Origin of the sequence: Amycolatopsis nivea, assembly GCF_004522235.1 — a bacterium.
Classification (GTDB): Bacteria; Actinomycetota; Actinomycetes; order Mycobacteriales; family Pseudonocardiaceae; genus Amycolatopsis; species Amycolatopsis nivea.
On sequence record NZ_SDLT01000012.1, the window covers coordinates 56,656 to 111,402 of the forward strand.

The 54,747-nt window shown below is 70.2% G+C and carries 57 protein-coding genes and 1 tRNA gene (1 of these 58 only partly in view); 27 read left to right on the top strand and 31 right to left on the bottom strand.

Going from position 1 to position 54,747, the window contains the following annotated elements; all coding sequences use genetic code 11:
• Positions 1-92: 92 nt before the first annotated feature.
• The 3 genes from EIZ44_RS16625 to EIZ44_RS16635 form a co-directional block, all read right to left on the bottom strand.
• Positions 93-166 (bottom strand) — tRNA-Arg (locus EIZ44_RS16625).
• A gap of 812 nt (positions 167-978) precedes the next feature.
• The gene (locus EIZ44_RS16630) at positions 979-1,407 is read right to left on the bottom strand and encodes a peptidase inhibitor family I36 protein (RefSeq protein ID WP_205673175.1); all 429 of its coding nucleotides are present in this window, start codon (positions 1,405-1,407) and stop codon (positions 979-981) included.
• A gap of 188 nt (positions 1,408-1,595) precedes the next feature.
• Positions 1,596-2,636 (bottom strand): LacI family DNA-binding transcriptional regulator, encoded by a 1,041-nt coding sequence (locus tag EIZ44_RS16635; protein ID WP_134729557.1) that lies wholly within the window; start codon positions 2,634-2,636, stop codon positions 1,596-1,598.
• A 156-nt stretch (positions 2,637-2,792) separates the two neighbouring features.
• Here EIZ44_RS16635 and EIZ44_RS16640 point away from each other — a divergent pair, with 156 nt between their 5' ends.
• The 8 genes from EIZ44_RS16640 (at position 2,793) to EIZ44_RS16675 (ending at position 16,963) form a co-directional block, all read left to right on the top strand.
• Positions 2,793-4,811 carry a bifunctional copper resistance protein CopD/cytochrome c oxidase assembly protein gene (locus EIZ44_RS16640; protein WP_205673176.1) on the top strand — a complete coding sequence of 673 codons (2,019 nt, stop codon included), beginning with the start codon at positions 2,793-2,795 and terminating at the stop codon, positions 4,809-4,811.
• 102 nt (positions 4,812-4,913) lie between these two features.
• The gene (gene ettA / locus EIZ44_RS16645) at positions 4,914-6,590 is read left to right on the top strand and encodes an energy-dependent translational throttle protein EttA (protein ID WP_037814074.1); all 1,677 of its coding nucleotides are present in this window, start codon (positions 4,914-4,916) and stop codon (positions 6,588-6,590) included.
• Between the two features lie 18 nt (positions 6,591-6,608).
• The gene (locus EIZ44_RS16650; protein WP_134729559.1) at positions 6,609-9,137 is read left to right on the top strand and encodes a hypothetical protein; all 2,529 of its coding nucleotides are present in this window, start codon (positions 6,609-6,611) and stop codon (positions 9,135-9,137) included.
• A gap of 772 nt (positions 9,138-9,909) precedes the next feature.
• Positions 9,910-14,892 (top strand): NAD-glutamate dehydrogenase, encoded by a 4,983-nt coding sequence (locus EIZ44_RS16655; protein ID WP_134729560.1) that lies wholly within the window; start codon positions 9,910-9,912, stop codon positions 14,890-14,892.
• The gene (locus EIZ44_RS16660; protein WP_037814068.1) at positions 14,889-15,311 is read left to right on the top strand and encodes an acyl-CoA thioesterase; all 423 of its coding nucleotides are present in this window, start codon (positions 14,889-14,891) and stop codon (positions 15,309-15,311) included. Before EIZ44_RS16655 ends, EIZ44_RS16660 begins: the two co-directional genes overlap by 4 nt.
• Positions 15,304-15,939 carry a DUF8010 domain-containing protein gene (locus EIZ44_RS16665; RefSeq protein WP_134729562.1) on the top strand — a complete coding sequence of 212 codons (636 nt, stop codon included), beginning with the start codon at positions 15,304-15,306 and terminating at the stop codon, positions 15,937-15,939. Before EIZ44_RS16660 ends, EIZ44_RS16665 begins: the two co-directional genes overlap by 8 nt.
• A 45-nt stretch (positions 15,940-15,984) precedes the next feature.
• The gene (locus EIZ44_RS16670; protein ID WP_037814249.1) at positions 15,985-16,242 is read left to right on the top strand and encodes a hypothetical protein; all 258 of its coding nucleotides are present in this window, start codon (positions 15,985-15,987) and stop codon (positions 16,240-16,242) included.
• Positions 16,243-16,516: 274 nt separating this feature from the next.
• Complete coding sequence (locus EIZ44_RS16675) at positions 16,517-16,963, top strand: DUF6292 family protein (RefSeq protein WP_199817689.1); 447 nt, start codon at positions 16,517-16,519, stop codon at positions 16,961-16,963.
• An 83-nt stretch (positions 16,964-17,046) separates the two neighbouring features.
• On the opposite strand, the gene EIZ44_RS16680 is transcribed toward EIZ44_RS16675, so the two are convergent.
• Together EIZ44_RS16680 and EIZ44_RS16685 are read right to left on the bottom strand one after the other, a co-directional pair.
• Positions 17,047-17,943 (bottom strand): acyl-CoA desaturase, encoded by an 897-nt coding sequence (locus tag EIZ44_RS16680; protein WP_043829466.1) that lies wholly within the window; start codon positions 17,941-17,943, stop codon positions 17,047-17,049.
• 390 nt (positions 17,944-18,333) lie between these two features.
• A complete protein-coding gene (locus tag EIZ44_RS16685; protein ID WP_037814060.1) occupies positions 18,334-18,537 on the bottom strand; it encodes a cold-shock protein in 204 nt (67 codons plus the stop codon).
• Between the two features lie 385 nt (positions 18,538-18,922).
• Between EIZ44_RS16685 and EIZ44_RS16690 the strand changes: the two genes are divergently transcribed.
• Positions 18,923-19,111 (top strand): hypothetical protein, encoded by a 189-nt coding sequence (locus tag EIZ44_RS16690; protein WP_009081303.1) that lies wholly within the window; start codon positions 18,923-18,925, stop codon positions 19,109-19,111.
• Between the two features lie 28 nt (positions 19,112-19,139).
• Here EIZ44_RS16690 and EIZ44_RS44710 read toward each other — a convergent pair whose 3' ends face one another.
• The 4 genes from EIZ44_RS44710 to EIZ44_RS16705 form a co-directional block, all read right to left on the bottom strand.
• Positions 19,140-19,304, bottom strand: coding sequence for a DUF3459 domain-containing protein (locus EIZ44_RS44710; RefSeq protein ID WP_167754159.1), 165 nt, complete (start codon positions 19,302-19,304; stop codon positions 19,140-19,142).
• 84 nt (positions 19,305-19,388) lie between these two features.
• Entirely contained in the window at positions 19,389-20,978 is a 1,590-nt protein-coding gene (locus EIZ44_RS16695) for a glycoside hydrolase family 13 protein (RefSeq protein ID WP_134729564.1), read from the bottom strand.
• Positions 20,978-21,367 carry a globin gene (locus tag EIZ44_RS16700; protein ID WP_369806064.1) on the bottom strand — a complete coding sequence of 130 codons (390 nt, stop codon included), beginning with the start codon at positions 21,365-21,367 and terminating at the stop codon, positions 20,978-20,980. The genes EIZ44_RS16695 and EIZ44_RS16700 overlap by 1 nt, the downstream gene beginning before the upstream one ends.
• A gap of 28 nt (positions 21,368-21,395) precedes the next feature.
• Positions 21,396-22,397 carry a mechanosensitive ion channel family protein gene (locus EIZ44_RS16705; protein ID WP_167754160.1) on the bottom strand — a complete coding sequence of 334 codons (1,002 nt, stop codon included), beginning with the start codon at positions 22,395-22,397 and terminating at the stop codon, positions 21,396-21,398.
• Positions 22,398-22,768: 371 nt separating this feature from the next.
• Between EIZ44_RS16705 and EIZ44_RS46270 the strand changes: the two genes are divergently transcribed.
• Complete coding sequence (locus tag EIZ44_RS46270) at positions 22,769-23,260, top strand: HNH endonuclease (RefSeq protein ID WP_009081297.1); 492 nt, start codon at positions 22,769-22,771, stop codon at positions 23,258-23,260.
• A gap of 100 nt (positions 23,261-23,360) precedes the next feature.
• On the opposite strand, the gene EIZ44_RS45510 is transcribed toward EIZ44_RS46270, so the two are convergent.
• Positions 23,361-23,606: a hypothetical protein gene (locus tag EIZ44_RS45510; protein WP_235146639.1), complete on the bottom strand. Its 246-nt coding sequence runs from the start codon at positions 23,604-23,606 to the stop codon at positions 23,361-23,363.
• A 55-nt stretch (positions 23,607-23,661) separates the two neighbouring features.
• Here EIZ44_RS45510 and EIZ44_RS45515 point away from each other — a divergent pair, with 55 nt between their 5' ends.
• The 3 genes from EIZ44_RS45515 (at position 23,662) to EIZ44_RS16725 (ending at position 24,868) form a co-directional block, all read left to right on the top strand.
• The gene (locus EIZ44_RS45515) at positions 23,662-23,835 is read left to right on the top strand and encodes a hypothetical protein (RefSeq protein WP_235146640.1); all 174 of its coding nucleotides are present in this window, start codon (positions 23,662-23,664) and stop codon (positions 23,833-23,835) included.
• A 309-nt stretch (positions 23,836-24,144) separates the two neighbouring features.
• Positions 24,145-24,399, top strand: coding sequence for an aa3-type cytochrome oxidase subunit CtaJ (gene ctaJ, locus EIZ44_RS16720; RefSeq protein WP_037814055.1), 255 nt, complete (start codon positions 24,145-24,147; stop codon positions 24,397-24,399).
• Positions 24,386-24,868, top strand: coding sequence for a DUF5130 family protein (locus EIZ44_RS16725; protein ID WP_043829473.1), 483 nt, complete (start codon positions 24,386-24,388; stop codon positions 24,866-24,868). Before ctaJ ends, EIZ44_RS16725 begins: the two co-directional genes overlap by 14 nt.
• A gap of 693 nt (positions 24,869-25,561) precedes the next feature.
• On the opposite strand, the gene pepN is transcribed toward EIZ44_RS16725, so the two are convergent.
• On the bottom strand, positions 25,562-28,129 hold the full coding sequence (gene pepN / locus EIZ44_RS16735; RefSeq protein ID WP_134663132.1) for an aminopeptidase N: 2,568 nt from the start codon (positions 28,127-28,129) through the stop codon (positions 25,562-25,564).
• 176 nt (positions 28,130-28,305) lie between these two features.
• Here pepN and EIZ44_RS16740 point away from each other — a divergent pair, with 176 nt between their 5' ends.
• The gene (locus EIZ44_RS16740; RefSeq protein ID WP_037814050.1) at positions 28,306-28,926 is read left to right on the top strand and encodes a mycothiol-dependent nitroreductase Rv2466c family protein; all 621 of its coding nucleotides are present in this window, start codon (positions 28,306-28,308) and stop codon (positions 28,924-28,926) included.
• A gap of 37 nt (positions 28,927-28,963) precedes the next feature.
• Here EIZ44_RS16740 and EIZ44_RS16745 read toward each other — a convergent pair whose 3' ends face one another.
• Positions 28,964-29,752, bottom strand: a complete 789-nt coding sequence (locus tag EIZ44_RS16745) for an MBL fold metallo-hydrolase (RefSeq protein ID WP_134729568.1) — start codon at positions 29,750-29,752, stop codon at positions 28,964-28,966.
• On the bottom strand, positions 29,749-30,486 hold the full coding sequence (locus EIZ44_RS16750; protein ID WP_134729570.1) for a 2-phosphosulfolactate phosphatase: 738 nt from the start codon (positions 30,484-30,486) through the stop codon (positions 29,749-29,751). The genes EIZ44_RS16745 and EIZ44_RS16750 overlap by 4 nt, the downstream gene beginning before the upstream one ends.
• 44 nt (positions 30,487-30,530) lie before the next feature.
• On the opposite strand from EIZ44_RS16750, the gene EIZ44_RS16755 reads away from it, so the two are divergent.
• Together EIZ44_RS16755 and EIZ44_RS16760 are read left to right on the top strand one after the other, a co-directional pair.
• Positions 30,531-31,004 (top strand): ribose-5-phosphate isomerase, encoded by a 474-nt coding sequence (locus EIZ44_RS16755; RefSeq protein WP_134729572.1) that lies wholly within the window; start codon positions 30,531-30,533, stop codon positions 31,002-31,004.
• Positions 31,004-31,813 (top strand): Fpg/Nei family DNA glycosylase, encoded by an 810-nt coding sequence (locus EIZ44_RS16760; protein WP_134729574.1) that lies wholly within the window; start codon positions 31,004-31,006, stop codon positions 31,811-31,813. The genes EIZ44_RS16755 and EIZ44_RS16760 overlap by 1 nt, the downstream gene beginning before the upstream one ends.
• Positions 31,814-31,867: 54 nt before the next feature.
• Here the strand turns inward: EIZ44_RS16760 and EIZ44_RS16765 are convergent, their stop codons facing one another.
• Positions 31,868-32,104: a hypothetical protein gene (locus EIZ44_RS16765; RefSeq protein WP_051729013.1), complete on the bottom strand. Its 237-nt coding sequence runs from the start codon at positions 32,102-32,104 to the stop codon at positions 31,868-31,870.
• Positions 32,105-32,181: 77 nt separating this feature from the next.
• Positions 32,182-32,994, bottom strand: a complete 813-nt coding sequence (locus EIZ44_RS16770; RefSeq protein WP_037814038.1) for a hypothetical protein — start codon at positions 32,992-32,994, stop codon at positions 32,182-32,184.
• 142 nt (positions 32,995-33,136) lie between these two features.
• Between EIZ44_RS16770 and EIZ44_RS16775 the strand changes: the two genes are divergently transcribed.
• Positions 33,137-34,012: a TIGR03619 family F420-dependent LLM class oxidoreductase gene (locus tag EIZ44_RS16775; protein WP_134729576.1), complete on the top strand. Its 876-nt coding sequence runs from the start codon at positions 33,137-33,139 to the stop codon at positions 34,010-34,012.
• 1 nt (position 34,013) lies between these two features.
• On the top strand, positions 34,014-34,454 hold the full coding sequence (locus EIZ44_RS16780; RefSeq protein ID WP_037814033.1) for a nuclear transport factor 2 family protein: 441 nt from the start codon (positions 34,014-34,016) through the stop codon (positions 34,452-34,454).
• Positions 34,455-34,456: 2 nt separating this feature from the next.
• Here EIZ44_RS16780 and EIZ44_RS16785 read toward each other — a convergent pair whose 3' ends face one another.
• Together EIZ44_RS16785 and EIZ44_RS16790 are read right to left on the bottom strand one after the other, a co-directional pair.
• Positions 34,457-35,317: an alpha/beta fold hydrolase gene (locus tag EIZ44_RS16785; protein ID WP_134729578.1), complete on the bottom strand. Its 861-nt coding sequence runs from the start codon at positions 35,315-35,317 to the stop codon at positions 34,457-34,459.
• Between the two features lie 55 nt (positions 35,318-35,372).
• Positions 35,373-35,840 (bottom strand): MarR family winged helix-turn-helix transcriptional regulator, encoded by a 468-nt coding sequence (locus tag EIZ44_RS16790; protein WP_037814027.1) that lies wholly within the window; start codon positions 35,838-35,840, stop codon positions 35,373-35,375.
• Between the two features lie 73 nt (positions 35,841-35,913).
• Between EIZ44_RS16790 and EIZ44_RS16795 the strand changes: the two genes are divergently transcribed.
• The gene (locus EIZ44_RS16795) at positions 35,914-36,921 is read left to right on the top strand and encodes a substrate-binding domain-containing protein (protein WP_037814025.1); all 1,008 of its coding nucleotides are present in this window, start codon (positions 35,914-35,916) and stop codon (positions 36,919-36,921) included.
• Between the two features lie 25 nt (positions 36,922-36,946).
• A complete protein-coding gene (locus EIZ44_RS16800) occupies positions 36,947-37,507 on the top strand; it encodes a hypothetical protein (protein WP_134663126.1) in 561 nt (186 codons plus the stop codon).
• Between the two features lie 411 nt (positions 37,508-37,918).
• Here EIZ44_RS16800 and EIZ44_RS16810 read toward each other — a convergent pair whose 3' ends face one another.
• Genes EIZ44_RS16810 through EIZ44_RS16820 form a run of 3 tightly spaced genes read right to left on the bottom strand, consistent with a single transcriptional unit; the run spans position 37,919 to position 40,476 of the window.
• Positions 37,919-38,797 (bottom strand): aminoglycoside phosphotransferase family protein, encoded by an 879-nt coding sequence (locus tag EIZ44_RS16810; RefSeq protein WP_134729580.1) that lies wholly within the window; start codon positions 38,795-38,797, stop codon positions 37,919-37,921.
• Positions 38,798-38,842: 45 nt separating this feature from the next.
• Entirely contained in the window at positions 38,843-39,505 is a 663-nt protein-coding gene (locus tag EIZ44_RS16815; protein ID WP_134729582.1) for an MSMEG_1061 family FMN-dependent PPOX-type flavoprotein, read from the bottom strand.
• A gap of 11 nt (positions 39,506-39,516) precedes the next feature.
• On the bottom strand, positions 39,517-40,476 hold the full coding sequence (locus tag EIZ44_RS16820; protein WP_134729583.1) for a PDR/VanB family oxidoreductase: 960 nt from the start codon (positions 40,474-40,476) through the stop codon (positions 39,517-39,519).
• Between the two features lie 67 nt (positions 40,477-40,543).
• Between EIZ44_RS16820 and EIZ44_RS16825 the strand changes: the two genes are divergently transcribed.
• A complete protein-coding gene (locus tag EIZ44_RS16825) occupies positions 40,544-41,185 on the top strand; it encodes a TetR/AcrR family transcriptional regulator C-terminal domain-containing protein (protein WP_134729585.1) in 642 nt (213 codons plus the stop codon).
• Here the strand turns inward: EIZ44_RS16825 and EIZ44_RS16830 are convergent, their stop codons facing one another.
• A complete protein-coding gene (locus EIZ44_RS16830) occupies positions 41,186-41,752 on the bottom strand; it encodes a TetR/AcrR family transcriptional regulator (RefSeq protein ID WP_134729587.1) in 567 nt (188 codons plus the stop codon). It lies immediately after the preceding gene.
• A gap of 115 nt (positions 41,753-41,867) precedes the next feature.
• On the opposite strand from EIZ44_RS16830, the gene EIZ44_RS16835 reads away from it, so the two are divergent.
• Entirely contained in the window at positions 41,868-42,731 is an 864-nt protein-coding gene (locus tag EIZ44_RS16835) for an NAD(P)H-binding protein (RefSeq protein ID WP_134729589.1), read from the top strand.
• Here the strand turns inward: EIZ44_RS16835 and EIZ44_RS16840 are convergent.
• Positions 42,706-43,275, bottom strand: a complete 570-nt coding sequence (locus EIZ44_RS16840; RefSeq protein ID WP_037814012.1) for a TetR/AcrR family transcriptional regulator — start codon at positions 43,273-43,275, stop codon at positions 42,706-42,708. The genes EIZ44_RS16835 and EIZ44_RS16840 overlap by 26 nt on opposite strands.
• 95 nt (positions 43,276-43,370) lie before the next feature.
• Here EIZ44_RS16840 and EIZ44_RS16845 point away from each other — a divergent pair, with 95 nt between their 5' ends.
• Complete coding sequence (locus tag EIZ44_RS16845; protein ID WP_037814010.1) at positions 43,371-44,273, top strand: NmrA/HSCARG family protein; 903 nt, start codon at positions 43,371-43,373, stop codon at positions 44,271-44,273.
• A 187-nt stretch (positions 44,274-44,460) separates the two neighbouring features.
• A complete protein-coding gene (locus EIZ44_RS16850; RefSeq protein WP_240691321.1) occupies positions 44,461-47,088 on the top strand; it encodes an alpha/beta hydrolase in 2,628 nt (875 codons plus the stop codon).
• Between the two features lie 15 nt (positions 47,089-47,103).
• Here EIZ44_RS16850 and EIZ44_RS45520 read toward each other — a convergent pair whose 3' ends face one another.
• From EIZ44_RS45520 to EIZ44_RS16865, 6 genes are all read right to left on the bottom strand, one after another.
• Entirely contained in the window at positions 47,104-47,394 is a 291-nt protein-coding gene (locus EIZ44_RS45520) for a GNAT family N-acetyltransferase (RefSeq protein WP_240691322.1), read from the bottom strand.
• A gap of 3 nt (positions 47,395-47,397) precedes the next feature.
• Entirely contained in the window at positions 47,398-47,559 is a 162-nt protein-coding gene (locus EIZ44_RS45525; RefSeq protein ID WP_240691323.1) for a hypothetical protein, read from the bottom strand.
• Positions 47,560-47,625: 66 nt separating this feature from the next.
• Entirely contained in the window at positions 47,626-47,802 is a 177-nt protein-coding gene (locus EIZ44_RS44715) for a hypothetical protein (protein WP_167754161.1), read from the bottom strand.
• Positions 47,799-47,960 carry a hypothetical protein gene (locus tag EIZ44_RS44720; RefSeq protein ID WP_158691359.1) on the bottom strand — a complete coding sequence of 54 codons (162 nt, stop codon included), beginning with the start codon at positions 47,958-47,960 and terminating at the stop codon, positions 47,799-47,801. The genes EIZ44_RS44715 and EIZ44_RS44720 overlap by 4 nt, the downstream gene beginning before the upstream one ends.
• A gap of 26 nt (positions 47,961-47,986) precedes the next feature.
• Positions 47,987-49,084 carry a glycosyltransferase family 2 protein gene (locus EIZ44_RS16860; RefSeq protein ID WP_134729591.1) on the bottom strand — a complete coding sequence of 366 codons (1,098 nt, stop codon included), beginning with the start codon at positions 49,082-49,084 and terminating at the stop codon, positions 47,987-47,989.
• Between the two features lie 180 nt (positions 49,085-49,264).
• Positions 49,265-50,533, bottom strand: coding sequence for a cation:proton antiporter domain-containing protein (locus tag EIZ44_RS16865; protein ID WP_134729593.1), 1,269 nt, complete (start codon positions 50,531-50,533; stop codon positions 49,265-49,267).
• A gap of 213 nt (positions 50,534-50,746) precedes the next feature.
• On the opposite strand from EIZ44_RS16865, the gene EIZ44_RS16870 reads away from it, so the two are divergent.
• From EIZ44_RS16870 to EIZ44_RS16880, 3 genes are read left to right on the top strand one after another with little or no spacing between them, the layout of a single operon-like run.
• On the top strand, positions 50,747-51,274 hold the full coding sequence (locus tag EIZ44_RS16870; protein WP_134729595.1) for a DUF1453 domain-containing protein: 528 nt from the start codon (positions 50,747-50,749) through the stop codon (positions 51,272-51,274).
• A 40-nt stretch (positions 51,275-51,314) separates the two neighbouring features.
• Positions 51,315-52,397, top strand: a complete 1,083-nt coding sequence (locus EIZ44_RS16875) for a sensor histidine kinase (protein WP_167754162.1) — start codon at positions 51,315-51,317, stop codon at positions 52,395-52,397.
• The gene (locus EIZ44_RS16880) at positions 52,394-53,029 is read left to right on the top strand and encodes a response regulator (RefSeq protein WP_037814000.1); all 636 of its coding nucleotides are present in this window, start codon (positions 52,394-52,396) and stop codon (positions 53,027-53,029) included. Before EIZ44_RS16875 ends, EIZ44_RS16880 begins: the two co-directional genes overlap by 4 nt.
• Positions 53,030-53,053: 24 nt before the next feature.
• On the opposite strand, the gene EIZ44_RS16885 is transcribed toward EIZ44_RS16880, so the two are convergent.
• The 3 genes from EIZ44_RS16885 to EIZ44_RS16895 form a co-directional block, all read right to left on the bottom strand.
• Positions 53,054-53,662 (bottom strand): hypothetical protein, encoded by a 609-nt coding sequence (locus tag EIZ44_RS16885; RefSeq protein ID WP_134729599.1) that lies wholly within the window; start codon positions 53,660-53,662, stop codon positions 53,054-53,056.
• A 17-nt stretch (positions 53,663-53,679) separates the two neighbouring features.
• The gene (locus tag EIZ44_RS16890) at positions 53,680-54,255 is read right to left on the bottom strand and encodes a dihydrofolate reductase family protein (RefSeq protein WP_134663113.1); all 576 of its coding nucleotides are present in this window, start codon (positions 54,253-54,255) and stop codon (positions 53,680-53,682) included.
• 68 nt (positions 54,256-54,323) lie between these two features.
• Positions 54,324-54,747: the end of an RNA polymerase subunit sigma-70 gene (locus EIZ44_RS16895; RefSeq protein WP_240691324.1), read on the bottom strand. 479 nt of this gene lie beyond the right edge of the window; only the last 424 of its 903 coding nucleotides appear in the window; its start codon lies off the right edge, out of view; the stop codon is at positions 54,324-54,326.

Here is a 54,747-nt window from a genome sequence, read left to right on the forward strand (position 1 = left end):
TGCGCTTCGACCGCGTCCGGCAAAGGTAGGGGCCGGCTGATTTCCGGCCTTCGGCCGGGCCTGGCCAGGGATTCCCCTGACCAGGCCGTTTGTGCCCCCGGCAGGACTCGAACCTGCGACCTAGAGATTAGAAGGCTCTTGCTCTATCCAGCTGAGCTACGAGGGCCCGGGTGGCTGACAGCTGCTGACCTCCAGCATGGGCAGCTTAGTCATCGCCAATCTCTCGATCGTTCGACACCGTCGAATCGTTTCAGCTTCCGTTCGTCGGATTTGCGGGTCTTCGGGGGCGGAATGCCACAGCGTGCGACGGTTCCGGTACGCACTGCGCGGGGGAGCGGCCCGCTGCTGCGGCTGGACTGGGGTTTGTGCAGCTTGCGCACCTGGATCTCCTGAGCGGGGCGGCGGGACGGGGTTCGGGGGCGGGCGGTGCGGCTGGGCAGACTGTGGCGATCTTGTGATGTAAGGCGTCTGCCCGGGCGGGGGCGATTGGGCGGTTCGGCGGTTGCGGCCGGTCTCCAGGGTGTTCGAGCGGGGCTGGACCACCTCGGCCCGGCAGGCGGGGCGCGCACGAACTCGGACATCACGTCCGCGCACGTCAGGTCGGTGTGCGAGCTCCTGCGGTCAGGGGCCGCGCGGGAATCTTGGCGTCAAGTCGGAGCGCGAACGTTGCTGCCAGGTCCGGGCGACAGGTCGGTCCTGCTGAGAGCAGCGGCAGCCGCAGAGCAAGGCAGACCTGCACCCGAATGGGGCCGAACCGCATTGGCCGCGGTGGAGGACAGGGAGCCTCGCCTCCCGCCCCCGGGTCGGGGGCCGGGAGCGGGAGGCGAGGGGCCCGTGGGCGCGATGGTTCCGGGCTGCGCGCCCACGGGCCTGGGGCCGCTCGGGGGTGCGGCCCCCGGGACAGGCGGCACTAAGGCTGCGAGTCGACTCGGCCTGGAGCGGCCTCGTTCGCCTGGCCCGGTCTCGGGAGGGCGGGGCTTATTCCCACACTTTCAGGGCACGCACCGCGAACGGGGACTGCGGGACGTACGTGCCACCGCCCGGATAGGTGATGAAATCGCCTTCCGTCGAACAGTCCGCTCCTTGGTAGATGGTGACGTCGCGGGTCATCCGGTTGACGAAGGAATGGCCTTGGAATCCCTCGGGCAGGAGAATGCAATCACCCGGATTTGCCGTGCGCAGGTCATAACTCTGCACGCCGCCGGAATAGGTTTCGGTGTCCCACAGGCAGAACTCGCCCGCACCGCAGGCGGGAGCGGGCGGAACGGCCGGGGCGGCTTGGGCCAGGCCGGAAGTGGTCAGGAGACCGGCGGTGACCAGCAGCAATACCCCGGGCAGGCGGGACGCGGCGGCGGGCCGGGAGCGGCGGCCGGGGAACGGCAGGGACGGCAGCAGACGGCGGAACATCGTGGGAACTCCCCCTCAATCGAAGCGATGCCGGGCGAAGGAGCCGGCGGGTATCCCGGGAAACCGGGCATGTCTCCACCTTGGCGGGTTCCCCGTGATTTGTCTGCCCGCATTCCTACGTCTGTGGACAAGTAGTTTCGCGTCACCCGGACGAGACCTAGTTGTCCACAGATCGCCGAGCGGTCTTGCTAAATCGCGGCCGTGCTTTCCCGGACGGCCAGCGAGACCGGGAGTTCGACAGGCGGCGGAACCGGGGCGGCGGCGAGGAGGTCCATCACCAGTTCTCCGGCCACCCGGCCCTTGCCTGCCAGGTCTTGCCGCACGGTGGTGAGGGGTGGTTCAGACCACGCGGCTTGCGGGGTGTCGTCGAAGCCGACGATCGAGACGTCGGCAGGCACCCGCAGGCCCAGCCGGTGGGCGGCGGCGATCGCGGCGAAGGCCAGCTGGTCCGACATGCACAGCAAGGCTGTCGGACGCGGGGAGGCGGTCAGCAGGTCCGTCGCGGCGGCGCGGGCGGTCGAGGCGGAGAGCCACGGGGCCTCGGTGACGGTGACGTCGGTGATTCCGGCGGCGGCCAGCGTGTCGAGGTATCCGGCGAGGCGTTCGCGGGTGCCGTGGAAAGGGCTGGTCACCGCGGAAAGGCGCGGGGCGGCCAGGATTCCGAAGCGGCGATGGCCGAGCTCCACTAAATGGCGGGCGGCCAACGAAGCGCCGCCGCGGTCGTCGCAGCCGACTCGGGCCGTGTCGGGGAGGGGCGGCTGGTCGATGACCACCAGCGGCAAACCCCGGGTCCGCACGGCTTCCAGTGCGGGAGTGCCGTCGGCGAGGGAGTACGCCACGGCGATATCCGCTTGTGCGGCCAGCACTCGCGACGCGGGCGGGCCCTCCTGGGTCTCGCGGCCGGGCAGCAGCAACAGCGCGTTCCCGGTGGGTTCCACGGTTTTCGCGAGCGCGTCCAGGGTGATCGACAGCGCGGGGTCGGAGAAGGCCGCCGACAGCGACGAATCCAGCAGGAAAGCGATCGCGCCGGTGCGGCTCGTGGCGAGGCTGCGGGCGGTCGGGTTCGGGCCGGGGTAACCGAGTTCACCCGCCACCCGCAGAATCTGCTCCCGCAACTGCGCCGACAGCTGGTCAGGCCGGTTGTAGGCGTTCGACACAGTGGCGCGCGACACCCCGACCGCCTCCGCGACGTCGTCCAGCGTCGGGCGGCGGCGACGGCTGCTGGTCATCGGCGGAGCATAGAGGAAAGCCTTGCCGTGCACCGGATTCCGTCCGGCAACCCGCCTCGACCAGCGCAAACACCGCAAGCGAGCGTTCCGGCGCGAAACCCGGCGAGCGCCCCGCCCCGCGCACCGCCGCGCGCGCGACCGGCCTACTCTCGTACCGTGAGCTCGGAACCTGTGACGAAACCCGCCCCGAACCGCGGCCGCAAGACGAGCGTGCTCCCGCTGCTTTCGGTCGGAGTCGTGCTCGGCGCGGTCGTCGCGGTCGGGCTCGTCGCGCTCACCGGCGGCGCGGGCTACGTCATCGCCGGGCTGCCGGACCCGGGACTCGTCACCCGCTACGGCGTCACGGTGGTCCGGGTGCTCGCCGAAGCGGCGTCGGTCGTGTGCGTCGGCGCCTTGCTGCTGGCCGCTTTCCTCGTGCCGCCCCAGAAATCCGGCACGCTCGCGCCCGAGGGGTACGCCGCGGTCCGCACCGCCGGGATCGCCGCGTGGGTGTGGTTCGCCGCCTCGATCCTGTCGGTCGCTTTCACCGCCGCGGACAGCGCGGGCAAGCCGTTCGGTGACGTCCTTTCGCCGGACACCCTGCTGAGCCTCGTCGGCGCGATCGAACAGCCCAAGGCGTGGCTGTGGACGGCGCTGATCGCGATCCTGCTCGCCCTCGGCTGCCGCCTGGTGCTCAGCTGGGGCTGGACGGCGGTGCTGTTCTTCCTGTCCGTCGCCGGGCTCGTCCCGGTCGCGGTCACCGGGCACTCGGCCAGCGGCGGCTCGCACGACCTGGCCACCAACAGCCTCCTGTTCCACCTCGTCGCGGCCGCGCTGTGGGTCGGCGGGCTGCTCGCCGTGCTCGCGCTCGGCTGGCGCCGCGGCAGGAACCTCAGCCTCGCCGCGCAGCGGTTCTCCAAGCTCGCGCTGGTCTGCTGGGTCGTGATGGCGGTGTCCGGCATCGTCAACGCGCTGGTCCGGATCAACCTCGGCGACCTCTTCACCACCGACTACGGCCTGCTCGTCGTCGCCAAGATCGTCGCGCTGCTGCTGCTCGGCGTCTTCGGCCAGCAGCAGCGCAGCCGCGGCGTGGCCAACCTCGTCGACGGCAAGGGCGGCAGCCAGTTGCTGCGGCTCGCCGCCGTCGAGGTGCTGATCATGTTCGTCACCATCGGCATCGCGTCCGGCCTCGCCCGCACGCCGCCGCCGGCCGACGCGGTCACCCAGCCGGGCACTGTCGAACTCCTCATCGGCTACGACCTCCAGGGCCCGCCGACGTTCTGGCGGCTGCTCACCGACTGGCGGTTCGACCTGATCTACGGCACCCTCGCGATCGTTCTCGCCGGGCTCTACCTGGCCGGCGTGCGGCGGCTGCGCAAGCGCGGCGACACCTGGCCGGTCGGCCGGACCGTCGCGTGGCTCGCCGGCTGCCTGGTGATCCTGCTGGCCACCTCGTCGGGCATCGGCCGGTACGCGCCCGCGATGTTCAGCGTGCACATGGGCACGCACATGCTGATGTCGATGGTCGCGCCGGTCCTGCTGGTGCTCGGCGGCCCGGTCACGCTTGCCCTGCGCGCGCTCCCGCCAGCCGGCCGCGAAGCGCCTCCCGGACCGCGCGAATGGCTGCTGGCCGCCGTCCATTCGCCGGTTTCGCGGTTCCTGACCAACCCGATCGTCGCCCTGCTGCTCTTCGTCGGGTCGTTCTACGCGCTGTACTTCTCCGGCCTCTTCGACAGCGCGCTCAACTACCACTGGGCGCACCTGGCGATGAACGCGCACTTCCTGCTCGTCGGCTACGTCTTCTACTGGCCGGTGATCGGCGTCGACCCGGCACCGCGGCGGCTGCCGCCGATCGGGAAGCTCGGGATGATGTTCGGCGCCATGCCGTTCCACGCGTTCTTCGGCGTGATCCTGATGAACATGCAGACCGTGATCGGCCGCGAGTTCTACACGGCGCTGAAGCTGCCGTGGGTCGGCGACCTGCTGACCGACCAGCGCCTCGGCGGCGGCATCGCGTGGGCTTCGGGCGAGGTGCCGGTGCTGCTCGTGCTGATCGCGCTGCTGGTGCAGTGGGCCCGCCAGGACGAGCGCGAGGCGAAGCGGCGCGACCGGCGCGAGGAGACCACCGGCGGCGAAGAACTCGCCGCCTACAACGCGATGCTGAAGAACCTCGCCGAGGGCAAACGGGCGGAATGACTCCCCGGATTTGATATCGCCGGAGTGAGGACGACCTGACCCTCGGTAGCGCGGTGGTAACCGCCGTCAGGCCGCCGGAGGAGCCACTCTACGATCGGTGGCATGGCCGAGTTCATCTACACCATGAAGAAGGTGCGCAAGACCGTCGGGGACAAGGTGATCCTCGACGACGTGAGCACCGCGTTCTACCCCGGAGCCAAGATCGGCGTCGTGGGCCCGAACGGCGCCGGCAAGTCGACCGTTCTCAAGATCATGGCGGGGATCGAGCAGGCCAGCAACGGCGAGGCTTTCCTGCAGCCGGGCGCGAGCGTCGGCATCCTCATGCAGGAGCCGGAGCTGAACGAGGAGAAGACCGTCCGGCAGAACGTCGAGGAGGGCCTCGGCGAGACCAAGCAGAAGCTCGACCGCTACAACGAGATCGCCGAGCTGATGGCGACCGACTACAGCGACGCGCTGATGGAGGAGATGGGCCAGCTCCAGGAGGAGCTGGACCACGCCGACGCGTGGGAGCTCGACTCGACCGTCGAGCAGGCGATGGACGCGCTGCGCTGCCCGCCGCCGGACGAGCCGGTCACCCACCTCTCCGGCGGCGAGCGCCGCCGCGTCGCGCTGTGCAAGCTGCTGCTCTCCGCGCCCGACCTGCTGCTGCTCGACGAGCCCACCAACCACCTGGACGCCGAAAGCGTGCTGTGGCTGGAGCAGTTCCTGGCCACCTACAAGGGCGCCGTCCTCGCCGTCACCCACGACCGGTACTTCCTGGACAACGTCGCCGAGTGGATCATGGAGCTCGACCGCGGCCGCGTCGTCGGCTACGAGGGCAACTACTCCACCTACCTGGAGAAGAAGCGCGAGCGGCTCGAGGTCCAGGGCAAGAAGGACGCCAAGCTGGCCAAGCGGCTCAAGAGCGAGCTGGAATGGGTGCGGTCCAACGCCAAGGCGCGCCAGACCAAGTCCCGTTCGCGGCTCGACCGCTACGAGGAGATGGCCGCGGAGGCGGACAAGCACCGCAAGCTCGACTTCGAGGAGATCCAGATCCCGCCGGGCCCGCGGCTGGGCAGCGTCGTGGTCGAGGTCGAGAAGCTGCGCAAGGGCTTCGACGACCGGGTGCTCATCGACGGGCTCTCCTTCGACCTGCCGCGCAACGGCATCGTCGGCGTGATCGGCCCGAACGGCGTCGGCAAGACCACGCTGTTCAAGACCATCGTCGGGCTCGAGGAGCCGGACGGCGGCTCGGTCAAGATCGGCGAGACGGTCAAACTGTCCTATGTGGACCAGAGCCGCGGCGGGATCGACCCCAAGAAGACCGTGTGGGAGGTCGTGTCGGACAAGCTCGACTACATCCACGTCGGGCAGACCGAAATGCCTTCGCGCGCTTACGTGAGCGCGTTCGGCTTCAAGGGCCCGGACCAGCAGAAGCCGGCCGGCGTGCTGTCCGGCGGCGAGCGCAACCGGCTCAACCTCGCGCTGACGCTCAAAGAGGGCGGGAACCTGATCCTGCTGGACGAGCCGACGAACGACCTGGACGTCGAAACGCTGGGCTCGCTGGAGAACGCGCTCGAGCAGTTCCCCGGCTGCGCCGTCGTGATCTCCCACGACCGGTGGTTCCTCGACCGGGTCGCGACGCACATCCTCGCCTGGGAAGGCACCGACGAGGACCCGGCGAAGTGGTTCTGGTTCGAGGGCAACTTCGAGGGCTACGAGAAGAACAAGGTCGAGCGCCTCGGCGCCGAAGCGGCTCGTCCGCACCGGGTCACCCACCGCAAGTTGAAGCGCGACTGACCGGCGCGGGGGTCCCGAGTGGAAACCAGCAGGCACAACCGGCCCAGCCCGTCCGCGACCGCGGACGGGCGGCCCGCCGTTGCCAGTGGCGGGACCCTCGCCGACCTCGGTCGGCTCATCGACCGGGCGGAATCGCTCCGCTTCCGGGCGCCCGAGCTTTCGCTGGTCCTCGGCGAACGCTCGGCCGCGCTCGCGGAGGCGGCGGGCGCGGACGGGCACTGGATCCGGGCGGAAGCGCTCGTGGTGTCCGCGCGCGTGCGGACCGGGGCGCGGACGTCCACGGTCGGCCGCGCGGTCGCGGCTTTGCGCGCGGCCGAGCACGCCGGGTACGCCACGACGGCGGCGCGGCTGCGCGTCGACCTCGCGGTGTGCTCGCGCAGCCTCGGCGTTCCGCTGATGGGGCTGGCCGCGCTGCGGCCGGTGCTGTCCGAGGACGTGCCGCCGTCGCTGCGCGCGGAAGCGCTGTGCCATCTCGTCGGGTGCCTCGCCCCGTTCGGCCGGAAGGCGGAACTGGACCGCGTGCTCGTCGAGGCGGACCGGCTGCTGGTGGCCGACGATTCGCTCGACGCGGACGACCGGCTGCTGATGCGGGCGTTGCTGCGCAACGGGACCGCGGCGCACCGGCGCCGGCACGGCGACCTCACCGCGGCCGCGGACGCCGCGCGGACCGGGCTCGGGTTCCTGGAGAAGATGGACCGGCCCGGCGACGACGGCGGTCTCGTCCGGATCCGGCTCGTGCTGCAGCTGGTCAGCACGCTGCTCGACCGCGGCGACGCGGACATGGCTTACGACATCGCCGAACCCGTGCTGCGGGAGCCGGTCCGGGCCGCCGGGGTCGCGCCCGCGGCGTGGCTGCGGCTGGCGGTGGCGACGCGCATTCACCTGCCTTCCGGCGCCGGTGACGCCGCTGCCGAACTGGTGGGGGAGGCCGTCGCGGCCACCGACCGGCACGGGCTCGCGGCGGTCACCGCGCGGCTGTGGCTGGAGCTGGCGCAGATCGAGGAACGGTTCGGCAGCGCGGAAGAGGCCATCGGATGCCTGCACCGCGCGCGGGCCGCGGAACACGTGCACGCGCGGGCCCGGCGCCAGGCGTGCGGGCTGATCGCGGGCGAGCTGGGCGCCGAGTCGGTCGCGTCGATGGACCTCGACGACGTCCTCGCCGCGTCCGCCCCGCGCGACGGCCGCCCGGTGTCGATGGAGGTCGAGCCGAGGGTCGCGGCCGAGGAGACCTCGGTGATGCCGGCGATCCGGGACGTCCCCGCCGAGCGGCCGGACCCGGTCGCGGCTCCGCTGCCGGTCGTTCCGGCGCAGGTCGAGGTGCCCGCGGCGCCGGTTTCGGCCGCGGCGTGGGTCGAGGCGGGGGAGAAGAAGCCGGCGTGGTCGTTCCGGCGGGCCGCGGCGGAGACGGAGGTCGAGCAGACTTCGGTGCTCCCGGCGATCCGGGAAGAGGCCGAGGAGGCTCCGCGGACCGGCGGACGGCGGCGGGCCGAGGACCGCAAGTCGCCGGTGCTGCCGGGATGGGCGCGGCCGTTCGGGCGGAAGAGCGCCGACGCGCCCGCGCCGCGGAAGCGGGCGGCTGCGGAGCCGGTCAGCCGGACGGAGGCTTCGCGAGCGGCGTCGGGACGTCCGGCGGAGGTCGCCGAGAGCGCTGGGGCACGGCCTGCCGAGGTCGCTGAGGCCACGCCGGGTCGTCGCCGGGCGGAGACGGCGCAGCCTGCCGAGGAAACGGCGGTTCGCTGGCCGGAGAAGCCGCCTGCCGCGCCTCGGTCGGCGGAGGACGCGCCCGCTCGTCGGGAAGAGAAGACGAAGTCCGAGGAGCCGGTGCGGGCGGTTGCTGAAACGCGGCCCGAGACTCCTCGTCGCGCGGCGGAAGCGCAGGCTCCGGCCGAGGAGGCACCGCGGTTCTCGCTGCGGATGCCCGATCTGTCGGACATCCTGCCGGAGCTTCCGCTCGCCCCGGCTCCCGCGGACGAGCCCGCCGCGCCGTTGTGGGAAAGCGCCGAGTGGGCCAAGGAGGAAGCGGCCCGCCGCGACACCCGCGGCCGCAAGACCCGGCACGACGCCGAACACGGCTCGGTCGCCGCGAAGTCCGTGCTGGACCGGCTGGGCATCACCGCGAGCGGCGGAGGCGGCGGACGGCGCCGGGCCGACGAGCCCGGACGTCCCGAATCCGCCGCGGCGGAACCGGACACCGCGGCGAAGGACAAGCCGGAGCTGGCCCCCGCGCCGCGGCCGGAGGAGCCGGAGCCTGCCGAGGAGCCCTGGCTCCCGCGGCTGCGGATGCCGCCGGCGCTGGACCCGCTGTCCGACATCGACGCGTGGACGCCGTCGGAGCAGCCGTTCCCGGAGGGCTACGCGCGAGCCATCGCGGAGGACGAACCGCCGCCGGACGCCGGACTCGCCGAACTGCTCGCCCGCGCTCTCGCCGAACACCAGGCGGGCACCGCGAGCGCGGCCGCGCTGGTGAAACGCCTCGGCCCGAACGACGAGCCGAAGCCGATCAACGGCCGAGCGACCGCGGACCGCCACCGCAACAACGGCGACTGACGCGCGCCGGAAAGTTCTTGCGCCGCAGGGGAAACGCTGGTTCGGCCGGGCGGATTCCGCAGCGGGACAACGATTCACGCGGACGCGACCTCGAGTGGTCCGTGAAGGACTCCTTGAGGGAATCAGATTCCCTCAAGGAGTCCTTCACGGACCGCTGTGGGAGGGCAGCCTGCTGGCGGAAAACCTCGCCGACGCGGAGAATCCCGCGGCTCCGGCATCGAGAGGTACGTGAGGGCCACCCTCACGTACCTCTGCGGGAGCACTCCGCGCCGGAGCGGAAGATCGTCCCGTTTTCCGCGCTGCGCCAAGCGGTTTTCCCACTCACTGGTTGGACGCGCCGCGACGAAGCAGCACAAGCTGCCCCGTCCGCCATCTGCGGACACCTCGCGGGCGCCCCATCCTGAAACCCCGGCTCCCTCCGCAGCAACGGAAGAATTAGCCCGTACGGGTGGGAATTCTCGCAGGGGAGCGACGCAACCTTTTCCGTTCCCGCCGCGGGCGATACGGGCACTGAACCGATCCCGAAGCGGCCGCCGCGGCCGCGAAACCGGCGCTCCGGCCTCGTGCCAAGCCTTTTGCCGGAAACCGCCCTCGCCGAACCCGCCGGTAGCTGAACCGATCCCGCGCGAGCGCGGCGCCGGGGACCCCTGAAACGAACCTTAAGTCTTTCCCCGCCGCGCACAGGGGCGTCTCCGGGCGGATTAGGGTGAGGGATGTCCGGCACGTTGTGGTGACGGACGCATCTCGGTCTCGCATACTGGAGAGTTGCTCAATGAGCTCGACGGGAGTTTCGTCCCCGCCCGATGTCGGCACCGAAGCCGGCGCCGCCCGCCGCACGACAGCCAGCCCGGAGCAGATCCGGGACGAGCTGATCGACACCGCCGCGGCGCAGGCGCCGGAGATCGCGGACCTGATCCGCTTGTACTACCGGCACATCCCGGCCGACGAGATCGTCGGCGACGATCCGGTAGCGCTCGTCGGCGCGGTGCGCTCGCACCTGCAGCTGGCGAAGCAGCGCATGCCCGGGCGCCCGGCGGTCCGGCTGCTGAACCCGACCACCGCCGAGGACGGCTGGACGCGCGACGCGACCGTCGTGCAGGTCGTCACCGACGACATGCCCTACCTCGTGGACAGCGTCACCGCGGAGTTCGCCCGCGACGGCGTGCAGGTGCAGCGCATCGTGCACCCGATCGTCGTGGTGAGCCGCGGCCTGACCGGCGAGCTGGAGGGCCTGCACCTCGACGCCGACCCGGCCGATCCGCCGGCTGGCGCGTCCGCGGAATCGTGGATGCTGGTGGAGATCGACCTCGTCACCGACCCGCAGCGGGCACGCGAGCTGGACAACCGGCTGACGTCGGTGCTCGGCGACGTGCGCGAGGTCGTCGAGGACGCCGAGAAGATGGCGCAGACGGCCTGCTCGCTCGCGGAAACGCTGGAGCAGCACCCGCCGAAGCTGCCCAGCGACGACGAGGTCACCGAGGGCGCGCGCCTGCTGCGCTGGCTCGCCGACGGCCACTTCACCTTCCTCGGCTACCGCAAGTACGAGCTGGTCGACAGCCCGCAGCCGGACAGCGACGAGCCCGCCCTGCGCGCGGTTCTCGCGTCCGGGCTGGGCGTGCTGCGCCAGGACAGCCTCGCCGCGCGCAGCCTCACCGCGGGTCCGGACAGCTCGGTCGACGCGCTCGCGCCGTCGCTGCTCGTGCTCACCCAGGCGAGCGCGCCGAGCACCGTGCACCGTCCGGTTTATCCGTATTACGTCGGCGTGAAGACGTTCGACGAGCACGGCAAGGTCTCCGGCGAGCACCGGTTCCTCGGCATGTTCACCACCACCGCGCTGCACGAGAACGTGCTCGACATCCCGGTGGTCGGCCAGCGCGTGCGCGAGGTGATCCACCGCGCCGGGTTCCCGATGGAGTCGTTCTCCGGCCAGCGGATGCTGGAGGTCCTGCAGAACTGGCCGCGCGCGGACCTGTTCTCCGCGGACACCGATTCGCTCTTCTACACCACCACCGGCGCGATCACCCTTTCCGACCGCCGCAGGCTGCGGCTGTTCCTGCGCCGCGACCCGTACGGCCGCTTCTACTCCTGCCTCGTCTACCTCCCGCGCGACCGCTACACCACGCGCTCGCGGCTGGCGATGCAGGAAGTGCTGCTGGAAGAACTCGAAGGCACGCAGCTGGAGTACAGCGCGCGCGTCGGCGAAACGCTGCTGGCGCAGGTGCACTTCATGGTGCACACCGACCCGTCGAACGCCCTCGAGCCGGACACGCTGCGGATCCAGGAACGCCTGAACACCGTCGTGCGCAGCTGGGACGACCGGCTGGTCGAGGCGATCATCGCCGAACGCCGCGAGCGCGTCGGCGACGGCGGCCCGATCGGGATGATGGGCGAGGAGTCCGCGGTCGACCGGGGCCAGCGCTTCGGCGCGGTGTTCCCCGAGGCGTACAAGGAAGACTTCACCGCCGAGGACGCGCTGGCCGACCTGGCCAAGCTCGACACCCTCGCGGACGAGGGCGACCTCGCGCTGTCGTTCTACCTGCCCGCCGACGCCGAACCCGGCGAGCGGCGGTTCAAGCTCTACCTGCGCGGCGAGGGCGTCACCCTGTCCAAGGTGCTGCCGGTGCTGCAGGCGATGGGCGTCGAGGTGGTGGACGAGCGGCCGTACGAGCTGTTCCGCGAGGACGGCGGGGCCAGCTGGATCTACGACTTCGGCCTGCGCGTCGACAAGAAGGGCCTCGAGGAAGCCGACGAGGCGGCGGCGGTCGAGGTGCGCGAGCGGTTCCAGGACGCGTTCCACGCGGCGTGGCGCGGCGACGCCGAGGTCGACGGGCTCAACGGGCTCGTCCTGCGCGCCGGGCTCACCTGGCGCCAGGCCGCGGTGCTGCGGGCCTACTCGCGTTACCTGCAGCAGGCGCGCAGCCCGTTCTCCCAGTCCTACATCCAGAACACGGTCGTCAAGCACACCGAGGTCGCGACGAAACTGGTGCGGCTCTTCGAAACCCGCTGCGACCCGCAACTGTCCGATGTGGACCGGAAGACGCACGAGGAATCGCTGACCGCCGAGATCTCCTCGATGGTCGACGAGGTCACGAGCCTCGACGAGGACCGGATCCTGCGCAGGATGCTCGCGGTCATCAACGCGACCCTGCGCACGAACTACCACGTGCGCGACGCCGACGGGAACCCGCGGCCGTACCTGGCGCTCAAGCTCGACCCGAGCGGTGTGCCGGAGCTGCCCGAGCCGCACCCGAAGTACGAGATCTTCGTGTACTCGCCGCGCGTCGAGGGCGTGCATCTGCGGTTCGGCGAGGTCGCCCGCGGCGGCCTGCGCTGGTCGGACCGGCAGGAGGACTTCCGCACCGAGATCCTGGGCCTGGTCAAGGCGCAGGCGGTGAAGAACGCGGTGATCGTGCCGGTCGGCGCGAAGGGCGGCTTCGTGGTGAAGCGCCCGCCGCGGCCCACCGGCGACGCCGGGGTCGACCGCGACGCCCAGCTCGCCGAGGGCATCTCCTGCTACCGGATGTTCATCTCCGGCCTCCTGGACCTCACCGACAACCGCGTCGAGGGCGAGACCGTGCCCGCGCCGAACGTGGTGCGCCACGACGCCGACGACAGCTACCTGGTCGTCGCGGCGGACAAGGGCACCGCGAAGTTCTCCGACATCGCCAACGAAGTCTCGGCGCAGTACGGCTTCTGGCTCGGCGACGCGTTCGCCTCCGGCGGTTCGGTCGGCTACGACCACAAGGCCATGGGCATCACCGCCAAGGGTGCGTGGGAGAGCGTGAAGCGGCACTTCCGCGAGCTGGGCAAGGACACCCAGACCGAGGACTTCACGGTCGTCGGCATCGGCGACATGATGGGCGACGTCTTCGGCAACGGGATGCTGCTGTCCGAGCACATCCGGCTGGTCGCGGCGTTCAACCACATGCACGTCTTCCTCGACCCGAACCCGGACGCCGCGTCGTCCTACGCGGAGCGGCGGCGGCTGTTCGACCTGCCGCGCAGTTCGTGGGACGACTACGACCGTTCGCTGATCAGCGAGGGCGGCGGGATCTACCCGCGGTCGGCCAAGACCATCCCGATCACCCCGCAGGTCCGCGAGGCGCTCGGCCTCGACGAGGGCGTCACGAAGCTCGCGCCGATGGACCTGATCCAGGCGATCCTGCTGGCCCCGGTCGAACTGCTGTGGAACGGCGGCATCGGCACCTACGTCAAGGCCGAGAGCGAAAGCCAGGCCGCGGCGGGCGACAAGGCCAACGACGCGATCCGCGTCAACGGCAACCAGCTGCGCGTGAAGGTCGTCGGCGAGGGCGGCAACCTGGGCCTGACCCAGCTCGGCCGCATCGAATTCGCCCGCACCGGCGGCAAGATCAACACCGACGCGCTCGACAACTCGGCCGGCGTCGACTGCTCCGACCACGAAGTCAACATCAAGATCCTGCTGGACCACCTGGTGGCCGGCGGCGAGCTGGAGCACGCGCGGCGCAACGAGCTGCTCGGCGAGATGACCGACGAGGTCGGCTCGCTCGTGCTCGCGGACAACTACCGGCAGAACGCGGTGCTCGGCGTCAGCCGGGCGCACGCCGGGCCGATGGTGTCGGTGCACGCGCGGCAGGTGTCCGCGCTGGTCGCGAAGGGCGCGTTCGACCGCAAGCTGGAGGCGCTGCCGACCCCGTCGCAGTTCCGCGCGCTGGAGAAGGCGGGCGAGGGCCTGACCTCGCCGGAGCTGGCGACGCTGCTCGCGCACGTGAAGCTCGACCTCAAGGACGAGCTGCTCGCCTCCGACCTGCCCGAGTCCGAGGTGTTCACCCGCAGGCTGCCGGAGTACTTCCCGGCCCCGCTGCGGGAGCGGTTCGCCGCGGCGATCGCGCAGCACCCGCTGCGCCGCCAGATCATCACCACGCTCATTACCAACGAGCTGGTCGACGGCGGCGGCATCTCGTTCGTCTACCGCCTGATGGAGGAGATGAACGCGACCGCCACCGACGCGGTGCGCGCGTACGCGGTGGTCACGCACGTCTACGACCTGCCGAAGCTGTGGGCCGAGATCGACGCGCTGGACAACGTGGTGCCGACCGAAGTCGCGGACGGGATGGTGCTGGAGACGCGGCGGCTGCTCGATCGGGCCGCGCGCTGGTTCCTCACCAACCGCCCGCAGCCGCTCGCGCCGCTGGCCGAGATCAACCGGTTCGGCCCGGTGCTCGCGGAACTCGGCCCGAAGCTCGGCGAGCTGCTGCGCGGGCGCGAGCTGGAGTCGGTCGAGCAGGACGCGGCCGCGCTGGTCGACCAGGGCGTGCCCGCCGATCTCGCCCGCCGGGTGGCGCTGCTGCTGCACAGCTACGGCCTGCTCGACGTGGTCGAGGTGGCGGAGCTGGCCGAACAGCAGGTCGGGCTCGACGCGACGCACACCCCGGCGGACACCGCCGAGCTGTACTACGCGCTGTCGGACCACCTGGACATCGACAAGATGCTCACCGAGATCAGCGCGCTGGAACGCGGCAACCGCTGGCACGCCCTCGCCCGGCTCTCGCTGCGCGACGACGTGTACGGTTCCCTGCGCGCGATCGCGCTCGACGCACTGCGGCACAGCGACCAGGACCTGTCCGTCGACGAGCAGATCGAGCAATGGGAGAAGGCCAACGCGTCGCGGCTTTCGCGGGCGCGCGTGGCGCTGGACGAGATCACCCGTTCCGGGCGGCTCGACCTCGCGACGCTGTCCGTGGCCGCGCGCCAGATCCGGAGCACGGTGCGGTGACATTCGTTTCCCACGTCCAGCCGCGATGGTCGGACATGGACGTGTACGGGCACGTCAACCACGCGAACGTGGTGACGCTGCTCGAAGAGGCCCGGGTGCCCGTGCTGTTCGGCGAAGCCGAGCGCGCGGGGCTCACCGAACTGCCGAAGGGCGTCGTGGTCGTGAAGCTCGGGGTGCATTACCGCGCGCCGATCGTCGCGGCGCCCGGCCGCTCGGTGCGCGTGGAGATCACGCTCACCGAGCTGAAGGCCTCGACGGTGACGCTCGGGTACGTCGTGCGGACCGGTCCGGACGCGACCGATCCGGTCGCGGTCACCGCCGAGACCGTGCTGGCCCCGTACGACACGGCCAACCTCCGGCCGCGCCGGCTCAGCGACGAGGAATCCGAATTCCTCAAGCGGGTGCTGGCCGATGCCTGAGCTGCGGATTCCCGATCCGGGCGACCGGGAGACGCTCAGCGCGTTCGTGGCCCGCGCGGTGCGGCTGGACGGCACGACCGCCGTCCGGCTGCGCCGCCGGGGCGACGACGTCGTCGAGGCGTGGACGGCCACGCCGTTCGAGGTCCTCGCGACCCGCGCGGTGGCGGGGACGGTGACGCCGTCGGACGTCACGGTGTCCGGCAACGAACTGCTCGCGGCGCTCGCCGTCGCGGGCGGCGAGGTGATGGACCCGGGCCCGGCGCGCGACCTGCTGTGGCACGCCGAGCTGCCGGTGTCCGACCGGTGGCAGCAGGTCGACGAGCTGCCGGTCGACGTGGTGTCGGACCTGGCCGACCGCGGCGTCGCGCTCGCCCGCGACAACGCCGGTCCGCACGGCACGCCGCCCGCCTCGCTGATGGACCAGGCGGTGCTGACCGTCACCGGGGGAGACCTCGAGGTCAAGGTCCAGATGCGGTGCCTGTTCGCGCTGTCCGGGATGGGGCTGTTCGATTCGTCGATCGACGGCGACGTGGTCCGGGTGACCGCCACTGATTCGTGGCTGCGCCTCGACGCCCGTTACGGTGCGGTGCTGAAGCGGCGCCAAGCGTTGCTGCCGCTGCTGTTCTGACGATTCTGCTGGCGGGAGCCGTCCGGCGATGTCATCGTGAACCGCATGACCGAACCGGACGGCGACCCGACCGCGGACTTCCTCGCCGAGGTCCGGCCCGAGGAGACGCCGTGGCGCACCGACCGGCCCGCGGACGCCGATCCCGCGCCGGAAGCCGAACCCGCGCCAGGGCGTGCGCGGTCGGTGGTGCGCGCGGTCGGCGAGGCCGCGCCGTACGTCCAGGCGGGATTGTTCGCCGCGTGGGTGGCGACGTCGATCGCGGAGTCGGCCGACGGCGGCGATTTCGGCGGCCAATCGGGCTGAACCCGGCTGTCCTCAGTGGACAGTGTGCCGGGCGGATCGCCACGTCGAGCAAGGATTTCGCCGGCGGACGCGGCCGATCGAGCGATTTCCGCGGCGGCCAGACGGGTTGATCTCGGCTGCGGGCTTGTCCCAGCGGGTAGAGTCGGAGTCCGGTCCAGCTGCCGGATGCCCGATCCGGTGCGACCCCGATCATCGCGACCGCCGGCCTTCGCGCGAGGCGAAACCCCGGTTCGCTTGCTGCGCGAAGCGGAAGCGGCGGCGGAAGAGGAGACCCATGCTCCTGTCCGGTCCGGAACGCCCGATGTCCCTGCCCACCGCCGACGATCCGCAGGTCCTGCGGCAGGCGCTGGCCGCGTACGTGCGCGAGGTCGCCGCCGCGGTCGGAGTGTCGGTGGAGTGCACGTCGTGCGAGGTCACCGACACGATCACCGCGTACGTCGCGCTGAGCGGCCGGTCCCCGCGTTTCCCCGGCCGGGATCTGATGCTGTTGTGGACCATGCGGCAGGGCTGGTCGGTGGCGGTGGAGACGACGCCCGCCGAATCCCCGCAGCCGGTGGCCCAGCTGGGCGGCGACGTCACGCCCGCGCCGGAACGGGTGCGGCGGTTCGTCGCGGAGGTCGTGAGCTCGGCCGAGACGGCCGGGAAGCCGGGACCGGTGCTGGCGGTGTCCAGTCACGGCGACCTGCGGACCCGGCTCGAGGAGCGAGTCCGCAGGTCCTGACGGGCCCGCGACGCGAGATCAGCGGTCCGTGAGGGAATCGGATCCGTCCGGATTCCCCTCACGGACCACAAGAGACCGGACGCTCAGGCGGCCTTGAGCTTGCGGGCGAGGCGTTCGGGCCGGGGCCAGCGCACGTGCGAGGCCCAGCGGAACTTCTCGAACATCCAGATCAGCCGCGCGGAGATGTCGAGCTGGCCGCGGCCGACGCCGTGCCGGGCCCCGGTCGGGTCGGCGTGGTGGGAGTTGTGCCAGGACTCGCCGAAGGACGCGATCGCCAGCGGCCAGAAGTTCGCCGACCGGTCGCGCGCCTCGAACGGGCGCTCGCCGATCAGGTGGCACAGCGAGTTGACCGACCAGGTCACGTGGTGCAGCGCGGCGACCCGGACCAGCCCGGCCCAGAAGAACGCGGTGAGCGCGCCCCACCAGGTCATCGTGATGAGCCCGCCCAGCAGCGCGGGTCCCAGCAGCGTCGCGACGGTCAGCACCGGGAAGAGCCGGTCGATCCGCTTCAGGTCGGCGTCGTCGAGCAGGTCGGGGGCGAAGCGGCGCGGGTTGGTCCGGTCGCGGCCGAACAGCCAGCCCATGTGCGCGTGCCAGAAGCCCTTCGCGAGCGCGGCGGGCGACGTGCCGAAGCGCCACGGCGAATGCGGGTCGCCGTCGCGGTCGGAGTAGGCGTGGTGGCGGCGGTGGTCGGCGACCCAGTCGATCACCGGTCCCTGCATGGCCATGCTGCCCGCGACGGCGAGCGCGATCCGCAGCCCGCGGCGGGCGCGGAACGCGCCGTGGGTGAAGTACCGGTGGAAGCCGACGGTGATGCCGAGGCCGCTGACGCAGTAGAACGCGGCGGCGAGGCCGACGTCGAGCCAGCTCAGCCCCCAGCCCCAGGCGAGCGGGACCGCGACGGCGACGGCGAGAAGGGGGACGACCGCGAAGAGCTTCACCAGGAAGGCCTCGGTGCCGGTCTTGTGGCCGGCGAGCATGGGCTGCGGCGATTTCGGGGGACGCTGGACGGTGCTCTGGGTGTCGATGGGTAACGCTCCTACTCGAGCTGGTCCGGCCGCCGCGCTCTGCGGGGCCGAGGCCGATGCCGCGGCGCGGACCAGGCGGAAGGGGGCCGCCTCGGGGGTGCGCCGTGCGTTGCGTACTGGCCAGGCAGGGGAGGGCATCGAGGCCAGTCGCGACCTGCCCTGGTCAACGGGTGATCTCGCGTCCGGGTTCCCGGAACGCGGAAGACCTTGTGCGGCCGGGAAAACTCACCGGGCCGCACCGGGGTGCCGAGCTGTTTCGGCTGCCGTGGGCGGAAAAGTCCGCTTCGGCGCGGGTCCCCTGGTGCGGAAAGCCTTCCGCACCAGGGGAAACACCGGGGAAACTCAGATGGCGCGAACGCCAGTGGCCTGCGGGCCCTTCTGGCCCTGGCCGACCTCGAACTCCACGCGCGCGTTCTCCTCAAGGCTGCGGAACCCGTTGCCCTGGATCTCGGAGTAGTGCACGAAGACGTCGGCGCTGCCGTCGTCCGGGCTGATGAACCCGAAGCCCTTTTCGGCGTTGAACCACTTCACGGTGCCTTGCGTCATAAAAACGATCTCCATCGGACTCACAACAGATGCCACCTCGGCATCCGGGCCTGGCAACCGACGGTGTGCCTTCCGAAAAGAGAAACACCACGCCCGCTACATCTTGCGAGCGTGGCTGCGGGACGTACCCACCGCACGAACACAAAACACGACCGTCTTCAGTAAAGCACGCCCGGGCCGGTCTCACCAGGGCCGTCGCCCGAAGGGTCCACTGTGGACGTCGCGACGCGCGCGGCGGGGACGGCTCGCGGGCAGGTCGGAGGCGGGGAGTAGCGTCAGCACCGTCGAGAAGTCTCATCGTGCGCCGGCGTTCGAGCCGGCGTCGTCCCCGGCGGGCCCCCCCGCGGTGCCGCCGGTGGCCCCTTCCACCTCGACGAGGAGCGACATGCGCTCGGAACGACGTCCGCTGTCCGCCGAAACCAGTGAATTCGCCCGTGCCCGGGTGTCCGCCGAACAGGACCTGCGCGTCCAGCAGGAGCACGCCGCCCGCACTGTCGCGGGGCACGCGCACGATGTCGATGACCTGCGGGGATTGCTCGCGATGCTCGGTCTGGAGGCGGGTGCTCGCGTCTGACCTGACCGGGGCGGCCGCCGGGTTTGGGCTATCCAAGCCAGGCGGCTGAATCCGGGGCCAGTCTGCCGTCGATCAGCGGGCTGCTGGTGAGCAGCACCTCTCCCGGCGGGAGGGCGATCGAGCTGGCCGAGGTGTTGAGCGCGCAGATCAGCCCGCCCCGGCCGAACAGGATCTGGGCGACCCTCAGGAACACCTTGCCCGCCCTGCCGAGATGCCGATGACCTGTGGGGATTGCTCGACATGCTCGGGCTGGAGGCGGGTGCGCGTCTGACCTGGGTTACCCGAGCCAGGCGGCTGAATCGGGCGCGAGTCTGCCGTCGATCAGCGGGCTGCTGGTGAGCAGCACCTCTCCCGGCGGGAGGGCGATCGAGCTGGCCGAGGTGTTGAGCGCGCAGATCAGCCCGCCCCGCCCGCGGCGGAAGGCGAAGCAGCCCGCGGGCGCGCCGAACCACTGCAGTTCGTCGCCGCCGCGGAACGCCGGGTGGTGTTTCCGCAGCTCCACCGCGCGCCGGTACAGCGACAGCGTCGATTCCGGATCCTCGAGCTGCCGTTCCACGGTCAGCGACGCCCAGTCCGCGGGCATCGGCAGCCAGGTTTGTGCGGTGCGCGAAAACCCGTACGGCGGGAGCGTGCCCTCCCAAGGCAGCGGCACGCGTTCGCCGTCGCGGCTGAATTCCGGGCCCTGTGAGCGGGCGCGCGGGTCGGTCATCGCTTCCAGCGGCAGGTCGGCGTTCGGCAGGCCCAGCTCTTCTCCCTGGTACAGGTAGACCGCGCCGGGCAGGGCGAGTTCTACCAGCGCCATCGCGCGCGCCCGGCGGACCCCGGCCGCGCCGCCGCCGTAACGGCTGGCCGCGCGCCAGACGTCGTGGTTGGACAGCGTCCAGGTCGCCGGTGCGCCCGCCGAACGCGGCACCGCCAGCGACCGCTCGATCGACGTGCGCACGGCGTCCGCGTCGAAGTGGGTGAGCACCAGGCGGAAGTTGAACGCCAGGTGAAGTTCGTCCGGCCGCAGGTAGCGGGCCAGCCGCTCCTCGTCCTGCACCCAGATCTCGCCGACCGCCATCGCGTCCGGGTACTCGTCGAGCACCTTGCGGATCAGCTGGTGCACCTCGTGCACGCCGTCGTCGTCGAAGCGCGGATCGCCCAGCACGCCGCCGCCGTGCGCGGGCGTGTCCGGGTCCATGTCGGGCAGCCCGGCGGGTTTGGCCATCCCGTGCGCGACGTCGATCCGGAAGCCGTCCACGCCCCGGTCGAGCCAGAACCGCAGGGTGCGCTCCAGATCGGCGCGGACGTCCGGATTGGCCCAGTTCAGGTCCGGCTGCTGCGGCGCGAACAGGTGCAGGTACCACTGCCCGTCCGGCACCCGCGTCCACGCCGGGCCGCCGAACACGCTGATCCAGTTGTTGGGCGGCTCCGCGCCGCCGGGGCCGCGGCCGTCGCGGAAGTGGTAGCGCTCCCGCTCCGGGCTGCCCGGCCCGGCGGCCAGCGCGGACTTGAACCACGCGTGCCGGTTGCTCGTGTGGTTCGGCACGACGTCCACGGTGACCCGGATGCCGCGCCGGTGCGCCTCGGTGAGCAGCACGTCGAAGTCGCCGAGGGTGCCGAACATCGGGTCGACGCCGCGCGGGTCGGCGACGTCGTAGCCGTGGTCGGCCATCGGCGAAGGGTAGAACGGCGTCAGCCACAGCGCGTCGACGCCCAGCAGCTCCAGGTAGCCGAGCTTGCTGCGGATGCCCTCGAGGTCGCCGATGCCGTCCTCGCCCGAATCGGCGAAGGACCGCACGTAGATCTCGTAGAACACCGCGTCCGACCACCACGACGGCCGCGGAAGGCGGTCCGGCCGCCGTCCCGCGACCCTGCGTCTCATCAGACGAAGCTGTTCATCATGCTGTGCGCGGCCATTTCCAGGTACGCCCACAGCTGGCTGAGGTACGGCTCGGGCAGGTTCTCCTCGTCGATCGCGATCCGGATGCAGCGCAGCCACGCGTCGCGCTCGATCGGGCCGATCTTGAACGGCGCGTGCCGCATCCGCAGCCGCGGGTGGCCGCGCTGGTCGGAGTAGGTGTGCGGACCGCCCCAGTACTGGATGAGGAACAGCCGGAACCGCTCCTCCGCCGGGCCGAGGTCCTCCTCCGGGTAGAGCGGGCGCAGCACCTCGTCGCGGGCCACTTCCTCGTAGAACCGCTTGATGATCCGGCGGAAGGTCGGTTCGCCGCCCACCGCCTCGTACAGGTTCGCCGGTTCCGGCTCGCTCACAGTCGACACACCTCCATCTTGCCCTGCCTCAGCTGCGCGGCGCGCCCGACTGCTTGTCCTGCATGGACGACAGCAACCGGCCGAGCGGCGGTTCGAAACCGGCCTCCTCCAGCGCGCCGAGCAACTGCCCGCGCAGCTTCCGCTGCACCGCCCACTGCTTGCCCGGTCGCACCTTGACCGTCAGGCGCAACACGATTCCCTCGGGCGTGACCTGTTCGACGCCGAGCATCTCCGGCGGCTCCAGCACGTTCACCGAGAGCGCGTCCGATTCGACCGCCTTCGTGGCCGCGCCGCTGAGCACCTCGGTGGCCTTGTCGACGTCCGCGGAGTAGCTCAGCGGGACGTCCACCACGGCGTAGGCAAAGCCCTGGCTCGAGTTGCCGACGCGCAGCACCTCGCCGTTGCGGACGTACCAGACGGTGCCCTTCAGGTCGCGCAGCGTGGTGATGCGCAGGCCGACCGCCTCGACGGTCCCGGTGGCCTCGCCGATGTCCACGACGTCGCCGACGCCGTACTGGTCCTCGATCATCATGAACATCCCGGAAAGGAAGTCCTTGACCAGGTTCTGCGCGCCGAACCCGAGCGCGACGCCGACGATGCCGGCCGAGGCGATGATCGGGGCCAGGTCGATGCCCAGTTCGCCCAGCACGAGGATGAACGCGAGGCCGTAGATCAGGAACGTCGCCATCGACTTCAGCACCGAGCCGATGGTCTTGGCGCGCTGCCTGCGGCGTTCCACCACAGCGGTGCCGAGCATCTCCGGCGCCCGTTCGCGCAGCGGTCTCAACAGCGACGGGATCTTGCCGTTGCTGCCCGAGGCCGGGAGCGTGGTGACCCGTTCGATGAGCCGCTTGGTGAGATAGCGCACCACGAACGCGATGACGAGGATCATGATGATCTTCAGCGGCTTGGTGACGAGCCAGCCCGCCGACGCGGCGAGCCACTCGTTGTGCGTGACCGAATAGACCTGGGCGCACCACGACCCGGTCTCGGAGATGCAGCTGGGCGGAGCGCTGAGCACGGCATTCACTGGCTGAGCTAGTCCTTTCTCGTTGCTTGTCCCGGCGGCGCGCAGGCGGCCGGCGAGTGGCCGCCGGGTCGCGGGTATGTGACACGTCACAGAACACGCGTGCGCCGGGGCCCTGATGTGTGGTCGACTATGCCTGCACCGGTGGAGGTGGTCGAGTGCCAGACCGACAACCCGTCCCCCTCGGCGGCGCCGGCCAAGCCATGGCCGAGCTGCCGCCGGAGGCGATCCTGCGTGCCTGCCCGGGAGGGTCCGCATCCGGCGGCTCCGTCCCGTCCGGGCCGGGGACCCGTCCAGGGGGAGCATCCCGTCCGCCCGGACAGCGTAGAGCCCGCGATCCGGTCGCCCCGGCGTGGGGGCGGCGCCGGGTCCTCCTGCTCAACGCCACTTTCGAGCCGCTGACCGCGGTGCCCATGCGGCGCGCGGTGGTGCTCGTCATGTGCGGCAAGGCGGAGGTCGTCCACGGCGATCCGGGCGGCGTCGAACTGCACGCCGCGACGGTGTCGCTGCCCGTTCCCTCGGTGATCCGGCTCAGCACGTACGTGCGGGTGCCGTATCGGGCGCAGGTGCCGCTCACCCGGGCCGGGCTGATGCACCGCGACCGGCACCGCTGCGCCTACTGCGGCGGCCGCGCGGAGACTATCGACCACGTCGTCCCGCGCAGCAAGGGAGGTCCGCACAGCTGGACCAACTGCGTCGCCTGCTGCGCGAAGTGCAACCACCGCAAGGCCGACCGGCTCCTGTCGGAGATCGGCTGGCGGCTGCGCGTGGTGCCGCGCGCCCCGCACGGCCCGCACTGGCGGCTGCTGGCGCATTCCAAAGAGGCCGATCCGCTGTGGCGGCCGTATCTCGGGTCGGCGGCCTAGCCGCCCGTTCCCGGACACGCCGGCGCCCCGGCTGCCTGTGCGGCGGCCGGGGCGAGCCGATGGACCGTGCTCGACGTCCCTGTTCCGGTGCTGGCGGTGCTCAGGCGGCGAGGCTGTAGTCGGCCTGGCAGGTGACGCGCGTGCCCATCGTGACCCGGGTGCCGCGCGTGACGCGGGTGCCGCGGGTGACGCGCGTGCCCATGGTGACGCGGGTTCCGGCGGTGACCCGGGTGCCGCGGGTGACGCGCGTGCCCATCGTGACGCGCGTGCCGCAGGTGACGCGGGTGCCCGCCGTGACGCGAGTGCCCCGGGTGACGCGGGTCCCGCGCGTGACGCGGGTGCCCATCGTGACGCGAGTTCCGGCCGTGACTCGGGTCCCGCGCGTAACGCGGGTTCCCCTGGTGACTCGAGTTCCCATGGTGACCCGGGTACCCATTGTCACGCGAGTGCCCGCGGTGACCCGGGTTCCGCGGGTGACCCGAGTGCCGCGCGTAACCCTGGTGCCGGACGTGACCCGCGTTCCGGGCACGAATCCGGTCTCGCTGGGTGACGAAATGGTCTCGGTGATCGCCTGAGCGGGGGGCTGGACGCTCTGCATGAGGTGTCCTCCTGGGACCGGTGCGTGACGGGCTGGGGCTGGGGAGGCGGGCACAAGGCCCGTACAGGTGAAAAAGCTACGAGGATTTCAAGGTTCGGACAAGCCGCTATCGCCCGGTACGGCCGCCTGTACGGCGAGTTGCCATCTTTCGGCCCGCAGCCCTTCGCCCCAACGTTCCAGCGGACGCGGGCCAAGCGGCGGACGGCGCCTCGGCGGCGACGAACGGTCGCCCCCGGTCGCCGGTGTCGCGCGGTGGCTGCCGGAGGCATCCGATACGCTCACCGGCGTGAACGTTGTCGAGACGATCCTGGTCTACGCGGTCATCCCCGGGGCCATTTACTTCGTGGTCGGCGCCGCGACCTTGCGGAAGAAGTTCTCGGGGACGCCGCGGTACCGGCCGGGGCAGCCGTGGGAGTACCCCGCTATGTGGTGGACCGCCAACCCGGACGGCGTAGGAGCCGGCCACGGCCCGGCGGTTGACGTGAATGCGGCGCCCGCGGGCGCTTCGACGGCCGCAGGAGGCGCTCGTGGCAAGTGGTGAAGTGACCCAGACCGCGGTCGCGGAGAAGGACCTGGCCTTCGGCGAGGTCATCACCAACAGCGGCAGGCTGTCCGCGGCGAAAATGTACGAGCCCGCGGCCCCGACGAGCCCGTTCACGGTGCAGCAGCTCGCCCGCCTGGACGAGGCCCTCACCTTCGCGACGCGCGAAACGGGCCTCGACTTCAGCATCTACCTGGGCGACCTGGGCGAAGACACCCGGGCCGGCGCGGAAAAGCTGCACGCCGCCACCGACGACCCGACGAACGCGGTGCTGCTCGGCGTTTCCCCCGCCCAGCGCGCGATCGAGATCGTCACCGGCGAGCGCGCCCACTCCCGCCTCCCCGACCGAGGCGCGAACCTGGCCGTGGCGAGCATGGTGGCCTCCTTCAAGGAAGGCGACCTGACCGGCGGTCTCGTCAATGCCCTGCGCATGCTGAGCGACCAAGCTGGCCCCGCGCCGAAGCACTGATACATCCCACGCCAGAGCCGTCCCGCACTCAGCGGGACGGCTCTTTTACGTTCTGCTCCCGCCGCTGCCGCCGTTCGTGAGGGCCACCCTCATTGACTCTGATTCCCCCAGGGTTCCCCTCACGACCCGCCCCTCCGTCCGTGAGGGGCTCCTTCACGGACTTGGATTCCCTCAAGGAGCCCTTCACGGCCCGCCTCGCAGCTGCCTCGCAGCTGCCCAATGCCGCCCCAATGCCGCATTGGGTGCATGGGACGCAACGAACGCCACATTGGGTGCGTCAGACGCACCCAACGCCACTTTGGGGCGCAAGCCCCAATCCCCACCAGCTCAATCGCACCTGCCGCCGGAACGCACCCAACGCCACATTGGGTGCATCCCACGCACCGAACGCCACTTTGGGTGCATCTGACGCACCCAATGCCACATTGGGGCGCTAGCCCCAAACCGCGAACCCCAGCCGCACCGGCGCACCCAACCATCGAGGCACCCAGCCCCTCTACCGCAGCCGATGCACTCAACGAGCGAGGCACCCAGCCCCTCCCGCGCACCCCGATACGAAGCCTCCCTGCGGTTCGGGGGTGCTTGTCAAGGCATCTTTCCCGCCTTGACAAGCACCCCCGAACCGTCAGCACAATCAAGCTTCGGGGTGCCCCACGCAACCACAAGCCGATGTCGCCGCCAGGCGACGAGAAGTCAGACCTGACTGTCAAAATCCCGAGCAGCCAACGCCCGGACAATCCCAGCCCGCCCCTCGGAAACCAGCCGCCGCAACGCAGCCGGATGATCCCCTGCAAGCCACTCATCCGAAGCATTCACCGTCGCAGGCTCAACCGCCCAAGACGGATACAACCCAATCGCGGTCGGCTGAGCCCGCTCACTAGACCGCCGAGCCCAGACATCGTCAATAACCTCGAAATACCGCTCAATATAATCCCCGAGCAAATGCTTCTGCCCAGGATGCGAGAACCCGGAAATCAACGCGTCAGAAACCGCATTAGGAATCTCGTCGTCGTAAATAGCCCGCTGCCAAGTATCCGCCTTCGCCTCAGCAGTAGGCTGCAACGCCCGAGACCGCTCAGCATGCCGCCGCCCAGCCGCAGTGTCGTCCCGCGCCTGCTCGGCATTGATCTCGTCCGCACCAGCCTTGCCGTGCGCCACCAGCGCCTGCAGCAACCGCCACCGCAAATCGGTGTCGACAGTGAGACCCGGCAACGGCGCGGACCCGTCCAGCCACCCGGCGATCTCCGTCAGCATGTCCTCGCTCAACACCCCGCCGGCCAGCGAGTTCACAAACGCCAGCTGATGGTCCGACCCAGCCTCCGCGGTCCGGGCCAGCTCCAGCAACCGGCCGCTGAACGCAGGCCAGCCCTCCGCCGCGGCCCACTTCTGGTCCGCATAAGAGTTGAGCGCCGTCTGCGCCTGCAGCAGCAACCGCTGCACGACCCCGACCTCGCTCTCGGCGTGAATCCCGCGCGCCACGAGCGTCACGAAGTCGCGAGCCTTCAGTTCGGCCTCGCGCGTCATCTCCCACGCGGCCGACCAGCACAGCGTGCGCGGCAGCGATTCGGTGATGTCGCCGATCCGGTCGATCAGCGTGGTCAGCGACGCCGGGTCGAGCCGCATCCGGCAGTAGGTCAGGTCGTCGTCGTTGACCAGCACGAGCTTGCCCGCGGCCTGGCCGACCAGGTCCGGCACCTCGGTGCGCTCGCCGGTGACGTCCAGCTCGACGCGGCGGGTGCGGACGATCTTGCCGTCGCTGTCCTCGTCGTACACGCCGACCGCGACGCGGTGCGTGCGCAGTTCGCCGGCGCCCGGCTTCGCGCCGGTCTGCACGACGGCGAACGACGCGAAGGTGCCGTCGGGCGCGATCTCGTAGCGCGGGCTGAGCGAGTTGAGGCCGGTGGTCTCCAGCCATTCCGCGCTCCACCACGACAGGTCGCGGCCGGACGCTTCCTCCAGCGCCGCCAGCAGGTCGGCGAGCGTGGCGTTGCCCCACGCGTGCTTGCCGAAGTACACCTTGAGGCCGTCGAGGAAGTGCTCGATGCCCACGTAGGACACCAGCTGCTTCAGCACGCTCGCGCCCTTGGCGTAGGTGATGCCGTCGAAGTTGACCTCGACCGCGTGCAGGTCGACGATGTCGGCCGCGATCGGGTGCGTCGAGGGCAGCTGGTCCTGGCGGTAGGCCCAGGACTTCTCGATGTTCGCGAAGCTGGTCCAGGCGTTCTTGTACTCGGTCGCCTCGGCCTGGGCGAACACGCTCGCGAAGGTCGCGAACGACTCGTTCAGCCACAGGTCGTCCCACCAGCGCATGGTGACCAGGTCGCCGAACCACATGTGCGCCATCTCGTGCAGCAGCGTCTCGGCGCGGCGCTCGTAGGCGTAGCGGGTGACGCGGCTGCGGAAGACGTAGTCCTCGAGGAAGGTGACCGCGCCGGCGTTTTCCATCGCGCCCGCGTTGAACTCCGGCACGAACAGCTGGTCGTACTTGGAGAACGGGTACGGGGTGCCGAATTTCTCGTGGTAGAAGGCGAAACCCTGTTTGGTTTCGACGAACAGCCGCTCGGCGTCCATGTGCTCGGCGAGCGACGCGCGGCAGTAGATGCCGAGCGGGATGGTGCGGTGCTCGTCGCGGAACTCGTCGGTCCACTCCGCGTACGGGCCGGCGACGAGCGCCACCAGATAGGTGGAAATGCGCTCGGATTCGGCGAACTGCGTGCGGCGCGCGCCGTCTTCGGTGTCCTCGGCGCTTTCGACGAGCGCGTTGGACACGACCTTCCAGTCGCGCGGGGCGTGCACCGCGAGCCGGTAGACGGACTTGAGGTCCGGCTGGTCGAAGCAGGCGAACATGCGCTTCGCGTCGGCGGTCTCGAACTGGGTGTAGAGGTAGACGCCGTCGTCGACCGGGTCGACGAACCGGTGCAGGCCCTCGCCGGTGTTCATGTAGCGGCAGTCCGCGGTGACGACGAGTTCGTTCTCCGCGGCAAGGCCGGGCAGCGCGATGCCCTTTTCCTCGGCGTAGCCGCTGACGTCGAGCTCAGTGCCGTTCAGCACGGCGGAGCGGACGCCTTCGGCGACGAGGTCGATCCACGACGCTTCGCCGGGACGGCTGCTGGAGAACCGCACCGTGGTGGTCGAGCGGAACGTCTTCTCCCCGGGACGGCCGCTGCCGTCGGTCAGGTCCAGCTCGATGTCGTAGGACGACACGTCCAGCAGGCCGGAGCGCTGCTTGGCTTCGTCACGCGTCAGGTTGGGGGCGGGCACGGGCACCTCTGGTCTTCGGATCCGGTGGGCACGACGTTCAGCATCCAATCATGACGGGCAGGGAAGGGGCGACCAGGGAACAATGCGGAGGGGCCGCCGCGTTGGCTCGCAGTGCGGGGGTTGGCCCCGTCCCCGGCGCGCGCCGGGGAGCAGCCTCGCCGAGGAGCCCGTGAAAAATGACTGACTCGTCCCAGCCCACCACGGTGGACTTCTACTTCGACCCGATCTGCCCGTTCGCGTGGATCTCGTCGCGGTGGATCCTGGAAGTCGAGAAGCACCGCGAGCTGGACCTGACCTTCCGGGTGATGAGCCTGTCGGTGCTGAACGAAGGCCGCGAAGACCTGCCCGAGCGGTACAAGGAGCTGCTGAGCGAGGGCTGGGCTCCGGTCCGCGTCGCGACCGCGCTGGCGCAGACCCAGGGGCAGGAAGCCGTGCGCGACTTCTACACCGAGTTCGGCACCCGCTACCACAACCAGCACAACGAGGACCGCAAGCTCGTCATCAAGGAGGCGCTGGCCGCGATCGGCGCGCCCGCCGAACTCGCCGAGGCGGGCGAATCGACCGAATACGACGAGGCACTGCGCAAGAGCCACCACGAGGGCATGGACCCGGTCGGCATGGACGTCGGCACGCCGACCATCCACGTCAACGGGAGCGCGTTCTTCGGCCCGGTGCTGTCGTCGATCCCGCGCGGCGAGGACGCGCTGAAGGTGTTCGACGGCGCGGTCGCGCTGGCGAGCTACCCGGACTTCTTCGAGCTCAAGCGCACCCGGACCGGGGACCTGAACTTCGACTGACGCGCGTTCGCGGGTGCTGGTCGCGTTTCTTCCGCGATCAGCACCCCAGCGCGGCCCTGGTGACGTCTTCGGGATACGGCGAGGTTTTCACCGCTTCCTCGATCGGCGTCTTGGCGGTCTTCAGCTCGTGCAGCCGCAGCAACCCGTCGCGATGCGTCCGGACGAACGCTTCGTCCACCGGGTCGCCGTGGCCGGGCACGACGACGCGCGGTTCGAGCGCGAGCAGCGCGTCCATTGCCGCGGCCCACGCGTCGAGTTGATCGTCCGGGCCGAACGAGTACGCGGTGAAGCCGTGCGGGCCGTGTTCCACGACGTCTCCGGCGAAGACGACATCCACGTCCGGCACGTGCACCAGCAGGTCGTGGTCAGTGTGCGCGACGCCGGGGTGCACGAGCGTGACGGTGCGGCCGCCGAGGTCGAGTTCGGCGCGGTCGGGTACCAGACGGTCCGGCGGCATGAGTCCGGTTCGTTCGATGGCGTCGGCGATCTCCGGCTTGCCTTCGTTGCGGTAGTGCGCGGCCCAGGTTTGCTTGTCAGCTTCGCCGTTTTTCAGCATGGCCTGCAGGCAGCCGGGGTGGGCCCAGACGTCGCAGGGCAGGAACGGCGTGGTGCCGAAGGCGTGGTCGAAATGCGCGTGCGTGTAGACGACCGACCACGGCAGTTCGGTCAGCTCGCGGACCGCGGCGGCGAATTCGGCGCCCTGGTCGACGTCGCCGCGGGTGTCGATCACCAGGCACTTCTCCTGGCCGAGCACTAGGCCGGTCGTGAGGTCCAGTTCGTCGTACCGGCGGGCGAAAACCCGGTCGGCCACCTCGGTCCAGCTCATTGCCCCTCCAGGATTCCGCGCGACAGCCTCGCCACGCTAGCGCTGACGTCCTGCTGCGCGGCGAGAACGACGTCGTTTCCGTGGCCGGTCGCGGCGAGTTCCCGGCCGGAGGTGCAGGTGCGCAGCGCTGTCGGAACATCGGTGGCCGCGTAGGCGGCCGCGGCGAGCGCGGCTTCGGCGGACCACGAGCCGGGCAGCGCGCTGACGATCGCACCCGCGCCCAGCTGGTCCTCGACGCACGGCCGCAGGGGACCGAATTCCGCGCCTTCTCCGAACATGTCGACGCCCCAGCGTTCCCCGGCGGGAATGACGCCGATCGGCCGTCCGTCGGCGATTTCCCTGGCTTCCGCCGCGGTCGCCGACGCATTCCGCAGGCAACCGGCCAATACGTGCGCGCCGGTTTTCGCCGCGGCCGCGCAGAGCGTCGCACCATTGGGGGAGGGGAGGGCGAGCAGCGTGCCGGACGGGATCTCCGTCACAGAAGACGGCCGGAGCGTCCATTCCTCGTCGCCCGCGACCACCGCTCCCGCTCCGCGCGCCTCGGCGATCCCGCGTTCGTCGCGCCACCGCACCGGAAGCACGCGGCCGCCGCGACCGACGACGAGATCCGTTGTGGTGCTGAAGGAAAGCACGTCGACGATGATCAGCACGGCGCATTCCGGGCCGAGGATTTCGACGCCTTCGCCGCCCCATTCGAGTCGCACGTCCGTGCCGTGCTGCGCTGCGATGTCCACCCCCGGAGCATGCCGGGTCGGCGGCGAGATGGCACACTCCCGCTGTGCGTGTCTACTTGGGATCCGACCATGCCGGTTTCGAGCTGAAGAACCACCTTGTCCGCCACCTCGGCGAACAGGGGCACGAGGTGACCGACATCGGTCCGTTCGTCTACGACGCGGCCGACGACTACCCGGCGTTCTGCGTCGAAACCGCGCGCCGCGTGGCCGCCGACGAGGGCAGCCTCGGGATCGTCATCGGCGGGTCCGGCAACGGCGAGCAGATCGCCGCGAACAAGGTGCAGGGCATCCGCGCCGGGCTCGGCTGGAGCGTCGAAACCGCGCAGCTGACCCGGCAGCACAACCACGCCCAGGTGCTGGGCGTCGGCGCCCGGATGCACACCGAGGAGCAGGCGACCGAGATCGTCGACGCGTTCCTCGCCACGCCGGTGGACCCGGCCGAGCGCCACACGCGGCGCGTGCAGCAGCTGCTCGACTACGAGCGCACCGGCACCCCGCCCGCCCTGCCGGAGGCCTGATGCCCGAGGGGCACACGCTCCATCGGCTGGCCCGTCTCCACAAACGCCGCTACGCAGGCGGACCGGTCGCGGTCAGCAGTCCGCAGGGTCGGTTCGCCGCGGAGGCGGAGAAACTCGACGGGCAGGTGCTCGTTTCCGCTGAGGCGTACGGGAAACATCTGTTCCACGACTACGGTCCGGCGGGGACAGTCCATGTCCACTTAGGTCTGTACGGCACCTTCGGCGAAGCGCCGCTGCCGGAGACCGAGCCGGTCGGCCAGGTGCGGATGCGGCTCGTCGGCCGCACCCACTGGACCGATCTGCGCGGACCGACCCGGTGCGAACTGCTGGATCCGGCGCAGGTCGACGCGATCAAGGCCCGCCTCGGCCCGGACCCGCTGCGCCGCGACGCGAAGCCGGATCGCGCGTGGGAGCGGATTTCGCGCTCGCGGACGACGATCGCCGCGTTGCTGATGGATCAGGCTGTGCTGGCCGGGGTCGGGAACGTTTACCGCGCGGAAGTGCTGTTCCGGCACGGGATTTCGCCGATGGTCCCCGGTCGGTCGCTGGACCGCGCGCTGTGGGACGACATGTGGGCGGACCTGGTGACGCTGATGCGCGCCGGGGTCCGGGTCGGCCGGATCGACACGGTCGCGCCCGAGCATTTGCCCGCGGCGATGGGACGCGCCCCCCGCGAGGATCGGCACGGGGGCGAGGTTTACGTGTACCGGCGGGCCGGGATGCCGTGTTTGATTTGCGGGACGCCGGTGGCGCAGAAGGAATTGGCGGCGCGGAATCTTTATTGGTGTCCGACCTGTCAGCCTGCGTGAGTTCGGCGGTTCGAAGCGAGAGCAGCTCTCGTGTTTCTGCCCGCTTAGTGTTCGTCAACGCTCGATCGAGCGCAGGGCTTCCTGCGGTGTGCGGCCGGTCGCCTCTGCGAGGGCGGTGACCGCTCTCGCAGCCAGTGCGACCAGATACAGCGCCGCTCGCAACGCGTCCTGGCGGACGGCGGCGTCGGTGAGGTTGTAGGTATCCGCGTCCTCGTCGGCGAGGTAGGCCGCCACGGCGTCCACCGTGGTCCGGTGCAGGTTCGACTGCTTCTTCCGTTCGCTGTCGGGCATCCGGCCAGTTTCCTCCTGCGGGAACGACAAAGGCCCCGCGGCACGTCTGCCACGGGGCCTTTCACCGGAGTCACCGGTCAGAAGTCGAAGCCTCCGCCGTCAAACCCGCCGCCATCGAAGCCGCCTCCGTCGAAACCTCCGCCGAAGTCCTGGCTTCCGTCGAATCCGCCGCCGTCAAAGCCCCCGCCGTCGAAGCCGCCGTCCGCTCCGTCCATGCCGCCGGCGTCCAGGGCGTCCGCCTGGCCCGCGTCGTAGCCGGATTCCCAGGCCGACGCGCTGGCGATGCCGCTCATGCCGGAGAACATGGCGCTGAACAGGAACATCGAGCCGAGGCCCCACGCGCCCGCCACGAGCGCGGGCTTCCACCACGGCTCGCTGTACCAGCCTTGCGGCACCGGGCGTCCCGCGACGCGGCCGCCGGGGTAGTAGTACGGCGTGTCCTGGCCGGGGTCGGGCGAGGCGGCGTAGCGCTGGCCCTCGACGTCCACCTCGCGGTGTTCGGTGACCTTGCCCGCGCGTTCGCGTTCGGCCTCGTCCGGCAGCGCCGGGCCGGGGTCCATGCCCATCGCCACGCGCGCGGCGCGCACGTAGTACAGGCCCTCGACGGCGGTTTCCTTCACCAGCCGGGCCTGTTCGACCGTCTTGGCCTGCTCCAGCTGCGAACCGGCGGCGTTGTAGCGCTCGCTCGCGTCGGCCATCGCCTGCTGGGAGGCGGTGTCGGTGCCGGTGATGTTGAGGACCTGGCCGCCGAGGCGTTCGACGAGGCGGCGCGCGTCGGCCTTGGCGTCCTCGAGCTGGCTCTGCTTGGCCGCGGCCTGCTTCCTGGCCAGGTACAACCCGCCTCCGACGATGACGACGACCAGCACGATCAGGAGGATCGCGGTGCCCATGGGTCACTCCGTGTCTCGATCTGACGCGACGGCCGGGCAGCCGTCCCTGAAACGGACAACGCGGACCGTGCGCGGAGAGTTCCCGGCGGCGCCGCCGATCGGGCGGTGGCCGACAAAACTAGAACACGTTATAGTCCGCGGCATGAAGTTCTCCTTGTCGATCGCGATGAGCCCGCTCGACCAGCTGACCGGGCTGGCCCGCGCCGCCGAGGAGGCCGGGTTCTCCTCGATCGTGCTGCCCGATTCGCTCTTCTACTCCGAGAAAGTGTCCGCCGACTATCCCTACACGCCCGACGGCAGCCGGTTCTGGGACGAGAACACGCCCTGGGCGGATCCGCTGGTCGCGACCGCCTCGATGGGCGCGGTGACCGAGCGGATCCGGTTCTACACGTCGGTGCTGAAACTCGGCTCGCGCAATCCGGTGCTGCTCGCCCGGCAGGTCAACTCGGTCGCCGCGCTGACCGGCGGGCGGTTCGGCCTCGGGCTGGGGATCGGCTGGTCGCCGGAGGAATTCGCATGGTGCGGCGCGCCGTATCAGCGGCGCGGCAAACGGTTCGACGAGGCCATCGAGGTGCTGCGGCTGATCCTCAGCGGCGACATGGTCGAGTTCCACGGCGAGTTCTTCGACTTCGACAAGCTCAAGATGAGCCCGGCGCCGCCGTCGCGCGTGCCGTTCTACATCGGCGGGCACACCGACGTCGCGCTGCGCCGGGCCGCGCGCGTGGCGGACGGCTGGTCGTCCGCGATGATGACGCTCGACCAGCTGCGCGACACCATCGGCAAGCTCAAGGGCCTGCTCGCCGAGCGCGGGCGCGCCGACGACCCGTTCGAGTTCCAGGCGGTGTGCGTCGACCGGTTCGGGCTCGACGGGTTCCGCGAACAGGCCGAGGCGGGCGTCACTGACGCGATCACCATGCCGTGGGTGTTCGAGGGCCACAGATTCGACGCGGACCTCGGCCCGAAGGTCGACGCGATCCGCAAGTTCGGCGACGAGATCATCGCGAAAATCGAGGAGTGACATGGGAGTCGAGGTCTGCTGGGACCCCGCGGCGAAGCAGCCGCCCGCGCGGGAAGCGGCGTTCAAGTCGATGACGGCGGCGACCGCGGGGGACAAGGACGGCTGGCTCGCGCTGTTCGCCCCGGACGCGGTCGTCGAGGACCCGGTCGGCCCGTCGATGTTCGACGAGGAGGGCAAGGGCCACCACGGCCCCGACGGCCTTTCCGCGTTCTGGGACAAGACGATCGGGAACGTCGAGAAGTTCGAGTTCGTGATCCGCGATTCGCACGCGGCGGGTTCAGAGGTCGCGAACGTCGGCACGATCACGACGTACTTGCCTGGTGGCTATCGCGTCGACACCGACGGGGTGTTCGTGTATCGGGTGAACGAGGACGGGTTGGTCGTTTCGATGCGGGCGTTCTGGGAGACGGAGCGGGCGATGGCGACGGCGCGGCAGGTTTGACGTCAGGCTGGGTCTGTTTCGGCGAAGTCGAGAACGTGTGTGGTGATGAGGTCGGGCTGCTGAAGCGTTAGCGCGTGCGTCGTTCTCGGCACGATTTCCGTGCTGATGCGGGGATTCAGCTTCGCGACCCGGGCGGCGACTTCGGACGCGCGATGGATATGGCTGCGTTCGCCGAGGACCAGGCGGACGGGGACTTCGATCGCGCGGAGTTCGTCGTCGGTGAAGACGTGCTGCGGCGGCAGGTGCGCCTTGTACTTCAGGCTGGCGAACAGCAAGGGCCGCAAGGTGCGCCGCACGGTCGGATCGCCGGCGACGATCCGGCGCTGGATCGCGGCGGGCAGGAGCCAGCGGAAGATCTCCCGGAAACTCCACAGGAGGAACTTCGGGACGCTGATCTCCGCGAAGCCGGCCGGTTCCAGGCCGATGACGCCCGCGATCCGGTCGGCGGAACGGGTCGCGAGGTTCAGCGCCAGGTACCCGCCGCGCGAAACCCCGGCCAGGTACGCCTTTTCCTGGCCGAGCGCGGCGAGGAGTTCAGAAAGCCATGCGGCGAGGTCGTCGTCGGTGCTGACGGAGACGGTCTCGACCGAGTGGCCCGGTTCGCCGATCGAATCGACGGCGTAGACCGGATGACGGGCGGCCAGTTCGGCGAGGTGCGGGTACCAGGACAGGGACGAGCCCATGATGCCGTGCAGCAGCACGATCGGCGTGCCGTGCCCGGGACCGCTGCGCCGGACGCGCGTGGGGCCGAACTTCGTCGGGATGTCCAGTTCCTCGGACGGAACCGGCCATTCTCGCAGGACTCGCGCGTAGACGGCGAAGTAGCGTTCTTGTGCTTTGCGGTCGGTGAAAGCTCCCGGCATCGTCCCTCCCCGAGACAGGTGCGCTTCCACCGTAGCAGCCCGGCAAGGGCCTCGGTCAGGAATTGTCCAGGCGCAGCAAGGTGTTCAGCAGGCTTCCGCCGGGCAGCCCCTCGTCGCCGAAGATCCGGTGCTGCACCTCGATCACGAGCGGCATCGCGGCGCGCAGGGCGGCTCCGCCGGAGTCGGTGACCTCGACGCGTTTGGCGCGGACGTCCTCGGCGCTGCGCGCGCGGGCGACGAATCCCTTGCGCTCCAGCGTTTTCAGGATCTGCGACACCTGCATCGGGTGGATGTCGCCGGACGTCGCGAGCCCGGACTGGGTCACCGGGCCGCCGGTGCGGTTGAGCCAGCCGGCGAGCGCGAGCGTCTGGAACTGCAGGTGCGTCAGGTCGAGCGGGGCGAGGGCCTGGTCGACCTCGCGGACGTAGCGGTGCACGACGCGCCACATGACGAATCCCACCGCGTTCTCGGGGGCGCCGAGCGAGGCGGTGGCGAAGAGTTCGGCGAGCGCGTCCTTGTCCATCGGGAGGCATCGTAGCGGTTGCCCGAAGATAGTAAACGCGTTTAGTATGAGACCGGACGGAGAGGAGCACGTCATGACTGACCTGCGGCTGGACTTCGGCCTGTACCGCTACGACAACACCCGCCCGCTGTTCGACGGCCGGGTCCGCTTCGAGGGCGTCGACGCGACCCTGCACACTGCCGACATCGTCTCGGACCTGTTCGAGCGGATGGTGCGGGGCAGGGAGTTCGCTGTCGCCGAACTGGGGCTCACGTTCTATCTGCGCACCCTGGACCTGCCGGATCCGCCGTTCGTTGCGCTGCCGGTGTTCCCGAACCGGCAGTTCCGGCATTCGGCGATCTACGTCAACGCGCGCAGCGGCATCCGGGAGCCGCGCGATTTGATCGGCAAGACGATCGGCGAGTTCGCGACGTACGGGCACGACGCGGGCGTCGTCGCGAAAGGCATGCTGTCCGACGAGTACGGCGTGCGGCCGGAACAGAGCCGGTGGGTGATCGGCGGATTCGACTGGCCGATGGAGTGGTTCGATTTCGTTCCGCGACTGCACCCCGCGGAAGTGGAGGTGCGGCAGGCTCCGGCGGGGAAAGCGCTCGGGCCGATGCTGGAGAGCGGGGAGATCGACGCGTTCATTACCGCGGATCCGCCGCGCGGCATCCGGGAGGATTCGCCGGAGGTGGCGCAGTTGTTCCCGGATTACGTGCCGGTGGAACGCGAGTATTACCGGCGGACCGGAATCCGGCCGATCATGCATGCGGTGGTCGTCCGGCGGGATCTGCTGGCGGAGAATCCGGGTCTGGCGGAGCGGCTGTATCGGGGGTTTGTCGACGCGAAGGAAGTCGCGATGGCGGATTACCGGCGGGGGCGCATTTTCAATCACATGGGCGATGCCGGGATGGTGCCGTGGTTCAGTGCGTTGTACGACGAGAACCGCCGGTTGTTCGGGGAGGATTGGTGGCCGTACGGAATTGAGAAGAACCGGCGGTCGGTGGAGGCTTTCCTGCGGTGGCACTTCGAACAGGGATTGTCGAAGAGGCTGATGAAGGTGGAGGAGATTTTCGTGCCGGAATTGCTGGATACCTAGTCGTTGCGCTGGCATGCTTCCGGATGTGGCGGACGAATGGTTCGAATACGACGGCGAGCTCGGCGAGACTGAGCGCCGCTTTGTCGAGGCGCTGCGGATTCGCGCGGCTCATTGGCGCGCGAGCCCGCTCGACAGCCGAGTGGATCCGCCCGACGCGGAGCTTCCGCTGATCGCTTCCCTGGACCTGTCCGATCCGGTCGCGCACTGCGTGCTCATGACCCTCGGGGTGCATCTGGACGGCCGGACCCTGCGCGGCGACGAGGTGCACAACCAGTTGTTCACCCTGCCGGACGAGCCGACCAAGCTGGCGTTCGCCGCGACCGGCGGGCCGGAAGACCTGGCGACGCGGGCGGCGAACTGGTTCGAAGCTGTCTTGCGTCGGCCGGTCGTGCGCTGCGAATGGACGCTCACGCGGCAGATCCACCTGTTCGCGGACACCGGGGAGATCGTCGGGGGCGGGGACGGCCGCAGGTTTTGCTCGCCCGGCCAGCTCGACCGGGTGGCCGCCACCGGTCGCCTCGACGGCGGACGCTGGGTCGACGCCGGAGGGTTCCGGCAGCCGGATCTCGTTGTCCGCGTCCGGTGATCAGGGCGGGTCGGTGAACGACGGCCGCTGGGTCAGGCGCCGCGGCGCTCCGCGGTCAGCAGGTCGACCGCGCCTGGCCGGATGCTCACTGTCCATCCGTCTAGGGGAAAGCCGCTCGCGACGTTCACCTTCCGCGGCGGGCGGGTGCCCGGCTACGACCGTGACCGGTGCGCAGACGCTGGCCGAAGCGCTCGCCGCGCATCCTGGCGATCACGCCCGGGCTTTTCAGGTCTACGAGGCGAAACACCGGCGGCAGGTGGACCTGAAGCATCGGCGCGTCAACCTTGTCGCCGCGCTGCTCGTTCCGCGGACTCGGCACGGGCTGGCACTGCGCAATACCGTCGGCAGAGCGGTCGGCCTCGTCACCCGAAACGCCGTGACTGCCAAGGAGAACAGCTGCCGGGACCTCGGTCAGGCGAGGCCCAGTTCCTCGCGCAACCCTTCCCACGCGATGACGTCGTCCTCGTTCCCGGTGTGCGACGCGGAAAACCAGTCAGCATACTCGCGCAGTTCGGAAAGCCGCCAGTCGAGGGCGAACAGTTCCAGCATCGCGGGGTCCAGATCTGGGGTGCCGGGCAGGTCGGCGTAGTCGCGTTCGCGCGGGGCGACGGCGAGGGTTTCCCAGTCGACCAGGCGCAGGCCGTCAGGCGTGGTGACCTGGTTGCCGTGGTGGGGTTCGCCGTGGGTCGGGACCCAGGAGCCGCGCCGGGAGGCGGCTAAAGCGGCCAGTTCGAGGTAGCGGTCGTTCCAACGTTTGATCGCATCGCCGCGGGACGCGAGGGCGGTGCGGGCTTCTTCGGCCAACGGGCCGGACGTCCAGGGTTCGGCGGTGCGGGCCCGCAATTCGTCGGCGAAGCCGGGGCCGACCCGCGGGGCCCACTCGCGCAGTCCGGCGGGCGGTGGGGTGCGGTGCAGGGCGTCGAGCACGGCGAGGATTGCCGGTTTGTCGACCTCGTCTTCCGCGGGGCTGCGGCCGTCCAGCATTGGAGTGACGCTGAGCGCGCCGGCTCCGGTGTCGACGGTGAACCGGCCGGACCGCGTCGGCACCGGGGCGCAGACGAACTCCAGCCCGGCGGCGGCCAGTTCGGCGGCGCTCGCGTAGGTGCTTTCCAGCGACGCTGCGGTGTGCCGGGATTCGAGCTGGTCCAGCGTGACGAACAAGGAGTCGGCGCGCCAGTGGTGCGCGCCGAAACCCCAAGGCAGGTAAGCGATTTCGGAGACGGGCTGCCACTGTTCGGCGAGTACGCGGGTGATGGTGTCGTCGGTGGGAAAGGCCGGTCGGGATCGCACAAAACGGATACTAGGCAGCGCTTCGCGGTGGGAGCAACGGAGTTTCTAGAACAGCTCGGTCCGGTAGTTTTCGTCGACCACGTCGTACAGGCCGCCGTTCACGAGGTCGCCGAGGCTGTTGTTGATTTTCTGCGCCTGTTCGGCGATGGAGAGGGTGTAGAAATCGCCGCCGAGGGTCGCTGCCTCGGCGAGGCCGCGAGTGTCGCCCTCCCACAATTTCGCCCGGATGACAGCTTTTCCGCACTGTCCGAACACTTCGCGCACGCGGACGACCGTCGCGAGGACCGCGGGTTTGTTGTCCGCGCTGAGCATGCTCAGCAGTTCCGGATCGTCGGTGACGAAGGCGTCGCCGTTGACGCGGATCACCTCGCGCAGGCCGGGCACGAAAAACACGAGCCCGATCGACGCGGTGGCGGTGACGTTCTCGAAGGTGTCGGCGAGTTTGTTGCCGGGCCGGTCGGGGATGGCGAGCGTCCACGGGTCGAGAACCCGCACCGAACCGGGCGGGTCGCCTTTCGGGCTGACGTCCATCAGGCCGTCCGCGCCGAAGGTGGCGGCGCAGAAGAACGGGCTGTGCGCGATGAACCGCATGGCGAATTCGCCGAGCTGCGGTTCCTTTTTCTCGGCGATGAACTGGTCCGGGAAACCGATGATCTCCCGGATGCGCGCCATGGTGATCGGCGCGTACGCGTCGGCTGCGGTGGTCATGGGCTCTCCCGTCACAGGTCGAGGACGAGGCGTGGGGTGCGGGCGCGGGACACGCAGACGAACATCCGGTCGCCTGCCGCTTGTTCGCTCGGGGAAAGGATGCCGTCGCGGTGGTCGGGGACGCCGTCGAGCACCTTGGTCTCGCACGAGCCGCAGATTCCGGACCGGCACGAGGTCACCGGGCGGATGCCGGCCCTTTCCAGTGCGCTGACAATGCTTTCGTCGGCGGCGACGGATACGGTCTTCTTCGAGGCCGCGCATTCGACCTCGATCGGCTTGTTCTCCGCGGGAGGAGCCTGCGGGGCTTTGAAGCGTTCCAGGCGCAGTGCTTCGGCGGGCCAGTTCTCGGCCGCGGTGTCCAAATCGGACAGCAGCGAAGCCGGTCCGCAGGCGTAGACCTTCGCCCCGGCTTCGACGGGCTTTTCCAGTGCGGACAACGAAATCCGGCCGATGGTGTCCGACGGATGGCAGTGCACGCGCTCGCCGTAGCCGCGGAGTTCGTCGAGGAACGGCATCGACGTGCTGGTGCGGCCGCCGAAGTACAGCTGCCAGTCGGCGCCCTTGGCCGCCGCGGTGCGGACCATCGGCAGGATCGGGGTGATGCCGATGCCGCCCGCCACGAAGACGTACGACTGGGCGGCATGGAAGCCGAAATTGTTCCGCGGGCCCTTGATCGCGACGCGCTGGCCGGGGCGGAGAAACGCGTGCACGTATTCCGAGCCGCCGCGGCTCGCGCGTTCCCGGCGGACGCCGATCCGGTAGTACGCGCGTTCGCCGGGCGGACCGCAGAGCGAGTACTGCCGTTCGACGCCGTTCGGCAGCACGAGGTCGATGTGCGCGCCGGGCTCCCAGCTCGGCAGCGGTTTCCCGGTGACGTCCGCCAGGTCCAGCGAGACGACGCCGTCGGCTTCCCAGCGCAGCTGCCGGACGAAGACGTCCAGCTGCCCGGCGGTTCCGGCGTTCGAGGTCATCGGCTTCCCTCCCTTTGTTAACGTTGTTACTCCGCGCCTCGCCGAGAGTATTGGTAACATCGTTAACATGTCAACCGACACGAAACGGGCGGGAATCGCCGCGACGCGCGCCGAGCGGGCGGTGGCCGAGGCGCTGGAGCTGGTCGACGCGGGCGGGCTGGAGGCGCTCACCATGCGCCAGCTGGCCGACCGGATGGGGCTGCACCTGCCCGCGATCTACCGCCTGTTCGACGGCAAGGACGCGCTGATCGACGAGATGGCCGAGGCGATCCTCGCCGGCGCGGTGGCGAAGCTGCCCGCCGGGGACGGCGACTGGAAGAGCCGCGTGCGGAGCATGGCCGCCGGATTGCGCACGGCGCTGCTCGCGCATCGGGACGGGGCGCGGATCGTCGGCGGGAACTACGCGGCGAAGCGCAGCAATCTGACCTTTGTGGACAGTCTGCTCGGCGGCCTGCTGGCGTCCGGGCTGCCGCGCAAGCACGCGATCTGGGCGACGAGCGCGGTTTTCTGCTTCGTGCTCGGCGAAACGCTCGAGGAACAGGGTGCGACCGGCGACGAGGTCGAGGTGCTGAAGAGCGTGCTGGGGGCGCGGAAGTACGTGCACCTGGAGGCGGGGCCGGTGGAGTCGATGCTCGATTTCGAGGAGCGGTTCCAGTTCGGGCTGGAGCTGCTGCTCGCCGGGGTGGACGCGGTGGCGGGGCGGCCCTAGTTACCGGCGGATCCCGTCCAGCAGGTAAGCGGTGCGCCGGTCGTAGGCGTCCCGGGCAGGCCGTTCGCCGTGCTTGAGGGCGAGGGCGTTGTCGACGACGAGCGCGTGGAGGTCGCCTGCGGTGAACTCCGGCCGCACCACGCCCGCGGCCCGCGCCGCCGCGACCAGTTCTTCGTTCGCCTCGCTTCCGATCCGGCAGATCTCCATGAGCTGCGGCGAGTGCGGATAGATCTGCAGCAGGACGTCATTGACGGCGGGCTGGCGGTACTGGAGGTCGCGCAGTTCGGTGAGGTAGTAGGCGATCTGCTCGCCGGTGTCGTCGATAGCCCGCGTGCGGTCGATGACGGCGAACAGTTCCGTCGCGACGACCTCTTCGATCACCGCCTCGATGAGCCCGATCCGGCCGCCGAACCGGTTGAAGATCGTGGCCTTGCTGACCCCCGCCGCTCGCGCGACCTCCTCCAGCGGGACCGTGAGGCCGCGGCCTTGGAAGGCGCCGATCGCGGCGGCGCGGATCTGTTCGGAATTGCGCCTGGCGTCGGCGCGCAGCCCGGACTCCGAAGGCACTTCGCCCTCCCTCTCGCTGTCGCCTCGCGGCGTAAGTTGACTCGCTTGGTCAGCTTACCTAAAGTCGGGAGAGGAGAAGTTGACCAGTGGGGTCAACTTAGACCAAGGGGCAGAAATGATCGTTGTCACCGGTGCTACCGGCGGGCTGGGCGGCGCCACCGTCGAGCACCTCCTCAAGCGCGTACCCGCGGACCAGATCGGCGTCAGCGTCCGGGATCCCGCGAAAGCGCAGCACTTCGCCGACCGTGGGGTGCGCGTGCGGCAGGGTTCCTACGAGGATCCAGCCGCGCTGCGCGACGCGTTCGCCGGTGCTGAGCAGGTCCTTCTGGTGTCGGGCAACGACCCGGCCGCAGACATGGTCAGCCTGCACCGAGGCGCCGTCGACGCGGCTGTGGCGGCCGGGGTCCGGCGGATCGTCTACACGAGCCAGCACGGAGCCGTCCCCGGAAACCCATACGGGCCGTCGGACATCCACATCGCCACCGAAGCGCTCCTCGCCGACTCCGGAGTCGCCTGGACCGCACTGCGCAACGGCGCCTACGGCCCGCTCGACCAGGTGCTTGGTCCGTGGCAGCGGACCGGGGACATCGCGCAACCGGCAGACGGGCCCGTCCCGTACACCGACCGTGCGGACATCGCCGAGGCCACTGCGGTTGTCCTCGCTGGAGCCCGCGTCATCGACGGCCCCGTCACGCTCGCCGCTCCGGCCGCGGTCACCTTCGACGACTTCGCCGGGATCGCTTCGCGGCTCACCGGTCGTAGCGTCAAACGTGTTGTCGTGGAAGACGAACGGTGGGTCGCCGACCAGGTCGCGCTCGGCGTCCCGGAACAGCTAGCCCGGCTTATGCTGACCTGGTACCAGGCTTCCCGCGCTGGCTATTTCGCCGAGTCCGGCACCCTGCTGGCGGAGCTTCTCGGCCGCGAGCCGCGCACGGTCGCGGAGCGGCTTGCCGTCAGCCTCGACCCGGCTGCGGGCTGATTCCGGCCACCGCGATCCGGAACAGCCGGCTGGCTTCGGCGGCCGGTTCCGGGTGGCGTTCGGTCGTGAGCGTGATGCCGACGATCAGCGCGATCAGATCGCCGACCGTCACCTCCGGCGAGACGGCCCCGTCGCGAGCAGCGCGGGCCACTAGCGGCGCCGCGGATTCCTCCAGTGTCATCGAGCAGGAGTTTCCGTGTGTCGGGTCCGGCACGTCGTACGCGAGGGCGGCGGCGAGGCCGCGCGCGGTCACGCAGTAGCTGACCACGTCGTCCAGCCATTCCAGGAGCGCGCGGCGGCTGTCGGCTTCCCCAGCCAGTTCTTGCGCGCGCGCGGCCAGTAGTGCGATCCGTTCCTGCGAAACGGCTTCCAGCAGCGCGTGCCGGGTGGGGAAGTGCCGTCGCACAGTCGCGGAGCCGACCCCGGCGGTGCGCGCGATCTGCTCCAGCGACGCGTTCGCCCCGTGTGCGGCGACCTCCGCCTCGGCCACTTCGAGAATCCGCGCGTAGTTGCGCCGCGCGTCCGCGCGCTGCTGGCCGGGCATGGCGTGACCTCCGGGTTTGCTAAGTGGCGGGCCCCGCCGTATCGTAGCGGACACGAAACGGCGGGCCCCGCCACTTAGCGTTCCCAGGGAGAATCATGAGTGAGGCAGCACCGGTACTGGTCGTCGGCGCGACGGGACGGCAGGGCGGCGCGACGGCGCGCGAGCTGCTGGCGGCGGGAGTTCCCGTCCGGGCGCTGGTCCGGGATCCGGCGGCGGACCGGGCTAAGGCGGTCGAGGCGGCGGGCGCGGAGCTCGTCGCCGGGGATTTGCTCGATCGGGACGGGCTGGCCCGGGCGGTGAAGGGCGTGCGGGCGGTGTTCAGCGTGCAGATGCCGGACATGAGCGGGGCCGAGCCGGACTTCGCCGGAGAAGTGACCCAGGCGGTGAATCTCATCGAGGCGGCAAAAGCCGCGGGCGTGCCGCAGTTCGTGCACACCTCAGTGAGCGGCGCGGGATCGCCGGAACTGGCCGATGAGCGCTGGGCGTTCCTGGCACCGGCGATGGAGGCGAAGGCAGCGATCCAGGATCGGCTCCGGGCGGCGGATTTCCCGCGATGGACGTTGCTCAAGCCGGGGTTCTTCATGGAGAACTTCCTGCCGTCCACGCAGTACGTCTTCCCGCGCGGCATCGAGGGCGGGCTGGTGACGATCCTGCGTCCGGAAACCCGGCTGTCGCTGGCCGCGACGCGCGACATCGGCCGGGCGGCCGCGGCGGCGATCGCGGAACCGGAGCGGTTCCACCGGGTCGAACTGGAACTGGCGAGCGACTACCGGTCGATGGCCGAGATCGCGCCGATCCTGTCCCGGGTGCTGGGCGTGCCGTTGTCGGTGCCGGACATGACCGTCGAGGAGGCGCTCGCTGCGGGGATGCCGCCGATGGGCTTTTCGCACGCGATGCTGAACGCGCTCGGACAGCCGGCGCGTCCCGAGTTCGCGCGGGAACTCGGGATTCCGCTGACCAGCTTCGAGGAATGGGCTGAGACGGCTATGCGGGCCTGAACGCTTGGCGCAGCAAGGATTCCAGGTCCGGACGGTGCACGGGTCGTCGGTGTTGAGTGCACAGGACCTTCGGCGCCGTTCTGGCACGGCGGGCTGCTTTCCCGGTAGAAAGGAAAGATCATCGGGGAGGGAGTACCCAGTGAAGGTCCTTCTGCGTAAATTTGTCCCCATCGCGGCAGCCGCCGTCTTGGCAGTCACCTTGGCGCCGTCGGCAGCGGCGAGTCCGGCAGCTTCGCCGGAATGGCGCGTCGCCGACGGCCAGCTTCTCTGGACCGCGCCGAAGCCGCTGTTCGGCGACGGTGCGGTGGAGTTCTGGTCCGGCGGCAAGCTGCTCGGCCGAGCCCAGCCGCGGGCCGACCTGCGGACGTTCTCGCTGCCAGCCGGCGGGATCCGCGATCTGCGCGGGCTGGAGGTGCGCGTCGGCGGCCGTTCGCTGACCAATCCGCCTCGCGCGACGGCGAAGCAACCGGCCGCGGTGCCGCTGCCCGAGCTGCCCGCTAATGCGGTGGATCCCGGTAAACCCGGGCAGTTCTCGACGGTCAAGGGCGAGTACTCGCTCGACCCGGTGCGGCTGCCGGGGCTGGACGGGCCGATCGAGATGCAGGGCCTGGTCGTCGCGCCCCGGCACGCGCCGGGGAACCGGCCGCTGGTGGTGTTCCTGCACGGCCGTCACCAGCCCTGCTACAACCCGGCCGATCCGGGCGACTACTCGACGGCCTGGCCGTGCAAGACCGGGATGCTGCCGATCCCGAGCTACCGCGGCTACCTGCAGACCCAGGAATTGCTGGCGTCGCAGGGATTCGTGACAGTGTCCGTTTCGGCCGACGCGATCAACGCGCTCGACCACGCGGCGCAGGACGGCGGCGCGCAGGCCCGGTCGTCGCTGGTCCGGCTGCACCTGGCGCACTGGGCGGACTGGTCCGGCAGCGACCGGGCGACCGCACCGCAGATCGTCCGCGATTCGCCGGCCGCGGATCTGTCGAATGTGGTGCTGGTGGGGCATTCCCGCGGCGGCGAGGGCGTCAACCGAGCGGCGATGGACAGCCTGTATCCGCCGCCGGGCGACACCGGGTTCTCCGGGCCGGTCCGGTGGAAGATCCGCGGCGACGTGCTCATCGCGCCGACCGTGTTCGGGTTCAACCCAGTGCCGGACGTCCCGTCGGTCACCTTCCTGCCTTCCTGCGACGGCGACGTTTCGAGTCTTCAGGGGCAGCAATACGTCGACGGTACGCGCGGCGTCAGCCAGGGCACGGCTCTGCACAGCGCGCTGTACATCTCGGGCGCCAACCACAACTACTTCAACTCGGAATGGACGCCTGGTGTCGCGGTAGCCCCGGCGCAGGACGATTTCTTTTCCCCGCAGCCGGATCCGTACTGCTCGCCCGGCATGTCCGCGCGGCTGACGGACGCGCAGCAGCGAGCGGTCGGCGCGACCTATGTCGCCGCTGCGGCGCACCTGTTCCAGAAGCACGATCTGCGCATGGAGCCGCTGCTGGACGGTTCCGGCGTGCGCGCGCCGTCCGCCGATCCGGCGCATGTGCTGTCGCACGCTCTCGGCGGCGCGCGGACCCCGGTGCTGGTCCCGGATTCGTCGACCAAGGTCACCGGGAGCGGCGACGTCTGTCAGCAAGTCGGCCCGGACCGGCGGTGCCTCGTCGACTCCGGCGCGTCCAAATCGCCGCACTTCGTCGGGCTGGACGACGCTCCCGATCCGTCGCGGACCGCCGTGCACGTGCGCTCCGCGACGGCCGGGGTACCGGCGAAAATCCAGCTGCCGCAACCGGTTTCGCCGAACGGCGCGCGGGCGCTGGCGATGCGGCTCATCGCGCCGGAGAACGTCCCGGCCGAGTCGTTCGACGTCGCGGTCTTCGACACGCGGGGCAAACGCACGAAACTGGGTGCGGTGACGGTGGCCGGGCTGGCCGGAAACGAACGCACGAAATCGTTCTGGGGCCAGGAAGTCCGGGTCCCGCTGCCGCCGCACCTGGAGGTCGCCAGCCTGGAGCTGACGCCGCGGACAGCGGGCGGCGAGGCGTGGCTGCTGGACGCGTACGCCTGGCGTCCCGGCCTGCCCGATCCGAACCCGGCTCCGCTGACCCGGATCGACCTCGGTTCGATGACGGTCAAGGAAGGCGATTCCGGCTCGAAGACGTACCAGATCCCGGTCACCGTGACCGGCGATGGCGGCGGCTCGCTGCGCGTCTTCCGGGCGGACACGGTCTCGCCGATGTCGGTGAAGTGGACCTATCAAGCGGTCACGCTCGCGCCGGGACAGCACACGCTCGACCTGCCCGTGACGGTTGCCGGGAATACCCGGTGGAGCTGGCCGTACCGGATGCTGGCCGAGGTGCAGGCCACCCGCGGCACCGTGATCGGGTCCGCGGAGGGCTCGCTGAACGTCGAGAACGACGACCCGGCTCCGAAGATCAGCGTCGGGCAGTCCGAGGTGTCCGCGGTGGAGGGCAGTGCGCTGACGTGGCCGGTCCGGCTGTCCACAGTGGCCGATTCGGACGTCAGCGTGCTCGGGCAGGTGAAGGCGCCGAAGACCGGGCCGGAACTGATGACCTCGGACGTCGATCCGGAGTGGCTGATCGAGCACGGCCTCGATCCGGCGAAGAAGCAGCCGTTGTCGGAGACCGGATTGACGGCGGTGGTGCAGATCCCGGCGGGGAAGACGAGCGGTGAGCTGACGATCCCGACTGTGCGGCACGACGGGGCGGACCCGGCGAAGCACGTGCTGCTGCAGGTGACGGGCGAGCCGAAGGAATCCGGCCCGGACGTGGACGTCACGGGGACGGTGACGGACGCGGGCTGAGGCCGGACCGCTCGGTCAATCCTCCTGGTCCGGGTTTCGGGCCAGGAGGATTTTCCGTCCGCGCCTGCCGGTTTCGCGGAAACCGTGTCGCAGGTAGAACGCGAGTGCCCGGGGGTTGACCTCGAGGACTTCGAGCACCAGCGGCTGTTTCCGCTCCGCCGCGACGTCGATCAGCCAGCGGAGCAGCCGTCCGCCGACTCCTTGGCCTTGGTAGCGCGGGTCGAGTTCGATCCGGCCGAGCCAGATCTCCGTCGGCCGGTACTCGACCGCGAGCAGGCCCGCGTCCGTACCGTCGATCGTGATCACCTGTCATGTGCCGGGGGAGAAGGCGCGGTCGTGGTAACGGCGCTGGGTTTCGTCGTCCCAGCCCCAGTTCGCGGCGACGTACTCGCCTAGCGCGGCCCGGTGGACGCGGAAGCAGAAATCGCTGTCCGCGGCCGTCGTCGGACGCAGGCCGATCTCGCCTGGCATGTGTTCAGGGTAGCGCGATCACCGGCCCTGCTTGCGGACTTTCGGCAGGATCCGCCGCGACGCCGATCAGCCAGCGGAGCAGCCGCCGCCGATTCCTCGGCCTTGGTATCGCGGGTCGAGTCCGAAGGCGCGGTCGTGGTAACGGCGCTGGGTTTCGTCGTCCCAGCCCCAGTTCGCGGCGACGTACTCGCCCAGCGCGGCCTGGTGCACGCGGAACAGAAATCGCTGTCCGCGGCCGGTCACCGGTCCTGGTTGCGGACCTTCGGCAGGATCCGCAGCATGGCTGTTCCCGCTGCCAGCAAAGCGAATCCCGCCAGCAGGAGCCACAGGACGTTCACTCCGGTGAACGCGAGTCCGCCGGTCATCCCCGCGGCCGAGGCTGCGCCGATTTTCTGGTACATGGGGGTTCTCTCTTCCGTCCGGGTGTTCACCAGTTCTTGCGGGTGCGCAGGAGCGCGTCCGCGTATGCCTTGAGATGGCAGGCTTGCAGGAAATAGTCGAGCACCAGCTCGTACATCGACGCGGCGAGCAGCATCCGGCGCCAGCCGCGGTAGCGCACGGTCACCACGCGCTCCACCACGAAGATCGCCGAGATGCCGAGCCACCACGGGTTGAGGTGCAGGCCGTCGTGGAACAGGGCGATCGCGAGGGCGGTCAGGTAGATCCCGCTGACCAGCACGCCCGCGATCGTCATCAGCTGCCTGCCCCAGTACCGCCACGTGACGCGGGTAAGTCCATATTGGACACAGTTCTCCACCGCACCGCGCTTCCACCGCAGGCGTTGGGTCCACAGTGCACTCCAGCTGGTCATGACCTCGGTTTCCAGCGTGCACGCGCTGGGCGAGATCACCCGGTGGCCGAGGTGCAGCAGGGCGAAAGTGAGCTCGTTGTCCTCGGTGAGCACGGTGGTGTCGTAGATCCCGCCGCGGCCGTCGCCCGCGGGCAACCGTTCGGCGAGCCGGGCAGCGGAGACCTCGCGGAGGGTGCGGACCCGGAACATCGCCGCGGTTCCGGTCAGCACCAGGCATTTTCCGCGCAGCCGGTGCACATCGCGGGCGTAGCGGGCGTATTCGTTGCGCTGGAGGTGTCCGACGAAACCGCCGCCCGGTCCGCCGCGGAAGACTCCGCCTACGCCGCCGTATCCGTGGTCGAGGTGGTGCAGTGCGGTGCTGACGAACTGCGGGTCCAAAGTGGAATCGGCGTCCTGGACGAGGATTACGTCGTCCTCGTCCAGGCGCGGCAGCAGCCAGGCGAGCAGCTGGTTGAGGGCACCGGCCTTCTTGTGCGTGTTGTTTGTGGACGGTCGCACCCGGGCGCCGGCGATCGAAGCCACCGCGGCGGTGCTGTCGGTGCAGTTGTCGGTGACGACGAAAACCTCGTCGACGCTCCGGTCCTGTCCGCGCAGCGCGGCGACGGTGTGCGCGATCTGGGCTTCTTCGTCGTGCGCGGGGATGACGGCGACGACGCGCACGCTGCCGGAACGGTGCCGTCCGGTTCGTGGTTCGGCGAGCGTGGGTGCGGACATGAGTGGGGGTCCTCTGCGCGGAACTGCGACGTGGTGCGTCGCGCTTGACCCTTACTCTGTCGGCGGTCACGGAACGCTACATGAATCGTCCAGAGACCACCCGTGCGGGGGAGAATTTCCGCGAAACCTGTGTACTGCCTAGGGATTCTCAGTCTGCCAAATGGTCACTGTGCGTACTTGCTACTGAGACTGACGGTGCGTCCGCAGGGTCATCAGGCGGGTGATGAGCGGTGTCGAGCCGAGCCCGTGCAGGGCCACGCTGCCGAGGACGCAGACCACCGTCAGGGTCAGGACGAGGTCGCTCTCCTCGCCGGTCAGGCCGTTGATCGCCAGCAGTCCGAAGACGACCGACGTCGTGCCGCGCGGGCCGAGCGCGCCGACGAGGAACCGGTCCCGGTGCGGCATCCGGGTCCGGCTCAGCGACAGCATCACCGGCACGATCCGCAGGACGGTCAGCGCGAGCAGGCAGAACACGACCGGCTGCCACGCGATGCCGAAGGACACCACGACGACCGCGGCGCCGCCGACGACGAACCACATCGCCATGGTCAGGATCCCGGTGACCTCTTCGAGCAGTTGCAGGTCCTCCGACGGCCGGGCGAAGTGCTCGCGGGCGTGGCTGTCCGAAATGCGGAGGTGCCGTGCGGCGAAGGCGCGATAGACGTAGCGGAAGGCGATCCCGCTGACGAAACAGGCGACGAATCCGTTGCCGTCGATGGCGACTGTCGCCGCGTAGGTCAGCAGGGGAGTCGTGAGGAGGGCGATGCGCCGTCCCTGTCCGGAAGTCCAGCCGGCGCGGACGGCGAGGAACAGCAGGATGCCGATCACCGTGCCGACGACGGCTCCGGCGACAATGGCTTTGATCGCGAACGGCAAAGCGGTCGCGAGCGCTTTCCCGGCGGTATTGGCCGTATTGTCGCTGCGCGCGAGAATGAGCGCGAAAAGGAATAGCGGCGAGACCAATCCGTCGTTGTAACCGCTTTCGACATTCAGCACGCTGCGCACTTGCGGCGTGAGAGTTCGGTCCCGCACGACGCGTTCCGCGGCGGCGAAATCGCTCGGGATGACGATGCACGCGACGATCAGCAGCAACGGCCACGACAGACCCGGGAAGAACGCCCAGCCGGCCAGCATGGCCAGGCCGAGGCTCAGCGGCAGCGCGAAGAACAGCACCCGCGCGACGAGGCCCGGCGCGTGTCCCCACAGCCGGCCGCCGCGCACCTCGGTGGCGTCGACGAAAAGCAGCATCGCGAGAATGAGTTCGGCGACGTGCTGCGCGATTTCGGTGTCGAAGACCTCGAGCAGTTTCGCCGGACTCGCGAACAATGCGGTCGCGGCCCCGCACAGCACCATCAGCACGGGCGCGGCGATGTTCCACCGGTCGAGTCGTTTGGCCGCGAGCGCGCGCAGCAGAACCGCGGTCGAGAGGACCAGCAGTGCGGTAATCATCGTTCGTGAGGCTCCACGGCTTTTGGTCGCGCCCAGCCGTCTTCGGCCGCTGACGCTCCACAGTGTACCGGCGGGGGCGGGCCGGGCCCGGCATTCCGGGTGTACGTCACGTCCACCCGGATTCGGTCGATGGTTGGACGATTCGGCGGGCTCCGCTCCCTAGCGTCGGGAACGCGGGTGTTCCGGCCCGCCTTACTCCAGAAGAAGGCCGTGATGACTGACGCTCTCATCATGGGCGGGATCCTGCTCGCCCTCGTTCTTTTCACCCAGGTGGGCCGCCATCGGCACAACCTGGTCATGGGCATCATGCCGTTCGTTTCGTGCACCGTCATCGGGGTGCTGTACTTCACCGGCGGGATCTCGCTCACCGCGCCGAACCTGACGGCCGGCCTGGTCGGGGCTGTCGTCGGAGGGGTCGCCGGTGCGGGGCTGATCGCGACCACGCGGGTGGAGCGCAGCCCGGACACCGGGCGCGTGCAGACCTGGGCGGGCTGGCCGTACCTGCTGATCTGGCTCGCCGTGCTGGGCGGGCGGCTGGTGTTCGTGTGGGCGGTGGAGAACGTGCGCCCGTTCGCGGTGAAGGTCGGCGAATTCCTGGTCAGCGCGCATCTGGACAAGGACGGTGTCGGCCTGTTCTTCGTGCTGATGGCGCTGGCGATGGTCGCGGTGCGGGCCGGCGGGGTGCTGTGGTTGTCCCGGCAGCTCGAAGCCGTCCGCGATGGGCAGCCGGTGCGGGCCTGACTACGCTGAGCTGCGAAGAAGCCCAAGGGGAGGGAATGCGATGACTCGGCTGCCGCTGGTCCTGATGCGGCTGCTCACGCCGGTCGCGTTCGTCGCGATTCTCGTCACCGCGCAGCCCCCGGCGAAGTGGGAGTGGGTGCCGCTGTCCGCTTCTGTGGCGAGCGGCCTGGCGTTCGGGGCGCTGGACCTTCGCTGGCCGCGGGCGGCGGTCGTGCTGCTTTCGCTGGCCGCGCTGTTCGGCACGGTCGTGGCGGTCGCGGACCCGAGTCTCACCGGACCGTCGCTGGTCTGCCTGTCCTTGCTCGTGTTGTCCTCGCTGGCGGCGATCACCCCGGCGGAGATCATCACGGTGGCTGCGGTCGTGGGGGTCGCAGCCGCCGTCGGCGGATACCTCGCCGGGCAGCCGGGCGAGCTCGTGGCGGGGAACGCGCTCGCGGTGGCCGTGGTGGTGCTGCTCGGGCTCAACCGGCGGCAGTACCGGGTGCAGGCTCGGCAGGCCAGGGACCTGCTGGACCAGACGCGGCTCACCCAGGAGGCCGTCGCCCGGGGCGCGACGCTGGAGGAACGCGCCCGGCTGGCCAGGGAGGTCCACGACATCCAGGCGCATTCGCTCTCGGCGCTTTCGCTGCATTTGCAGGCCGCGGCGCGGTTGGTGGCCGAGTTGCCGTCCCCGGACGAAAAACTCGCCGCGTGCGTGCGGAAGGCCGGGCAGCTGGCGCAGGAAGGACTGATCGAGACGCGGCGGGCGGTGCACGCGTTGCGCGGCGATCCGATGGCGTTGCCGGAGTTGTTCGGCTCGCTGCCGGACAACGCGTCGATCCAGGTGACCGGCGAACCGTGCGAACTCCCCGCGGACGTCACCCTGCTGCTGTACCGCACTGTCCAAGAAGGACTGTCCAATGCGCGCAAGCACGCGGCGGGCGCGCCGGTGTCGGTCGAACTGTCCTATCTGGACGGCGAAGTGACGATGACGGTGGTCAACCGGACGGGATCCGGCAGCGGCCTGCCCGGTGCCGGGTACGGGCTGACCGGTCTGCGCGAGCGCGCGGAGCTGGTCGGCGGCGAGGTGACCGCGGGCCCGGATGGCGCGGGCTGGCGGTTGTCGGTGAGGATCCCGGCATGACGATCGTGCGCGTGCTCGTGGCCGAGGACCAGCCCGCGGTGCGGGAGGGGCTGGTGCTGCTGGTCGGGTTGCTGCCGGAGATCGAGGTCGTCGGACAGGCGGGCGACGGGATCGCGGCGATCGAGGAGACCCTGCGGCTGCAGCCGGACGTCGTGCTGATGGACCTGGACCTCCCGCGCTGCGACGGCGCGGCGGCGACCCGGCGGATCGTCGCGGACCTGCCGGGCACCCGGGTCGTGGTGCTCACGACCTACGCGGACAGCGCGTCGATCGTGCGCGCACTGGACGCGGGCGCGGTCGGCTACGTGACGAAGGCGGCGAACGGCGACGAGATCGGCCGCGCGATCCACGCGGCGGCGGCCGGGCAGACCGTGATGGACCTGTCGGTGCAGCGGACATTGCTGGCCGCGGCCCGGCGCCCGGCCGCACCGCCGGAGGACGGGCTGACGGCGCGCGAGGTAGACGTGCTGAAACTGGTCGCGGCGGGGCGGGGGAACCGGGAGATCGCGCGGGAACTGCAAGTCAGCGAGGCGACGGTGAAGACGCATGTGAACCGGATCTTCGCGAAGACCGGCTGCGGGACCCGGGCGCAGGCGGTGCGTTACGCGCATCAGCACGGCTACGCGGACTGAGCGACGACCTGGGTTCGCGGACAGTCAGCGGGCGAACCAGCCGGAGCGGAAGACCGGAGCCTCGCCCGCCACGGCGCGGCGGCACCAGTCCGCGACCGCCTCGCCGACCTCCGCCGGGCCGAGGGAGGACGTGTCGATCACGGTCATCGCCCAGTCCGGACCCGGAACGCGCCCGACCCAGCGGTCCCAGCGCATCTCCGGCCAGGCGTCCGTCGTGACAGCTTCCGGGAGATGAGCCGGGTTGTGAGCGTGCGCGCGCAGCCACGCCGCGAATGCTTGGTTCGCGGGGCTCGGCTCGCCGCGGCGGGCGAGCCGAGCCAGGTGGGCCTCGTCGCTGAGGTCGAGCAGGCAGCCGGCGATGTCGATCCGGTCCGCGCTCGGCGCCGCCAGTGCTTCGCCGACCGGTATCGGATCGCCGGCCAGCAGCAGGTGCCTGCCTTCGGCTTCGAGCGCGATCGCGCGCTGCACCGCGATTTCCACCTGCTCCTGCCGCCACGCGACGGTCGGCACGGCCGGGATCGGGCCCAGCGTGCTCAGTTCGGCGGTCTCGTACGTTTCGCCGAGCAGAGGCCGCGCGTGCACGCGAGCGGTGGTTTTGCCGACGCAGGACGCGCCCGAGACAACCAGCAACATTGCCCCGACGCTAGGGCCTACTGCTCGGAACCCTCCACCGAATTTTCGCGCACGTACCGCGAAAGCGTCGCCGCGCCAACGCGTTCCACCGACACGCATTCCAGGTGCGCGGGTCCGGTGCCGTCCGGGAAAAGGCGGGTGCCGTGGCCCAAAATGGTCGGGAAGGTCAGCAGCCGGTACTCGTCGACGAGGTCCGCCGCCATCAGCGTGTGCACCACGCTCAGGCTGCCGGTGACGACGACGTCCCGCTCTTCCCGTTTCACCGCGTCGACCAGGTCGCCGTCGAGGACCGACGAGTTCTGCCACGCGCTGGTGTCGGCCAGCGTGCTGGTGGCGACCAGCTTGGGCACGGCGTTCATCCGCTGCGAGAACGGGTCGTCGCGGTGCGGCCACAGGTGCGAGAACAGCTCCCAGGTCTTGCGCCCGAGCAGCAGGACCCCGTCGTCCAGCGTGGCGCCGAGGCGGAATTTGTCGCCCGCGACGGACTCCGGGCCGTGCCGGAACGCCCAGCCGGCGTCCGGGGCGCCGGAGGAGGCGTCCGGGTCGGACGAAATGCCGTCGAGGGTGGTGAAGGCGATGACGATGACGCTCATGGCGGAGATCCCTTCAATCGGTGTCGCCAGTACTTACCGGCGGCCCCGGCCGAACTCATCGGCGAATCTCAAAAAATCTTCGCCGGCAGGTCGAACGCCTGGAAAACGCGCGGATCGGCGAACACGGCGTTGTGCGAAATCCGCCCGCCGGCGACGGTGAAGACCTGGAGAGTGTGCAACTGGCCGTCGGGGGTGTAGGCGGCGAGCGCGGGCTGCCCGTTGGCGGTGAGGCCGCGGACGGTCCAGCCGACGCCGCGCATTTCGAAGACCCGGTGCATGAACCGGCCGTAGTCGCCGCTGCCGCGGAACCAGAGCGGGACCGGCGGCATTTCCAGGATCGCGTCGTCGGTGAGCAGCCGGACGAGCGCCTCGACGTCGGCGGCCTCGAAGGCTTGCGCGTACCGGTCGATCACCGCCTGGGTTTCCGCGTCGTCCGGTTCGGCGATCTCGTCCATCTCGCCCGCGTCGGCGAGCGCGGCGCGGGCTCGTTGC

Excerpts from the sequence above, each read along its gene's own strand:
- EIZ44_RS16630 (WP_205673175.1), bottom strand. The coding sequence starts at position 1,407 with ATGTTCCGCCGTCTGCTGCCGTCCCTGCCGTTCCCCGGCCGCCGCTCC.
- EIZ44_RS16635 (WP_134729557.1), bottom strand. The coding sequence starts at position 2,636 with ATGACCAGCAGCCGTCGCCGCCGCCCGACGCTGGACGACGTCGCGGAG.
- ettA (WP_037814074.1), top strand. The coding sequence starts at position 4,914 with ATGGCCGAGTTCATCTACACCATGAAGAAGGTGCGCAAGACCGTCGGG.
- EIZ44_RS16655 (WP_134729560.1), top strand. The coding sequence starts at position 9,910 with ATGAGCTCGACGGGAGTTTCGTCCCCGCCCGATGTCGGCACCGAAGCC.
- EIZ44_RS16665 (WP_134729562.1), top strand. The coding sequence starts at position 15,304 with ATGCCTGAGCTGCGGATTCCCGATCCGGGCGACCGGGAGACGCTCAGC.
- EIZ44_RS16670 (WP_037814249.1), top strand. The coding sequence starts at position 15,985 with ATGACCGAACCGGACGGCGACCCGACCGCGGACTTCCTCGCCGAGGTC.
- EIZ44_RS16675 (WP_199817689.1), top strand. The coding sequence starts at position 16,517 with ATGCTCCTGTCCGGTCCGGAACGCCCGATGTCCCTGCCCACCGCCGAC.
- EIZ44_RS16680 (WP_043829466.1), bottom strand. The coding sequence starts at position 17,943 with ATGCTCGCCGGCCACAAGACCGGCACCGAGGCCTTCCTGGTGAAGCTC.
- EIZ44_RS16685 (WP_037814060.1), bottom strand. The coding sequence starts at position 18,537 with ATGACGCAAGGCACCGTGAAGTGGTTCAACGCCGAAAAGGGCTTCGGG.
- EIZ44_RS16690 (WP_009081303.1), top strand. The coding sequence starts at position 18,923 with ATGCGCTCGGAACGACGTCCGCTGTCCGCCGAAACCAGTGAATTCGCC.
- EIZ44_RS16695 (WP_134729564.1), bottom strand. The coding sequence starts at position 20,978 with ATGAGACGCAGGGTCGCGGGACGGCGGCCGGACCGCCTTCCGCGGCCG.
- EIZ44_RS45510 (WP_235146639.1), bottom strand. The coding sequence starts at position 23,606 with ATGGGCACCCGCGTCACGCGCGGGACCCGCGTCACCCGGGGCACTCGC.
- EIZ44_RS16740 (WP_037814050.1), top strand. The coding sequence starts at position 28,306 with ATGACTGACTCGTCCCAGCCCACCACGGTGGACTTCTACTTCGACCCG.
- EIZ44_RS16745 (WP_134729568.1), bottom strand. The coding sequence starts at position 29,752 with ATGAGCTGGACCGAGGTGGCCGACCGGGTTTTCGCCCGCCGGTACGAC.
- EIZ44_RS16760 (WP_134729574.1), top strand. The coding sequence starts at position 31,004 with ATGCCCGAGGGGCACACGCTCCATCGGCTGGCCCGTCTCCACAAACGC.
- EIZ44_RS16765 (WP_051729013.1), bottom strand. The coding sequence starts at position 32,104 with ATGCCCGACAGCGAACGGAAGAAGCAGTCGAACCTGCACCGGACCACG.
- EIZ44_RS16770 (WP_037814038.1), bottom strand. The coding sequence starts at position 32,994 with ATGGGCACCGCGATCCTCCTGATCGTGCTGGTCGTCGTCATCGTCGGA.
- EIZ44_RS16775 (WP_134729576.1), top strand. The coding sequence starts at position 33,137 with ATGAAGTTCTCCTTGTCGATCGCGATGAGCCCGCTCGACCAGCTGACC.
- EIZ44_RS16780 (WP_037814033.1), top strand. The coding sequence starts at position 34,014 with ATGGGAGTCGAGGTCTGCTGGGACCCCGCGGCGAAGCAGCCGCCCGCG.
- EIZ44_RS16785 (WP_134729578.1), bottom strand. The coding sequence starts at position 35,317 with ATGCCGGGAGCTTTCACCGACCGCAAAGCACAAGAACGCTACTTCGCC.
- EIZ44_RS16790 (WP_037814027.1), bottom strand. The coding sequence starts at position 35,840 with ATGGACAAGGACGCGCTCGCCGAACTCTTCGCCACCGCCTCGCTCGGC.
- EIZ44_RS16795 (WP_037814025.1), top strand. The coding sequence starts at position 35,914 with ATGACTGACCTGCGGCTGGACTTCGGCCTGTACCGCTACGACAACACC.
- EIZ44_RS16815 (WP_134729582.1), bottom strand. The coding sequence starts at position 39,505 with ATGACCACCGCAGCCGACGCGTACGCGCCGATCACCATGGCGCGCATC.
- EIZ44_RS16820 (WP_134729583.1), bottom strand. The coding sequence starts at position 40,476 with ATGACCTCGAACGCCGGAACCGCCGGGCAGCTGGACGTCTTCGTCCGG.
- EIZ44_RS16825 (WP_134729585.1), top strand. The coding sequence starts at position 40,544 with ATGTCAACCGACACGAAACGGGCGGGAATCGCCGCGACGCGCGCCGAG.
- EIZ44_RS16835 (WP_134729589.1), top strand. The coding sequence starts at position 41,868 with ATGATCGTTGTCACCGGTGCTACCGGCGGGCTGGGCGGCGCCACCGTC.
- EIZ44_RS16840 (WP_037814012.1), bottom strand. The coding sequence starts at position 43,275 with ATGCCCGGCCAGCAGCGCGCGGACGCGCGGCGCAACTACGCGCGGATT.
- EIZ44_RS16845 (WP_037814010.1), top strand. The coding sequence starts at position 43,371 with ATGAGTGAGGCAGCACCGGTACTGGTCGTCGGCGCGACGGGACGGCAG.
- EIZ44_RS45525 (WP_240691323.1), bottom strand. The coding sequence starts at position 47,559 with ATGCCAGGCGAGATCGGCCTGCGTCCGACGACGGCCGCGGACAGCGAT.
- EIZ44_RS44720 (WP_158691359.1), bottom strand. The coding sequence starts at position 47,960 with ATGTACCAGAAAATCGGCGCAGCCTCGGCCGCGGGGATGACCGGCGGA.
- EIZ44_RS16860 (WP_134729591.1), bottom strand. The coding sequence starts at position 49,084 with ATGTCCGCACCCACGCTCGCCGAACCACGAACCGGACGGCACCGTTCC.
- EIZ44_RS16865 (WP_134729593.1), bottom strand. The coding sequence starts at position 50,533 with ATGATTACCGCACTGCTGGTCCTCTCGACCGCGGTTCTGCTGCGCGCG.
- EIZ44_RS16870 (WP_134729595.1), top strand. The coding sequence starts at position 50,747 with ATGACTGACGCTCTCATCATGGGCGGGATCCTGCTCGCCCTCGTTCTT.
- EIZ44_RS16875 (WP_167754162.1), top strand. The coding sequence starts at position 51,315 with ATGACTCGGCTGCCGCTGGTCCTGATGCGGCTGCTCACGCCGGTCGCG.
- EIZ44_RS16880 (WP_037814000.1), top strand. The coding sequence starts at position 52,394 with ATGACGATCGTGCGCGTGCTCGTGGCCGAGGACCAGCCCGCGGTGCGG.
- EIZ44_RS16885 (WP_134729599.1), bottom strand. The coding sequence starts at position 53,662 with ATGTTGCTGGTTGTCTCGGGCGCGTCCTGCGTCGGCAAAACCACCGCT.
- EIZ44_RS16890 (WP_134663113.1), bottom strand. The coding sequence starts at position 54,255 with ATGAGCGTCATCGTCATCGCCTTCACCACCCTCGACGGCATTTCGTCC.